Here is a 56,028-nt window from a genome sequence, read left to right on the forward strand (position 1 = left end):
CGTCGACGCCTTCATCACCAAGGTCAAGAACCGCGAGTCCGGCGTCAAGCTGATGGGCTTCGGCCACCGCGTGTACAAGGCCTTCGACCCGCGCGCCGCGCAGGTCAAGCTGCTCGCCCACGAGGTGCTCGGCCAGCTCGGCAAGTCCGACGAGCTGCTGGAGATCGCGCTCAAGCTGGAGGAGCACGCGCTCAAGGACGACTTCTTCGTCTCGCGCAAGCTCTACCCGAACGTGGACTTCTACACCGGTCTGATCTACCGCGCCATGGGCTTCCCGACCAGCATGTTCACCGTGCTGTTCGCCCTCGGCCGGCTGCCGGGCTGGATCGCCCACTGGCACGAGATGATCAACGACCCGACCAGCCGGATCGGCCGTCCGCGCCAGATCTACACCGGCGTCGAGATCCGCGACTACGTCGGGATCGACGCCCGCTGACGCTGACGCCAAGCGCACGCCCTGACACCGTGCCACGAGGGCCCGGCCGCACTTCTGCGGCCGGGCCCTCGGTCTTCGGTCCTCCATGTCCGGCGCACGACTCCGGGGGCGGCTGCGGGCCCGGGACGGCCGCTCAAAGCGTCCCCGGCCCCGCCACACCCCGGCGTCGTGCGCGAAGGCCGCCAACCTCGGCGACCGACCCGGGGCCCGCCGGAGCCCCGTCGGCGACAGTGGTGGCCACGCGTCGACGTTGTGCCGTTCGCCACGTCTTCGCCCACCGGAAAAACTGCCGCACTACCAACCTAAGACGTATCAGCGTGCGAGAAGTTACGCCCGGGGGGTGTGAGCTGCCTCTCGCCACGCTCCGTGTGCGTGCGGTACCGGCTCCATACCACACCTTCCGCCGGCGGCGACGTCACCCTCCCCGCAGTCACGGCAACCGAGCGTGATAGGAATCGTGGCATTCCGGTACGGACCGCCCCGCACCTAGCAGCGTGGCGGCGGAGCTGGGGAGGGAGTGCGCAGATGACCAGGAACGTGGTTGTCACCGGCGGTGGCACGGGGATCGGGTACGAGGTGGCGCGGCGGTTCGCCGAGGCCGGCGAACAGGTCGTGATCGTGGGCCGGCGGCGTGCGGTGCTGGAGGAGGCCGCCGCCACGTTCGGGCCGAACGTGACCCCGCTGGTCTGCGACCTCGCCGATCCGGACGCCGTGGAGTCCGCGCTCGCCGAACTGCCCGAGCGGATCGACGTGCTGGTGAACAACGCCGGCAGCCGGGAGACCGTGATCGGTGCCGGTCCGCACGCCCTGCTGGCCCGCTGGCGCGGCGACTTCGAGCGCAATGTGCTGACCGTGGTGCTGCTCACCGAGTCGATCCGGGACCGGCTGACCCCGGGCTCCGGGCGGGTGGTCACCATCAGCTCGATCGCGGCGCTGCGCGGGGCGGGCTCGTACGGGGCGGCGAAGGCCTCCCTGCACGCCTGGAACAACTTCCTGGCCGCCCAGCTCGGCACCTCGGGCATCACGGCCAACATCGTCGCCCCGGGCACGGTGGCGGGCACCGAGTTCTTCGGGCCGAGGCTGGACGAGGCCGAGGTCTCCCGCCGGGCGGCCCGCACGCTGCTCGGGCGGATCGGGGAGACCGGCGAGGTGGCGGCGGCGGTGCAGTTCCTGGCCTCGCCGGAGGCCGGGTTCATCACCGGGGAGATCCTGCACTGCAACGGCGGCGAGCTGCTCGGCCGCTGAGGGCCGCCGGGACGGCCGAGGGCCCGTACCGCGGACGCGGTACGGGCCCTCGAGCGTCCCGGGCGTGCTCCTGGCCTCCTAACCGGCCTGGAAGGTGCGGAGCCGGAGGCTGTTGGTGAGCACGAAGACCGAGGAGAAGGCCATCGTGGCGCCGGCGATCATCGGGTTGAGGAGTCCGGCGGCGGCCAGCGGGATCGCGGCGACGTTGTAGCCGAAGGCCCAGAAGAGGTTGCCCTTGATGGTGCCGAGGGTTCTCCGGGAGAGGCGGATGGCGTCGGCGGCGGAGCGGAGGTCGCCGCGGACCAGGGTGAGGTCGCTCGCCTCGATGGCGGCGTCGGTGCCGGTGCCCATGGCGAGGCCGAGGTCGGCCTGCGCGAGCGCGGCGGCGTCGTTGACGCCGTCGCCGACCATGGCGACGATCCGGCCCTCGGCCTGGAGGATCTCCACGGTGGCGACCTTGTCCTCGGGCAGGACCTCGGCGTAGACGTCCTCGGTGGGGATGCCGACCTCGGCGGCGACGGCCTCGGCGACGGTGCGGTTGTCGCCGGTGAGCAGGACCGGGCGCAGGCCGAGGGCGCGCAGTTCGGCGACGGCCCGGGCGCTGGTGGGCCGGACGGCGTCGGCGACCTCCAGGACGGCGCGGGCGGCGCCGTCCCAGCCGACGGCGACGGCGGTGCGTCCGGCGGCCTCGGCGGCCCGCTTGGCCTCGGCGAGCGGGGCGGGCAGGGGCAGTGCCCGCTCGGTGAGCAGGGCCTCGCGGCCGGCGACGACCGCGTGGCCGTCCACGACGCCCTGGACGCCGAGGCCGGGGAGGTTCTCGAAGCCCTGGACGGCGGGCAGGGTGCCGAGGCGTTCGGCGGCGGCGGTGGCGATCGCGGCGGCGATGGGGTGTTCGGAGGCGTGTTCGAGGGCGCCGGCCAGGCGCAGGGCCTCGTCCTCGGTGGTGCCGTCGGCGGTGCGGACGGCGAGCAGGGTCATCCGGCCGGTGGTGACGGTGCCGGTCTTGTCGAGGACGACGGTGTCGACCCGGCGGGTGTTCTCCAGGACCTCGGGGCCCTTGATCAGGATGCCGAGCTGGGCGCCGCGGCCGGTGCCGACCATCAGGGCGGTCGGGGTGGCCAGGCCCAGGGCGCACGGGCAGGCGATGATCAGCACCGCCACGGCCGCGGTGAACGCCTCGGTCGCGCTGTCGGTGGCCAGCAGCCAGGCGGTCAGGGTGCCGAGCGCGATCAGGATGACCACCGGTACGAAGACGGCGGAGATCCGGTCGGCGAGGCGCTGGGCGGCGGCCTTGCCGTTCTGGGCGTCCTCGACCAGTTGGGCCATCCGGGCGAGCCGGGTGTCGGCGCCGACCCGGGTGGCCTCCACCACCAGCCGGCCGCCGGCGTTCACGGTGGCGCCGGTGACCGTGTCGCCGACGGCCACCTCGACCGGCACGGACTCGCCGGTCAGCATCGAGGCGTCCACGGCCGAGGCACCCTCGACCACCACGCCGTCGGTGGCGATCTTCTCCCCGGGACGGACCACGAACCGGTCGCCGACGGTGAGCCGGTCGACCGGCAGCCGGACCTCACGGCCGCCCTGGAGGACGGCGACGTCCTTGGCGCCGAGGTCCAGCAGGGCGTGCAGGGCGGCCCCGGCGCGGCGCTTGGAGCGGGCCTCCAGGTAGCGGCCCAGCAGGATCAGCACGGTGACGGCGGAGGCCGTCTCCAGGTAGAGCATGGACGAGGCGTCGGTGTCTCCGACCGAGAGGGAGAACTCGTGCCGCATGCCGGGCATGCCGGCGTCGCCCCAGAAGAGCGCCCAGAAGGACCAGCCGAAGGCGGCCAGGGTGCCGAGCGAGACCAGGGTGTCCATGGTCGCGGCGCCGTGCTTGAGGTTGGTCCAGGCGGCCCGGTGGAACTGCAGGCCGCCGTACACCACGACGGGGCCGGTGAGCGCGAAGGCCAGCCACTGCCAGTTGGTGAACTGGAGTGCCGGGACCATCGACCAGAGGACCACCGGGAGGCTGAGCACGGCGCTGACGAGCAGCCGGTCGAGCAGGGGGTCGGTGACCGGTCCGGCGCTCGCCGCGGCCCCGGCGGGCGCCTCGGCCGGGACGGCGGCCACGGGCGGGGGCGGGGGTTCGGCGGTGTAGCCGGTGGCCTCGACGGTGGCGATCAGGTCGGCCACGCTGACGTCCGGCCCGAAGTCGACCCGGGCCTTCTCGGTGGCGTAGTTGACGGTGGCCTCGACGCCGTCCATCCGGTTGAGCTTCTTCTCGATCCGGGCGGCGCAGGCGGCGCAGGTCATGCCGCCGATCGACAGTTCCACGCGCTCGCGGACGGCGGTCGGTCCCGCCGGGCCGGCTATGGCGCTCGTCGCCTCCGGGGAGGTGGAGCCCGGGGTGGAGGTGCTCATGTGCTGATCAGCTCCTAGGAGAGGGCGCGGCGGGGGCGCGGTCACCGGCCCCCGCTGCGCGGCGGGGGCTCTCAGGCCGAGCGGCCGACCAGCTCGTAACCGGCCTCGTCGACGGCGGCGCGGACCAGCTCGTCGTCCAGCTGGTCGCTGGTGGAGACGGTGACGGTACCGGCCTTGGCGTCGGCGGAGACCTCCGTCACCCCGGCGAGGCCGGAGAGCTCCTTGCTCACCGAGTTCTCGCAGTGTCCGCAGCTCATGCCGGTCACGGTGTAGGTGATGGTGCTGGACATCGGGGCCTCCGAAAGATCGGTACGGCCGCGAGCGTACGCCCGGGCCCTGCTCTTGGGAACACCATACCCTTGGGGGGTATTCCGTACGAGTGCGGATGGTGTGGTGTGGATCGCATTCCGTTTGTCGCGCCGCGCACGGCCGGAACGTTTTCCGAGAGCAGAGCGTAGGCGTCCGGACACGCTGCGCTCGAATCCGCGCCGTGGTGCGGGCGGATTCGCGTGCGGCGGGCCCGGAAGGCCGTCGCCGGGGGCCGCCCGGGTGGGGGCCCCTCCCAGTAGTCGGACGGCGGGCCGTTCTGGTTCGATCCGGAACGGGGCGGATCGGAGCAGCGGGAGAGCGGAGGGGAGCGGGGGCTCAGAGCGGGGCGGACGGGAGCTGGGTCGGGATCGGGGACCGCCGGTCGCCGCGGACGAGCAGGCGCAGCCAGGACAGTCCGCCGAGCGCGACCAGGAGCAGCCCGGCCGTGTCGTACAGGGTGTAGAGGTGGACCTGCTCGGTGGTCGGGCTCGGCAGGCGGCCGAGCTCGAACAGGGCGCGCTGCCAGTCGGCGGAGGTGCTCCGGGCCACCAGCCAGACCGCGATGCCGCTCATCGAGTCCCAGAGCGCGTGCAGCGCGGAGACCCCGAGGTAGGTCAGCAGGACCGGCGGGGTGAGGCGGAACCGGCCGCCGCGCCGCTCGCGGAACAGCACGCCGCCGAGCAGTGCCGTCCACAGGATGTGCCCGACGGGGGCCAGGACGCCGCGCAGGATCTCGGTCTCCACCAGGTTGCGCAGCGAGAGTCCGTCGGTGGTGAGTACGGCGTTGAAGGCGTACCCGGCGCTCTCGAAGGCGGCGAAGCCGGCGCCGACGGTGGCGCCCAGCACCAGGCCGTGGCGCAGGCCGCTCACCCGCACGCGACGGCTGACCAGGACCAGGGCGGTCAGCTTGGCGGCCTCCTCGATCAGGCCGACGCCGAGGTGCGTCCAGGCCGAGGGGGAGAGCAGACAGGTCTCCAGGACGGAGGCGCCGAGTACGCCGATGAGGCCGCCGACGCCGAAGCAGCCGAGGATCCGGTCGGCGCCGAGGCCGGTGGCGTGGCGTTCGTAGGCCCGGGTCGCCACGGTGACCGGGACGAGGAAGCTGCCGAGCAGGACGATCGTCGGCACCAGGTTGCTGTTGCCGGTGAGGAAGGTGACGGCGACGGTCGCGATCCACAGCAGCAGTCCGCCGAGGAGGATCCGGGGCCACTGGGCGGGGCGGGCCGAGGGGCGGACGGACGGGGCGGAGAGGTGGGGGGTGTTGCGGTATCCGGACACCGGTGAGGGCTCCCTTGTGTGATCCGCTTTCGTCGCACTGTATGACGAATCAGGTGCTTTGGTACCTTTTGGCACAGTCCGTGGAGTGACGGTGCCTGCGTCCGGGGGTACGCCCGCGTTCCGGGGTGGGGGGACGGGGCGGGGTCGGGGGTGAGACGGGATGGGACGGGGTGGGACGGGTGCGGGGGTGGGCGGGTTGATCGTCCGTTATGTTCGATATGTGTTCCCGATCCGTCGAGCCCAGTCGCCGTCCGATCCGACCGGCGCCGGGCAGCCGCCGGCCCGGCGGCGCGGCGCGCTGCTCGCCGTCGACCTGCTCGACATCCCGTTCTGGCGCCGGGCCTCGCCCGCCCTGCTCGCGATCGTGCTGGTCGGGCTCGCGGACCTCTACTCCGGCCGGGACCGCTACCTCGCGCCCCTGATGACCGTCGTCCCCAGCATCGCCGCGCTCACCCTGCGGCCGCTCGAACTGCTCGGCGTCTGCTGGCTCGGCCTGCTCGCCGTCTTCGGCCTCAGCCACTACGACGAGGTCGACACCATCAACGACGCCCGCTTCCTCTGGGGCGCGATGGTCAGCTATCTGCTGCTCACCGTCTTCTCCGCCTGGGTCGCCAGGATCAGGATGCGCCGGGCCGCCGCCTTCGCGGCGGTCAGCTCCGTCGCGGAGGCCGCGCAGCGGGCCCTGCTGCGGCTGCCCGGCCCGGTCGTCGGGCCGCTGCGGCTCGCCGTCCGGTACGTCTCCGCCGCCGACGCCTCCAGGATCGGCGGGGACCTCTACTCCGTCCTGGAGACCCCGCACGGCACCCGGGTCGCCGTCGGCGACGTGCGCGGCAAGGGGCTCGGCGCGGTGCAGACCGCCGCCGTGGTGCTGGGCGCCTTCCGCGAGGCCGCGTACGACGAGGCCGGGCTGCGCGGGGTGGCCGCCAGGATCGAGGCCAGTGTGGAGCGGCACGTGCCGGACGGCGAGTTCACCACCGCGCTGTTCGCCGAGTTCCGCCGGCCCGGTGTGGTCGAGCTGCTGCAGTGCGGGCACGTCCCGCCGATCCGGGTCGACCCGGACGGCCTGGCGCACGTGCTGGACGCCCCCGACCCCTGGGTGCCGCTCGGCCTCGGCCGACTGGCCTTCGGCGAGCCGAGCACCTGGGACCAGGCGTTCGGGATCGAGGACGTGCTGGTGCTGTGCACCGACGGCGTGATCGAGGCCAGGCACCGGGACAGCGGCGAGTTCTACCCGCTGGCGGAGCGGGTCGGGCCGCTGGTGCGCGGCGCGGCCCGCTCCGCCGCCGAACTGGAGGCGGCCGTCGGCCGGGTCTACGCCGACCTGCTCGCCCACACCGGGGGCGAGCTGCGGGACGACGCGCTGCTGCTGCTCGTCACCCGCACCGACCCGGCCTGGACGGTGCAGTCCTAGGTGGGTGCCCCGGGCTGCTCGGCCGCCCGGGCGGCGGTGGTCCCGGCCAGGGCCCGGAAGAGCAGGACGGTGGACCGGGCGCCCGGGTCCTGGTGGCCGACGCTGCGCGGGCCGAGGTAGGAGGCGCGGCCCTTGCGGGCCTGCAGCGGGACGGTGTCCAGGGCGCCCCGCTCGGCGCCCGCGGCCGCCGCCGCGGCGGCCTCCGGCAGTCCGGCCCCGGCGGCCACCGCCTCGCGGTAGGCGTCCAGGGCGGGCGTCCAGGCGTCCACGAGGGTCTTGTCCCCCGGCGTGGCCCGGCCGAGGTCCCGGACCGCCCGCAGCCCGGCGGCCAGCGCCTCGCCCAGTCCGGCCGCGTCGGCGGGCGGCTGTCCGGGCGGCGGCAGCGCGGCGCCGATCGCGCGGAAGGCCTTGCCGTAGAGCGGGCCGGAGGCGCCGCCGACCTTGGAGATCAGGGTGGTGCCGGTCCTGCTCAGCAGCGCGCCGGGGCCGGCGTCCGGCGCGACCGGGCCGGACGGACTGTCCGCGCCGTCCGCGCCGTCCAGGACGGCCAGGACGGCGGTGAAGCCGCGTCGCAGATTGCTGCCGTGGTCGCCGTCGCCGATCGCCGAGTCCAGCTCGGTGAGGTGCTCGTGCTCGCGCTCGACCGCCGCGGCGATCGCGCGGACCCAGTCCTCGGCGAGACGGGTGTCGACGTCCATGGGGATGGCTCCTTCGGGTCGTTCGGCCGGGGCGGGCGGCGGCGGGTTCAGGCGCGCTTGAGGGCCGGGGTGTCCACCGGGGCGTCCCACAGCTCCAGCAGCTGCGCGTCGGCCTTGGTGAGGGTGAGCGAGAAGCCCGCCATGTCCAGGCTGGTCACGTAGTTGCCGACCAGGCTGCGGGCCACCGTGATGCCGTGCTCGGCCAGCCGGGCGGCGACCTCGCCGAACACGATGTACAGCTCCAGCAGCGGCGTCCCGCCCAGTCCGTTGACCAGGGCGATCACCTCGTCCCCGGCGGTCAGGTGGTGGTCGGTGAGGATCGTCGACACCACCTCGGCGACCAGTTCGCGGGCCGGGCGGAGCTTCTCCCGGCGGCGGCCCGGTTCGCCGTGGATGCCGACGCCGACCTCGATCTCGTCCTCGGCCAGCTCGAAGCCGGGCTTCCCCGCCGCCGGGACGGTCGCCCCGGTCAGCGCGATCGCGAACGAGCGGGAGGCCGCGTTCACCCGCTCGCCCAGGGCGGCCACCGCGTCCAGCGGCGCGCCGCGCTCGGCCAGCGCGCCCGCGATCTTCTCCACCGCCACCGTCGCGCCGGTGCCGCGCCGGCCGGCCGTCCAGGTGGAGTCCTCCACCGCGACGTCGTCGTTGACCAGCACGGTGCGGACCTCGATGCCCCGCTCGGCGGCCAGCTCCGCGGCGAGCTCGAAGTTCATCACGTCGCCGGTGTAGTTCTTGACCACGAACACCACGCCCGCGCCGGAGTCCACGGCCTCGGCGGCGGCCAGCACCTGGTCCGGGACGGGCGAGGTGAAGACCTCGCCGGGGCAGGCCGCGTCCAGCATGCCGGGGCCGACGAAGCCGCCGTGCAGCGGCTCGTGCCCGGACCCGCCGCCGGACACCAGGCCCACCTTGGGGGCCGGCGGCCGCACCGCCCGGGTGATCACCCGGTGGACGAGGTCCACCGCCAGCTCCGGATGGGCGGCGGCCACTCCGGCCAGCGCGTCCTCCAGGACGGTCTCCGCGGTGTTGATGAGCTTCTTCACGGTGTACGCGCTCCCCTCGGCCGACGGTGCTGACCCGACGCTACGCCGGAGGGGCCTCCGGCGTCCCGGATCCGCCGTGCCGCCCGGTTCCTCACCCGTTCGGAGCAACGCGCGGGCGTTCCGGCCGCGATGTCGCGGACCCGGCGGCGGGCCCGTGGTCGAACCCCCGCCTGCGGGGCGCCGCCGGGGGAGCCGCCCGGCGCCCGTCGGACGGAGGACGGGGGCTTGACGACGAGCCCTAGGGTCGGGGGCATGAGTGGACACGTGGGCATCGTCCTGGTCTCGCACAGCGCCACGCTGGCCGCGGGGTTGAGGGAACTGCTGGGGGAGCTCGCCTCGCCGGAGGTGCGGGTGCTGGTGGCCGCCGGGACCGAGGACGGCGGGCTCGGCAGCAGCTACGAGCTGATCGCCCGGGCGGTGGCGGCGGCGGACTCCGGGGCCGGGGCCGTGGTGCTGCCGGACCTCGGGAGCTCGGTGCTGACGGCGCAGACCGTGCTGGAGGACGAGCCCCGCCCCGGGGTGGTACTGGTCGACGCGCCGTTCGTGGAGGGTGCGGTCGCCGCCGCGGTGACCGCCTCGACCGGGGCCGCGCTGGCCGAGGTGGTCGCTGCGGCCGAGGAGGCGCGAGGCTTCCGCAAGCTGTGAACAGCGGCGTCAGCTACTTGGCGTCGGCGTAGCACTCCACCACGGCGGTGCTCAGCGGGAAGCGGACCGGGGTCTCGCCGAAGACCAGGCGCCGGGCCTCGTCCGCCGCCGCGTCGACCGCCGCCGCCACCTCGTCCGCCAGATTGGCCGGGGTGTGCACCATCACCTCGTCGTGCTGGAAGAACACCAGGTGCGGGCGGTCCGCCGCCGAGGCCACCGGCAGCTCGGCCAGCCGGCGCCGCAGCGCGGCCAGCAGCGCCAGCGCCCAGTCCGCCGCACTGGCCTGGATGACGAAGTTGCGGGTGAACCGGCCCCGGGAGCGGGCCCGGCGCCCGCCCTCCTCGCCGCCGGCCTCGCCCGCCTCGGTCAGGTCGAGGAAGTCGGCCGAGGCGGGCGGGCACGGACGGCCCAGCCGGGAGGCCACCACGCCGCCGTCCTCGCCGGTGCGGGCGGCCGCCTCGACATAGCCCATCGCGGCCGGGTAGCGGGTGCGCAGGGTCGCCAGCAGCGGGCCGATGTCGCCACTGGTCTGGCCGTACATGGCGCCGAGCAGGCCGAGCTTGGCCTTGTCGCGGTCGCCCTGGAAGGCGGAGGCGGCGAGCGCCTCGTACAGGTCCCCGCCGGCCGCGGTGCGGGCCAGCCCGGCGTCCTGGGAGAGCGCGGCGAGGACCCGGGGCTCCAACTGGGCGGCGTCGGCGACCACCAGCAGCCGGCCCGGGTCGGCGACCACGGCGCGGCGCAGGATGCGCGGGATCTGCAGCGCGCCGCCGCCGCGGCTGGCCCAGCGGCCGGAGACCACGCCGCCGACCACGTACTCGGGGCGGAACCGGCCGTCGCGCACCCAGGCGTCCTGCCAGGCCCAGCCGTGCGCCACGTGGAGCCGGGACAGCTCCTTGTAGCGGATCAGCAGCCGGGCCGCCGGGTGGTCGATCCGCTTCAGCTCCCAGGAGCGGGTGGAGCCGAGCTGGATGCCGGCCTCGGCGAAGGCGCGCAGCACCTGGGCGTGCGAGTCGGGGTTGAACACGCGGCCGCCGAGCGCCTCCCGGAGCTCGGCCGCGAGCTCGGCGAGCACGCGCGGCTGCGCGCCGGCGACGGTCGGGCGGGGGCCGAGCAGCTCGGTGAGCAGCCGGTCGTGCACGTCCGTCCGCCAGGGCAGGCCGTCGTGGCCCATCTCGGCGGCGGACAGCGCGCCCGCCGACTCGGCGGCCACCAGCAGCCGGTACCGGCCCCGGGCCGCCGGGTCGTCGATCGCCGCCAGCCGGCGCTGCTGCTCGGCGTGGACGGCGACCACGGCGGCCAGCGGGTCGGTGCCGGGCGGCAGCTGGAGCCGGTCGGGGGCGAACAGCGTGTCCTGGCCGTCGTCGGCCTCCGCGGAGCCGGGCTCGGGCAGGTCGGCGGGCACCGGCAGACCGCGCAGCCGGGCCCAGGCGGCGCCCAGCGACCGGGGGGCGCCGAACCGGCCCTCGTGGGCGAGCAGCAGCGCCTCGACCAGCCGCAGGTCGTGGCAGCGGGCGAGCCGGCCGGGCAGCCGGGGGAGCAGCGGGTCGTAGCCGGAGTCGGCGGCGGCCCACACCCAGCGCGGGTGCTCGGCGGCCTCCCGCCCGGCGACGGCGGCGGCGAGGTCGGGCACGGGGACGGGCGGCCCGAGCGGGGTGCCCGCGTCGTCGAGCGGCTGGAGCCGGCCGCCGGGGCCGTGCGGGTCGGGGGCGAGGGCGATCCTGGGTGCCACGGGGCTCCTCCTCTCGTGCGGACGGGGGCCGTCCGGGGGCGTACGGCCGGTCGGTTCCGACGGTAGCGGGAGGGTACGACAACCGGAGCCGTGCCGTTCGGCGGCCGGGCCGGGGCGCGCGCGTCAGGTGCGCGCCGGTGGCCGGGAGGAGGCGTAGGCAGCGCCGATGACACGGCGTAAGGTCGGCGGAATGACCGAGAACCCGTTCTTCACGGCCAGCACCCTGGCCTACGAACTGCCGCCGTTCGCCGAGATCCGGCCGGCGCACTACCTGCCCGCCTTCGAGCGCGGGATGGCCGAGCAGCTGGCCGAGATCGCCGCGATCACCGCCGATCCGGCGCCGGCGACCGTCGAGAACACCCTGGTCGCGCTGGAGCGCTCGGGGGCGCTGCTGCGCCGGGTCCGCGGGGTCTTCGACAACCACTCCTCCGCCGACACCACCCCCGAGGTCGACCGGATCGACGCGGAGATCAGCCCCCGGCTGGCCGCGCACCGGGACGCGATCCACCTGGACGCCGCGCTGTTCGCCCGGGTCGAGGAGCTGCACTCCCGCCGCGCCGAACTCGACCTGGACCCGGAGTCGCTGCGGCTGCTGGAACGCCGGTACACCGCGTTCGTCCGGGCGGGCGCCCGGCTGGGTGCCGAGCAGCAGGCCCGGCTGCGCGGGATCAACGCCGAACTGGCGTCCTTCGCCTCGGAGTTCCGCCAGAACGTGTCGGCCGACTCGCAGGCCCGCGCGCTGGTGCTGGAGTCCGCCGAGGAGCTGGCCGGCCTCTCCCCGGACGCGATCGCGGCGGCCGCCGAGAACGGCCGCGCGCTCGGGCGCGAGGGCACCTACGTGCTCAGCCTGAAGAACTTCTCCAACCAGACCGAGCTCGCCTCGCTCACCGACCGCTCGGTGCGGGAGCGGCTGCTCACCGCCTCGCTCGGCCGGGCCGCCGGGACCAACGGCCCGCTGGCGATCCGGATGTCCGCGCTGCGCGCCGAGCGGGCCCGGCTGCTCGGGTACGACACCCACGCCGCCTACGTGGTGGCCGACGAGACGGCCGGCACCGTGGAGGCGGTGGACGCGCTGCTCGCCCGGCTGGTGCCGCCGGCCGTGGCCAACGCCCGCCGGGAGGCCGCCGAGCTGGCCAAGGTCGCCGCCGCCGACGGTGTCGAGGAGATCGCCGCCCACGACTGGGCGTACTACTCGGAGCAGGTCCGGCAGTCCTCGTACCAGGTGGACGCGGCGGCGCTGCGCCCGTACTTCGAGCTGGAGCGGGTGCTGCGGGACGGCGTCTTCTTCGCCGCGAACCTGGCCTACGGGGTGAGCTTCACCGAGCGCCCCGACCTGGTCGGCTACCACCCCGAGGTGCGGGTCTTCGAGGTGTTCGACGCGGACGGCACCGCGCTCGGCCTGTTCCTCGGCGACTTCCACGCCCGGGCGTCCAAGCGCGGCGGGGCCTGGATGGACGAACTGGTCACCCAGTCCGGGCTGCTGGGCCAGCGGCCGGTGGTCTACAACAACCTGAACATCGCCAAGCCGGCGCCCGGTGAGCCGGTGCTGCTGTCCTGGGACGAGGTGCGCACGCTGTTCCACGAGTTCGGCCACGCGCTGCACGGGCTGTTCTCGGACGTGCGCTTCCCGTACTTCGCGGGCACCGCCGTGCCGCGGGGGGGGGGGGGGGGGGGGGGGGGGGGGGGGGGGGGGGGGGGGGGGGGGGGGGGGGGGGGGGGGGGGGGGGGGGGGGGGGGGGGGGGGGGGGGGGGGGGGGGGGGGGGGGGGGGGGGGGGGGGGGGGGGGGGGGGGGGGGGGGGGGGGGGGGGGGGGGGGGGGGGGGGGGGGGGGGGGGGGGGGGGGGGGGGGGGGGGGGGGGGGGGGGGGGGGGGGGGGGGGGGGGGGGGGGGGGGGGGGGGGGGGGGGGGGGGGGGGGGGGGGGGGGGGGGGGGGGGGGGGGACTTCGTGGAGTTCCCGTCCCAGGTGAACGAGATGTGGATGGTGTGGCCGGAGGTCCTGGCCAACTACGCGCGCCACCACGCCACGGGCGAGCCGCTGCCGGCCGAGCTGGTCGGGCGGATCGAGGCGGCGGAGTCCTTCGGGCAGGGCTTCCGGACCGTCGAGTACCTGGCGGCGGCGCTGCTGGACTGGGCCTGGCACACCCTGCCGGAGGGCCAGGAGGTGGCGGACGCCGAGGAGTTCGAGGCGGCGGCGCTGGCCAAGGCCGGGCTGGCGGTGGCGGCTGTCCCGCCGCGCTACCGGACCACGTACTTCGGGCACATCTTCGCCGGCGGCTACAGCGCGGGCTACTACGCGTACATCTGGTCGGAGGTCCTGGACGCCGACACGGTGGAGTGGTTCAAGGACGGCGGGCGGAGCGTGCGCGAGAGCGGCGAGGTGTTCCGGCGCGAGCTGCTGGCGCGCGGCGACAGCCGGGACGCGCTGGACTCCTTCCGCGCGGTGGTCGGGCGCGACCCGGAGACCGCCCCGCTGCTGGCCCGGCGCGGGCTGCTGTAGCGGGGGCACCGGTCCGGCGGCGCGCACCGCGCCGCCGGACCGGGACCCGGGAACGACCGGGGGTCAGCGCGGTTCCAGGACGACGGTGACCGGAGTGCCCGGGCGGGCGTGCGGGAGCCGGATCCGGGCGTGACCGGCCCGCTCGCCGCTCGGCTGCTCGACCTCGACCAGGGCGCCGGACGGCTGTGCGGTGATCCGCACACCGGTGGGGAACGCGGCGGCCGGCAGGGCGAGTTCGGTGCTCCGGCCGGTGCCGTCGGCGTTCCAGCGGACGGTGTGCCGGGCGCCGTCCGAGGCGGTCCGGGCGCCCGTGCCGGCGGTCGCGACCGGGTACGGGCCGAAGGCCGGTTCCTCGCCCGGGGCGGGCCGGCCGGCCGGATCGAGCGCGCAGTAGCCGCCGTTGCCCCGGCACCAGTACCAGAGTGTCCAGCCGCCCGCGAAGCCGTCCATCGCCTCGACCTGGCGTCGGACCAGCTGGGTGTTGCCGGGTGTGCGGGAGTTCGGCGGGCCCCACTCGCCGACCAGCACCGGCAGTCGGCGGGCGGTCGGGTAGGCGGTGATCGCGGCGGTGTAGCGCTCGACGAAACCGCCGGCCGGGTCCCAGTCGGCGCCGGACTCCACGGCGGTGTCGTAGAAGTGCGGCGCGTAGCCGAGCCGGGGCGCGCCGGGGCGGGGGTCGGTGAAGCCGGGCAGCCGGGTGGGGACGCCCTGGCCGACCAGGACGGTCGGTTCGACGAACAGCCAGGCGCGGGTGTCGGCCCGGCGCACGGCGGTGATCAGCCGCCGGTACATGGCGGCCAGCCGGCCCTGTTCCAGCTCGGCGGCGGCGCGGGCGAGCACCTCCGGGTCGGCCGGGTCGCCGTCCACCGGGCCGAACGGCTCGTTGAACAGGTCGTAGCCCAGCAGCGAGCGGTGGCCGCGCAGTTCGCGGGCCAGCCGGGTGTAGAAGTCGGTCTGCCAGGCGCGCAGGTCGGGGTCGTCGTAGAGGTGCCGGAAGGCGGCCTGGACGCCGGGCTGGAAGTAGCCGGCGAACCAGTCGTCGGGGTCGGGTTCGAACGGCAGGCCGTCGTCGCGGGTGGCCCAGGGCGGGACGCCGCGGTCCCCGCCGCCGAAGTACGGGCCGTAGACGTCCTGGTGGAGGTCGACCAGGACGAGCAGCCCGGCGCGGTCGGCCGCGTCCAGGAGCCGGTGCAGCCGTCGCAGTTCGGCCGGGTCGAGGCGGCCCCGGGTCGGCTCCAGCCTGGTCCAGGAGACCGGCAGGCGGACCAGGGTGAAGCCCCGGGCGGCGATCGAGCCGAGGTCCTGCTCGGTGGCCTCGGCGTACTTGTCCAGGTTGAAGCCGCGCAGCTGGAGCCGGCGGCCGGCGGCGTCGGTGAGGTCGGTGCGGCCGTCCGGGGCGGTGGCGGTACCGGTGGGGAACGCCGGTGCGCGGGACGGGGAGTGGGCCCGGGCCGGAGCGGCGGGCAGGGCGAGGGCGGCGGCGATCAGGAGGGCAACGGCGGTGCGGGGCGGGCGCATCGGGACCTCCGGGGTGGGCGGGGGTGGGGCCCGATGATGCCCGCCGGGTCCGCGCCGCACAAGGGAGCGGTGCGGACCCGAAGCGGAACCCGGCTGCCGGTACGGGAGGTTGGCGGTGGGTCGGCCGGTGGGTCAGCCGGTGGGTCAGCCGGTGGGGCGGCCGGTGGGTCAGCCGGTGGGTCGGTCCGGGGGCTCGGCCGCCGGGGCCGGCGCCGGCCCGGCGGGCAGGGCGGCGGTCGGCAGGTCCGCGGCGGCGGCGAGCCGCCCCCAGAGCAGGTCGGCGAGCGCCTGCACCATCCGGGTGCGCGAGCAGGGCCGGGACTCCAGCCACCAGTCGCCGGCCGCCAGCACCATGCCGGTGATCGCCCGCCCCCAGACCTCGGCGAGCAGTTCGCGGTCGGCGCCGAGGTCGACCTGCCCGGCGACGGCCCGGGTGATCTCGTCGGCGATCTGCCGGAGCGCCGGGGCGAGCGCGTTGCCCGCGCCGCTGGGGTCTCCGGGTTCGGGGTGGGTGAGCAGCCGGTAGACCTGGGGGCGGGACTCGATCCCGGCGAGGTAGGTGTCCAGGACGTGCTCGACCCGGTCGCGGCGTTCCAGCGGTTCGGCCAGCGCGGCCCGGACGGCGGCCAGCAGCCCGCCGGTGTGGCGTTCGGTCAGGGCCCGGATCAGACCGTTCCGGTCGCCGAAGTGCCGGTAGAGGATCGGCTTGGTGATGCCGGCCTCGGCGGCGATGGCGTTCATGCTCGCGCCCGGGCCCTCACGCTGGACGACCCGGTCGGCGGCGTTGAGCAACTGCTCGCGGCGGGGCTCTGGGTCCATGCGCTGTTCCTTCGCTTCCGGGCCGGGTGTTGCGGCACCGGCGTTGACACCGGTTACCAAGCAGTAGCAGACTCCGACGATGTTACCGGTGGTAACACCCCGGTCGGTCGCACCTTTCGTCGGAGGCACCCACTCATGAGCACCTTCTCGCTGGACCCGGGTCCGGACCAGATCGCCGTCCGCGACTGGCTGCACGGTTTCGCCGCCGACGTGGTGCGGCCCGCCGCCGCCGAGTGGGACGAGCGCGAGGAGACCCCCTGGCCGATCATCCAGGAGGCCGCCAAGCTCGGCATCTACTCGCTGGACTTCTACGCCCAGCAGTACTTCGACCCCTCCGGCGTCGGCATCCCGATCGCCATGGAGGAACTCTTCTGGGGCGACGCGGGCATCGGCCTGTCCATCGTCGGCACCACCCTCGCCGCCGTCGCGGTCCTCGCCAACGGCACGGACGAGCAGATCGGCACCTGGGCGCCGCAGATGTTCGGCACCCCGGACGACGTCAAGGTGGCGGCGTTCTGCTCCTCCGAGCCCGACGCCGGCTCCGACGTCTCCGCGCTGCGCACCCGCGCCGTGTACGAGGAGGCCACCGACGAGTGGGTGCTGAACGGCACCAAGACCTGGGCCACCAACGGCGGGATCGCCGCCGTCCACGTGGTGGTGGCCACCGTCGACCCGGCGCTCGGCGCGCGCGGGCAGGCGTCCTTCGTGGTGCCGCCGGGGACGCCGGGGCTGAGCCAGGGCCAGAAGTTCAAGAAGCACGGCATCCGGGCCTCGCACACCGCCGAGGTGGTGCTGGACTCCGTCCGGCTGCCCGGGCACTGCCTGCTCGGCGGCAAGGAGAAGCTGGACGAGCGCCTCGCCCGGGCCCGCGAGGGCGTCCGCAAGTCCGGTCGGAACGCCGCGATGGCCACCTTCGAGGCCTCCCGGCCCGCCGTCGGCGCGCAGGCGATCGGGATCGCCCGGGCCGCCTACGAGGTGGCGCTGGACTACGCGAAGACCCGGGTGCAGTTCGGCCGCCCGATCATCGACAACCAGGGCGTCGCCTTCCAGCTGGCCGACATGAAGACCCGGATCGACGCGGCCAGGCTCCTGGTCTGGCGGGCCTCTTGGATGGCCGCCACCAACCAGCCGTTCACCTCGGCCGAGGGCTCGATGTCCAAGCTCTACGCGGGCGAGACCGCCAAGTGGGTCACCGCGCAGGCGATGCAGATCCTCGGCGGCAACGGCTTCACCCGGGAGTACCCGGTCGAGCGGATGCACCGGGACAGCGCGATCTACTCGATCTTCGAGGGCACCAGCGAGATCCAGCGGCTGGTGATCGCCCGGGCCGTCTCGGGTCTGCCGATCCGCTGACCGCCGACGGCCGGGCCGGGGGTCGGCGGGCGGCGGTCGCGGGGCCCGGGGGTCGGCGGGCGGCGGTCGCGGGGCCCGGGGATCAGCGGGCGGCCCAGAAGGTGAGCCCGGCCGACAGGGCGCCCACCACCGTGCCGACGACCGTCTGCGCGGTGGTGTGGTCCCGCAGCACCACCCGGGACCAGCCGATCGCCGCCACCAGCGGATAGAGCAGCAGCCACCAGGGCGAGAGCGCGACGGCCAGGCAGACCGTCGCGCCGCTCGCCACGGCGGTGTGCACGGAGATCTTCCACCAGACGGTGATCACCAGGATCGGGACCAGTGAGGCGAGCATCGCCACCACCGTCGCGGTCAGGTCGCGCGGGGCGTCCGCGGCGCGCATCACCACGAGGCCGGTCGCGACCGAGACCATGATCAGCGGGAAGAGCGTGAGCCGCCGCTGCCGGTGGCCGACGTGGCGGTCGCCGACGGTGCCCCGGCGCATGCCGAAGTGGATCAGCAGGGTCGGGACCACGGCGGTGAACACGGCCGCGAACGCCGCCCAGGCGAGGCCGGTCCAGCCGTAGCGGAGGCCGCCGAGCAGAAGCAGCATCGCGATGATCACGTTCTTCGGCTCCAGGCCGTCGGTGATCCGGCGGGCCCGGGCCGTCGTCGGCGGAGTGCCGGTGGTCGTCGCGGTGGTCATCTCGGTGGTGCTCCAGGCTGGTTCGGCGGCGGATCGGTCGCATGATCGTATCCGCCGGGCCGGTTCCGGCCGGGCGCCCGTTCCACCCCGGCCGACCCTGTCCGACCTGGTCCGACCCCGTCAGAACCGCGGCGGCCGCCGTTCGAGGAAGGCGGCGAGGCCCTCGCGGACGTCCGGGGCCTCCCGGGAGCGGCGCTCCCAGGGCGCGAGGGCCTCGGCCGCCCGCTCCGGCGGCACCGCCAGCGCGGCCTTGACCGCGCCGATGGTCTGCGGCGAGCGGGTGGTCAGCAGCCGGGCGAACCCCAGTGCCTCGGCGTCCAGTTCGGCGGCCGGCAGGACGCGTTCGGCCAGCCCGAGCGCGGCCGCCTCCGGCGCGGACAGCAACTCGCCCGAGAACAGCAGGTACTTGGCGCGGGCCGGGCCCACCAGCCGGGCCAGCCGCAGGGTGGGCACCGCCGGATAGACCACGCCCAGCTTGGCCGGGGTGATGCCGAGCCGGGCGTCCTCGGCGACGAAGCGCAGGTCGCAGGCGACCGCCAGCTGGCAGCCGCCGCCGACGCAGGCGCCGTGCACCACGGCGAGGGTCGGGTGCGGGAATGCGGCCAGGGCCTCCTCCGCGGCGACGTTCACCGCGTGGTAGGCGTCGGCCCGGTCCGGATCGCCGTAGACCCCGGCCAGTTCGTCGATGTCGGCACCGGCACTGAAGGTGCCGCCCGCTCCGGTGACCAGCAGCGCGCGCACGCCCGGTTCCTCGGCCAGCCGCTTCAGCACCTCCGGCAGGGCCTGCCAGATCGCCAGGGTGACGGCGTTGCGCCGGTGCGGGCGGTCGAACTCCAGCACCGCGACGCCGTCCTCGCCGACGTGGGCGTTGAGGCCCTCGGTCTCGGTGGGCAGCGGGGCGCGGTCGCGCGTCAGCAGCGGCCGGGTGGCCATGGGCACCTCCGGGAGGGTGTGGGTGCGGCCACTCTCCCAGAGTCCGGCCCCCCGGAGTCCGGCGGCGTGGCTCAGGGTCGGGCCGCGCGGCTCAGGACCGGGCGGCGCCGTAGTCGCCGAGCCCCCGCGCGGCCAGGGCGAAGGCCCGGTCGGCGGCGGCCAGGGCCTCGGGCAGGACGTCCGCCGCCCGGTCGCCGGTCAGCATCCGGCGCTGGTTCTCCTCCGTCAGGGTCAGCTGGGTGCCGAGCAGCTGGGCGGCGGCGACCCGGGCGGTCAGCGGGTCCTGCGCCGGGTCCCGGGCGAGCAGTTCGGTGGTGAGCGCCGCCCGGGCGCCCGCGTCGAAGCCCGCGTACGCCCGCAGCGCCAGCACCGGGGTGCGGTGGATCAGCCGGACCACGTCGATCACCTGCTGCTGGTCGCTCAGGCCGGTCGCCGGGTCGAACGCGGCCAGCGCGGCGACGTAGTGGGTGTGCAGCGCGGTCACCGCCGGGACCTCCGGGGCCGCCTCGCGCACCACCCGGGCGGGCTCGCCGATGTGCTGCTCCATCGGCCCGAGGACGAGGTCCTCCTTGGTCGCGAAGTAGTTGAAGACGGTCATCTTGGACACCTCGGCGGCGGCGGCGATCTCGGCCACCGAGACCTCGTCGAAGCCGCGTTCGGCGAACAGGGCGATGGCGGTCTGCCAGATCCGGATCGCGGTCTGCCGCTTCTTGCGCTCCCGCAGGCCCGGTGCGGCCTTGTCGCCCCCGCTCCCGTCGGCCCCGGTTCCGGTGGTCCCGACCGCGATTTTCGTCATGAAGTGACTGTACCAGGATCAAAGATGTACCGGGCTGAAGAATTGACCGAGTCAAAAAAGACTGCCATGGTGGTGCCGCGCCGCCGGGCCGAACCGGTTCGGCGCGGGGCGTCCCGACGCCCGGACTCCGCGATCCCAGGGGGGACTTCCGATGGCCGTGACCACACCGCCGATCGCTCCGGCGGCCGGACCGCCGACCGCCGCGACGCCGACCGCTCCGGCACCGGCCGCGCCCGCGGCGGAGCTGATGACCGAGTCCCGGCGCAAGCTGGGCATGCTGCTCTGCCTGGTCACGATCGTGCTGGCGGTGCTCGACATGAACATCGTGTCGGCGGCCACCGTGCCGATCGTCCGGGACCTCGACCCGGTCCACGGCGTCGACCGACTGCCCTGGCTGGTCAGCGCGTTCGCCCTGGCCGCGACCGCGCTGCTGCCGCTCTACGGCAAGCTCTGCGACGTCTACGGGGCGAAGCGGGTACTGATCGGCGCGGTCGGCACCTTCCTGCTCGGCTCGGCGCTCTGCGGGGCGGCCGGCTCGATGGAGCAGCTCATCGCGTTCCGGGCGGTCCAGGGCATCGGCGGGGGCGGGCTGATGAGCGTGACCATGGTGGTGATGGCCCAGCTGAAGGATCCGGACGAGGGCGGCGGCGGGGGCGGCGCGGGCGGGATCGTCGCCGGTGGCGGAATGGCCGTCGGACCGCTGATCGGAGGGCTGCTCGCGGACCACCTGAGCTGGCGCTGGATCTTCTACGTCAACCTGCCGATCGGCCTGGCCGTGCTGGCCGGGGCCGTGCTGGTGCTGCGGCTGCCCGCCGGGACCGGCCGGCGCGGGCTGGACTTCCTCGGCGCCACCCTGGCCGCGGCCTTCGCCACCGGCCTGCTGCTGATCACCGAGTGGGGCGGCCGGACCTACGGCTGGACCTCCCCGCAACTGCTCGGCCTGGCCGCGGCCACCGTGCTGGTGTTCGTGCTCTTCCTCCGTCGTCAGGCCACCGCTCCCGACCCGGTGCTGCCCCTCTCGCTGTTCCGGATCCCGGAGATCCGGATCGGCTTCGCGCTGCAGGGCCTGGTCGGGGCGGGGATGATGGGCGCGATCATGTACGTGATGCTCTACCTCCAGATCGCCCGGGGGGTCGCCGCGACCTCGGCCGGCCTCTACCTGCTCCCGATGGCGGTCGGGATGACCGTGATCGGCCTGGTGGTCGACCGGCTGACGGCCCGGGGGGTGTCGGTCCGCGCCGTCCTGGCGGCGGGCGCCGTCTGCTCCGCCACCGCGCTGCTGCTGCTCGGGCTGAGCGGGCCGGGGACGTCGCTGTGGCTGGTCCGGGCCGAACTGCTGCTGCTCGGCGTGGGGCTGGGCCAGTTGATCGGGCACCTGATCTCCGTGGTCCAGGCCGCCGCCCCGGCCCACCAGTTGGGGGTGGCCACCACCGGTGTCCGGTTCTTCCAGACCCTGGGCAGCGCGCTGGGGGCGGCCGTCTTCGGCACCGTGCTGGCGCGGGAGTTCAGCGCGGCCGAGCCTGGGGTGGCGCTGGGCGCGGTCGGCCGGCTGACCGGCGCGGCCCGGGAGCACGCGGTGGCGGGCTTCGTGGACGCGGTGGACACCGTCTTCCTCTCGGCGTCGGGCGTGATGGCGCTGGTCGTGCTGCTGGCGCTGCGGCTGCGGCCGGCCGGGGCGGCGGAGCGCGGCGAGCGGTAGCCGGTCGGGGCCGCCCGACGGCGGGTACGGCGCGGGGCCCGGTGGAGTCGTCCACCGGGCCCCGCCGCTGCGGTCCGGGCTCAGCCGGTGGGGTCCGGGCCCCGCCGCCGCGGTCCTGGCTCAGCCGGTGGGGGCGCCCTGGGGCTTCCACTCGTGGGTGAGCAGGGACCAGACCTCGCCGTCCTGGTGGACCCCGGCGTGCAGGTAGCTCTCGCGCAGCACGCCCTCCAGGGTGAAGCCCATCCGCTGGGCGACGGCCCGGCTGCGGAGGTTGGCCGGCTGGTTGTGCCACTCGATCCGGTGCAGGCCGCGGACGGTGAAGGCGTAGTCGATCAGGTGCCGGACGGCGGTGCCGACCAGGCCCCGGCCCTGGCCGGCGGGCTCGGTCCAGACCCCGATCTCGCAGCTGCCGGCCTTGGCGTCGAACCGGACGAACATCACGCCGCCGACCAGCGTGCCGTCCAGCCAGATCCCGTACAGCCGGGCGGTGTCGGCGGCCTGGCGGTCGGCGTAGTTCTGCAGGACGGTGCGGGCCGAGTCGAGGTCGGTGGCGAGGCCGGCCCAGTTGATCCAGGCGTCGATGTGGGCGCGGCCGCGCTCGATGTGCTCCAGGTACTCGGGGGCCTGCCAGGGCTCCAGCGGGCGGAGCTCGGCGTTCTCGGAGAGGGGTACGGCGAACATGGGCGTGCCTTTCGCAACGAGGGGTCGGTCGGATCGGTGCGTCATGCGTAACAAACGTTTGGTACGTAAGATAACCCCATGACGCCTGCCCGTGGAGACCACGAAGCCCGCCGGACCGAAGTCTCGGAGGCGGTGTGGCGGGTGCTGTCGACCCGGGGTTTCGAGGCGCTGACGCTGCGTGCGGTGGCCGCCGAGATGGGGGCCACCACCGGGCTGCTGACGCACTACTTCCCCAGCAAGAAGGCGTTGGTCGCGCACGCGCTGGAGCTGCTGGACCGGCGCTCGCTGGAGCGGCCGCGACGGTTGGCGCCGGCGGACGGCGGGCCGCCGCCGGCGCCCGGGCTGGCCCGGTTGCGGGCGGCGCTGCTGGACATCCTGCCGCTGGACGCGCCGGGCCGGGCGGGCAACCGGATCTGGGTCGGTTCCTGGGACGTCGCGCTGGCCGATCCGGAGCTGGCGGAGGCTCACGCGGCGCGGTACGCGCGCTCGCGGCGGGTGCTGGCGGAGTGCGTGGCGGACGCGCAGCGGCTGGGGGAGCTGCCGGCCGGGCCCGCGGCGGACGGGCTCGCGGCGGGTGCGCAGAGCTTCGTCCTGGGGCTGGTGGTGCAGGCATTGTTCGCCCCGGCGGAGTTTCCGGCGGAGCGGCAGGTGGAACTGCTGGACGCCTATCTGGCGGGACTGGCCCCGGCCTGACGGCGGGCCGCCGGCGGCGGGTGTCCGACATCGGCGACGCGGGGTCCTCGGCGCCGGTGCCACCGGGTGTTCGGTGCCGGTGTTTACGGCACCGGAATTCCCCGGCGGGGACTTTTCGGAGAGTGCATGACACGCATGGTCACGGGTTATGCGCGCTGGGTGCCGAAGAGCGGTCGGCCGCTCGGCGGGGCGTCCGCAATTGACCGGTACGGGTAATACGCGAACTGCCCGGTGGGAGGACGTCGCGAGGTGTGTGGCGCCCCCAGCAGGATTCGAACCTGCGACCTACCGCTTAGAAGGCGGGTGCTCTATCCGCTGAGCTATGGGGGCGGGACGGACGGCGCCCGGGAGGGCGTGACCGTTGCCGGGATCGGGCGGTGGGCGCGTGGCGCCCGCTGTCCGTCCCCGTACCTGAGGATGGGGTGTGGGGGGTGGCGGGTCCCTGCCCTGTCAGGGGACAGGATAAGGGTGCTCCGTTCCTCGGTCGGGTGTTACGACACCGCCGTTGGTGTGTCGGCCTAGGTGGAGCGGTCCGATAATCGCAGGTGAACGCCGTGCGTGCAGCGGTCTGGCGGTCTTCGGCGCCGGACGTTGTGCACTCGTTACGGGGCTGTCTGCACACCCGTTATGGATTCGGCACGGAGAAAGCACCGCGGCCGGGGGCGGCATCGACGCGGGTGGGGGGCCGCATTCGGGTTCCTTCGGTCGGATGACGTGCGCGGACGGTCGGCACGGCCACCCCTGCGGGTGTCCGGGCCGCGCGGGAGCCCCCCGGTTTGTTGTCATGGCCGCGCAGAGCGACGGTGCGACGGTCGTACAAAGGCCGAAATTCACCCCTGCGGGCGACGGTGGTTTTCCACAGGCCCGATTTGTCCACAGGATTTCCGAACTCAGCTGCGCGCATTTCCCGGGAAGCGCACTCTCCGGGTGTGCCGGTCGATTCCGTACGGTGCAACAGCGAGAACGGAGTGTGGCTGTGAACGGTACGCAGGTGACGGTGATCGGGAATGTCGCCACGGAGGTGACGTACGCCCTGACCCCCGGCGGGGTGCCGGTGGCGAACTTCCGGCTGGCCTCGACCGAGCGGCGCTTCGACCGGGCGCGGGAGGTCTGGGTCGACGGCGAGACGCAGTGGCTGACGGTGACGGCGTGGCGGTCGCTGGCGGGGCATCTGATCGACTCGCTGACGAAGGGCGACCCGGTGGTGGTGAGCGGGCGACTGAGGGTGCGGGAGTGGGCCGAGGGGGAGGCGAAGCGCAGTCGGGTCGAGATCGACGCCCGGTCGGTCGGGCACGACCTGAGTCGCGGTACGGCCAGGTTCAGTTGGGCGCCGGGCGGTCGGGGCGGAGTGCCGGAGGAGCCGGGCCCCGGCGCCGGGGCGGCCTTCGGCGAGGCGGTGCCCGGGTGGATCGTGGACGCCCTGAGGGGGCGGCGGGCGGTGGACGGCGGCGACGGGCCGGCGACCGAGGGGGAAAGTGGGGGTGACGCCTAGCGGCCCGACGGGTGTCCGACGGGTCGTCCGACTGTCGACAAATATGTGAATCGAGACGGTCGTTGCGCCCGTGCGCGCAATCCTGTTCCGGTTAGCGGAATGATCCGGTAATTCTGGCTACCCGTCAGCTTGTGTGGATAGTGGGAGGGTTGATAACGATCGAGATACGGAATCGTCCTAATTTCGCATGGGGGTTTCCGGACCTCCGGGGCTCCATAGGATTCGTCTGGTTCACATCGTGAAGCGGCGCCACAGGGGGCGCGGCAAGCAAGGCGGGCTGCCCACCGGCATGGCCCGGCCCGAAGGGATCCCAAGATGTTCCAGAGGCAGGGGCGGGCGCTTCCCCGCATAACCACTGTCATGCTCGCGACCAGCACCGCGCTGGCCGGGGGCCTGTTCGCGGCCGGTGCGGCGGCTGCGGCCGACGAGCCGGGCGGCGGCGTCACGGCGGTGGTCCAGCCGACCCTGATGAGCGAGGAGATCGCCATCGAGGGGAGCCACTCGATCCAGGGCGGGCTGTTCACCCTCAAGACGGCCGACGGCGAGATCAAGACGTACTGCATCGACATCGACCACCCGGTCGACATCACCAAGGCCATCGAGTACCGCGAGTCCGACTGGAAGTCGAGCTCGCTCGGCCGCCCGGAGAAGGCCCAGGACGCCTCCAAGATCCGCTGGATCCTGGAGAACTCCTACCCGCAGGTGACGGACCTCAAGAAGCTGGCCGCCGACGCCGGCGTCAAGGGCGAGCTCACCAAGGAGGACGCCGCCGCCGGTACCCAGGCCGCGATCTGGAAGTTCTCCGACGGCAAGAACGCCGTCCCGGTGGACGCCGAGGCCAAGCAGCTCCGCGACTACCTGGTCAGCGAGAAGAACAAGGGCATCGCCGCCGAGCCCAAGCCCTCGCTGAGCCTGACCCCGGACTCGGTGTCGGGCAAGCCGGGCACCAAGCTCGGCCCGTTCACCCTCAACTCCAGTGCCAACGAGGTGAAGCTGGCGCTCGCCGGCGACGCCGCCGACAAGGTCAAGCTGGTCGACAAGGACAACAAGCCGGTCTCCGACCTGCCCGGTCCGATCGCCAAGGACACCCAGCTGTGGCTGGACGTCCCGGCCGGCACCCCGGACGGCACCGCGAGCATCAACGCCAACGCCGAGACGGTCGTGCCCAGCGGCCGCGTCTTCCTCAGCAAGGGCTACACCCCGGAGAAGCACAGCCAGACCATGATCCTGGCGGGCTCCACCAAGCTCGCCGTCAAGGACACCGCCAAGGCGACCTGGAAGGCCGCCAAGGGCCCGCTGGTCGACAGCTCCGCCGTGGTCGAGTGCGTCTCCAACGGCGTCAAGGTCTCCGTCGCCAACGGCGGCGACGAGGCCGCCGCCGTCTCGGTGAAGCCGGGCAAGGACATCACCGTCCAGCCGGGCAAGATCGAGACCGTGATCGTCCCGGTCGCCGAGGACACGGCCTACGACATCACCGTCACCGGCCCGAACGGCTTCAGCAAGAACTTCAAGGGCATCCTGGACTGCAAGAACACCAGCGTGACCACGCCGACCCCGACCCCGACCCCGTCGGCCACCACCCCGAGCACCAAGCCGTCGACCCCGGCGCCGACCACCGCGGCCCCGACCACCCCGGCTCCGGTCGTGACCCCGAGCGCGACCCCGTCCGCCTCGGCCACCACCACGGCCGCCCACCCGGCGCCGACCAGCACCGCCCCGGGCACCACCGGCGGTCTGGCCCAGACCGGTGGTAGCGACGCCACCCCGGTCATCGCCGCCGTCGCCGGCGGTCTGGTCGTGGCCGGCGGTGCCGCGGTCTTCCTGCTGCGCCGTCGCCGCCAGGGCAACGCCGCCTGAGGCACCGGCCCTGGGCACCGGCCCGAGGCCGATCCGGTAGGACCGGGGCACTGACCCGGGAGCACCGGGCGCCGAACAGCCCGTAACGGCCCGGCTCCCCGCACCACGTGTGCGGGGAGCCGGGCCTTCGCGCGTCCGGACGACAGGGGCAGGACGGGGTCAGGGCAGGGGTCAGGACGGGGGCAGGACACCGCGGCGCGGGGATGCGGGGCGCCGCCGGGCGGTGCGGACCGGGGGCGGACCGGGGGCGGAGCGGCGCCGGACCGCGGCGGGCGGGCGCCCGGTGGGGAGCAGCCGTTCGGGGCTCCCGTTCCGGTGCGGCACAATGGAAGGCTGCAAGCCGAATAACTCCCCGACGACGCCGGAGCGATCTCACGTGGCGGAATACATCTACACGATGCGCAAGGTGCGCAAGGCGCACGGCGACAAGGTCATCCTTGACGACGTGACGCTCAGCTTCCTCCCCGGGGCGAAGATCGGCGTCGTGGGCCCCAACGGTGCCGGTAAGTCCACCGTGCTGAAGATGATGGCCGGCCTGGAGCACCCCTCCAACGGCGACGCCTTCCTCTCGCCCGGTTTCACCGTCGGCATGCTGCTCCAGGAGCCGCCGCTCGACGAGTCCAAGACCGTCCTGGAGAACGTCGAGGACGGCGTCAAGGAGATCAAGGGGAAGCTCAACCGCTTCAACGAGATCGCCGAGCTGATGGCGACCGACTACTCGGACGCCCTGCTGGACGAGATGGGCAAGCTCCAGGAGGACCTCGACCACGCCGAGGCCTGGGACCTGGACGCCCAGCTGGAGCAGGCCATGGACGCCCTGGGCTGCCCGCCCGGCGACTGGCCGGTCACCAAGCTCTCCGGTGGCGAGAAGCGCCGCGTGGCGCTCTGCAAGCTGCTGCTGGAGGCCCCGGACCTGCTGCTGCTCGACGAGCCCACCAACCACCTGGACGCCGAGTCGGTGAACTGGCTGGAGCAGCACCTGGAGAAGTACAAGGGCACCGTCGTCGCCGTCACCCACGACCGGTACTTCCTGGACAACGTCGCCGAGTGGATCCTGGAGCTCGACCGCGGCCGCGCCTACCCGTACGAGGGCAACTACTCCACGTACCTGGAGACCAAGCAGTCCCGGCTCAAGGTCGAGGGCCAGAAGGACGCCAAGCGCGCCAAGCGGCTCAAGGAAGAGCTGGAGTGGGTCCGCTCCAACGCCAAGGGCCGCCAGGCCAAGTCCAAGGCGCGTCTGGCCCGCTACGAGGAGATGGCGGCCGAGGCCGACAAGATGCGGAAGCTGGACTTCGAGGAGATCCAGATCCCGCCGGGCCCGCGTCTGGGCAGCGTCGTCATCGAGGTCGAGAACCTCAACAAGGCCTTCGGCGAGAAGGTCCTGATCGACGACCTCAGCTTCACCCTGCCGCGCAACGGCATCGTCGGCATCATCGGCCCGAACGGCGCCGGCAAGACCACCCTGTTCAAGATGCTCCTGGACCTGGAGACCCCGGACAGCGGCACGGTCAAGGTCGGCGACACGGTCAAGATCAGCTACGTCGACCAGTCGCGCGCCAACATCGACGCGAAGAAGACCCTCTGGGAGGTCGTGTCCGACGGTCTGGACTGGATCAACGTCGGTCAGGTCGAGATGCCGTCCCGCGCCTACGTCTCGGCGTTCGGCTTCAAGGGCCCGGACCAGCAGAAGCCGGCCGGCGTGCTCTCCGGCGGTGAGCGCAACCGCCTCAACCTGGCGCTCACCCTGAAGCAGGGCGGCAACCTGCTGCTCCTCGACGAGCCCACCAACGACCTCGACGTCGAGACCCTCTCCTCGCTGGAGAACGCGCTGCTGGAGTTCCCCGGCTGCGCCGTGGTCATCTCCCACGACCGTTGGTTCCTGGACCGGGTCGCCACCCACATCCTCGCCTACGAGGGCGAGAGCAAGTGGTTCTGGTTCGAGGGCAACTTCGACTCGTACGAGAAGAACAAGGTCGAGCGGCTGGGCTCGGACGCGGCGCGTCCGCACCGGGCCACCTACAAGAAGCTGACCCGCGGCTGACAGCCAGCCATGACGACGGCCCGGCAGATCCGCCCCACCGGGGGCGGGTCTGCCGGGCCGCGGCCCGACCGGCAGCCGACGCCGGCGGGCACCGAAGGTCGAGGAGAACACCCGTGTCACGCCACATCTACGCCTGCCCGCTGCGCTGGTCCGACATGGACGCCTTCGGGCACGTCAACAACGTGGTCTTCCTGCGCTACCTGGAGGAGGCCCGGATCGACTTCATGTTCACCCAGGCCGCCGAGGCGGGCGCCGGCGAGTTCGCGGGCGGTTCGGTGGTGGCGCGCCACGAGATCGACTACAAGCGCCCGCTGGTGCACCGGCCCGAGCCGGTCACGATCGAGACCTGGGTGACCCGGATCGGCGGCGCCTCGCTGACGGTCTCCTACGAGATCAAGGACACCGCCGAGGACGGCACCGAGACGGTCTACGTCCGGGCCTCGACCGTGGTCGTCCCCTACGACCTGGCGGAGGGCCGGCCGCGCCGGATAAGCCCGGTGGAGCGGGAGTTCCTGTCGCGGTTCGTGGACGAGGAGCCGGCCGTCGCGGTCTGACCGCACCCGGCGCCGGCCACCGCCCGGCACCCGCCGACCGACCGTTCCGCCCGCCCGATGCCCCGGATGTGAGCCGCAGCGTTGAACAGCACCGCCACCCTCGCCCTCGCCGACGCCGGGGAGGCCGCCGACCTGGCCGCCTTCCTGGTCCGACTGCTGCGCTTCGACCGGGCCGCGGCGGTCCGGTCCCAGGGCGTGCCGCAACCGGACGGCAGCGGTGTGCTGGCCGTCTTCGGGCGGCTGCCGCTGGGTGGTTCCGGTGTGCTGGCGGTGCGCACCGCCAGGCTCGCCGGGCTCGACGGGCCGGTCGACCTGACCGTCTCGGCCGGGCAGCTGCTGGACGGCGTCGACACCGGGGCGAACACCCTCGCCCTGCCCGGACCGGTCACCGGTCCGGCCTGGGCCGGGCTGCTGCCGCCGCGCACCGGCTGGCGGCCGGTCGGCGAACCGCCCGCCGCCCAGGTGTACGGCGAAGTGATGGCCGCCGTGCGGGAGTTCCGCGAGCGCAGCGAGGCCGTCCCGGAGCACCACCGGACCCGGCCGGTGCTCGACGCGCTGGCCGACGAGATCTGGTCCCGCCCGGTCGCCGTCCTGCCCGAACTGCCGCTGCGCGCCGCCCACGCGGCCCGGGTGATCGGCTTCCTGGACCCGGTGGCCCCGCTCACCGTGCACCGGGCGGGCGGCTGGCTGCGGCTCTCCGCCCCGGCGGGCTCGGTGGCCCTGCGCACCGCGGCGGCGCTCGGCGCGGGCCTGGGCCTCAGCCCGGTCCGCCCCGCGTAGCCACCTCGTAGGGCCCCGCGCGCGGGGCCCGGGGCCTCGTCAGCCCTCGGTGTTGACCATCGAGGCGGCGGCGTAGGTGAGGTAGTCCCAGAGCTGCTGCTCGGCCTCGGCCGGCAGGGCCAGCTCGTCCACGGCGACCCGCATGTGCTTCAGCCAGGCGTCGTGCGCCGCGCGGTCCACCTTGAACGGCACGTGCCGCATCCGCAGCCGCGGGTGGCCGCGCTGCTCGCTGTACGTGCGCGGGCCGCCCCAGTACTGCATGAGGAAGAGCGTGAACCGCTCCTCGGCCGGCCCGAGGTCCTCCTCGGGGTACATCGGCCGGAGCAACTCGTCCTCCGCGACGCCCTGGTAGAACCGGTGGACCAGCCGCCGGAAGGTCGGTTCGCCACCGACCTGCTCGAAGAAGGTCTCCTCGCTGGGCGTGCCACGCCGGATCTCGTTCACCGGACCATGGTCGCAGACGGCGGCGGGGCCGTACACCGGGACCTGGGGACCAGGACCTTCGGCGTACGACCCCGCACGGGCCGACCGGGGGAGGGGCGGGCGGTCAGTCCTCCCAGCGGAACAGCTTCCAGGAGATGCCGGTCATCACGGCCGCGAACAGCAGCAGGCCGCCCATGGTCGGCAGCGCGTCCATCACGCCGCCGCCCCGGGAGAGCACCGACTGCGAGGCGGTGACCAGGTGCCGCAGCGGCAGTGCCTGGGAGATCGCCTCCAGCCAGCCCGGCATGCCGTCGGTGGGGAAGAACGAGCCGGACAGGAACGACATCGGCAGCACGATGATCTGCGAGATGCCGTTCGCCGCCTCCTCGGTCTTGGCGATCGAACCGGCCAGCAGGCCGATCGACATGAAGGCGACGGTCGCGCAGACCACCAGCGGGACGATCAGCCACCAGTCGCCGGTGAGCTTGAGCCCGAAGAACGGCGTGGTCGCGACCACCAGGAAGACGGCGGTCTGGACCAGCGCGGTGAGGACGGAGACCGCGACCCGGGAGGCGATCACCGACCCGGCGCTCACCGGGGCGAGCCGCAGCCGGCGCAGCACCTTCTTCTGCCGCCAGCCGACCAGGGTCAGCGCGGCGCCGAACACCGCGCCGGTGGCCACCGCCCAGCCGAGCAGGCCGGGGGTGAGGAACTGGATCGGCTTGAGCGAGCCGTCCTCGACCTGGCTGCTCTCCATGACGAAGGCCGGGGGCTTGCCGGTGGCGGCCTGGTTGGCCTGCTGGACCACGGAGTTGACGATGCCCTGGACGGAGCCGGCGCGGACCTGGTCGGCGGCGCTGTAGCGGACCACGACCTTGCCGTCCGGGCCCTCCTTGATCATGGCGTCGAGGTCGCCCTTGCGGACCTTCTCCAGCGCGGCGGCCTCGTCGTCGCCCTTGGAGATGGTCAGCACCTGCTCCAGGCCGGCCCGGGCCTCGCCCTGGACCGAGTCCAGGACCCGGACGGCGCCGACCTGTTCGACCTTGGCGTGCGGGCTGGAGGCGCCCTTGAGCAGGGTGCCGAACAGCATCAGGAACATCAGCGGGAACAGCAGCACGAAGAACAGCGCGCTGCGGTCGCGGACGAAGGAGACGATCATCACCCGGGAGAGGCTGGCGAAGGCGGAGACCCGCTCGCGCTCGGCCGGGGGAGGGCCGTCCGGTGCGGGGGCCTGCACGGGCGCGGCCGTGGTGGGCTCGGCGGTCATGCGCGGTACTCCCGTCCGGTGAGCTGGAGGAAGACGTCCTCCAGGGTGGCGCCGCGGACCTCCAGGCCCCGGAGGGCGCCGCGGTCGGCCAGCACGGAGAGCACCGGCGCGGGCAGCCGGGTGGAGAGCGAGAGCGAGACGCCGTCGTCCTCCAGCGAGGTGGTCTCCGCCCCGGCGGCGGTGAGCAGTTCACGCGCGGTGTCGATGGGCAGCTGCCCGGACTCCACGCTGATCCGGACGGTGTCGTCGATCTCGCGGATGAGCGCGGCGGGTGCCCCGGTCCGCAGGATCCGGCCGCGGTCCATCACCGAGACGCGGTCGCAGAGCACCTCGGCCTCGTCCAGGTAGTGGGTGGTCAGGACGACGGTGCGGCCCTCGGCGTTGATGGCGCGCAGCAGGTCCCAGAGGTTGCGGCGGGCCTGCGGGTCGAGGCCGGTGGTCGGCTCGTCGAGGAAGACCAGCTCCGGTCCGTGGACCAGGGCGCAGGCGATCGAGAGCCGCTGGGCCTGGCCGCCGGACATCTTGTCGGTCATCACCCCGGCCGACTCGGTCAGGCCGACCCGCTCCAGCATCGCGTCGGCGGCCTTGGGGCCGACGCCGTAGAAGGAGCCGAAGGTGCGGATGGTCTCCCGGGCGGTGAGGCGGTTGAAGAAGGCGGAGGCCTGGAACTGGACGCCGATGCGGCGCAGCAGCTTGGGGTTGCGCGGCCAGGGCGCCAGGCCCAGCAGCTCGATCCGGCCCTCGTCGGGCTTGCGGATCCCCTCCAGGATCTCCAGCGTGGTGGTCTTCCCGGCGCCGTTCGGGCCCAGGATTCCGTAGAATTCGCCGGCCTCGACGGTGAGTGACACTCCGTCGACGGCCTGTACGTCCCCGTACCGCTGACGGATACCGTCGGCGGATATTGCAGCAGTCATATCGACTGAGGGTAGGGCTGCAGGGTCACGACGGGGAGATGTCGAAGCATCATTTGATGATCATTTTTACAAGGTGCCGCTGAGCCGTGACTCCGGGGAGGGGCGGTGCGGTCCGGGAGACCCCGGGACCGCACCGCCCCACCGCCGTCGGTACCCGCTCAGGCGCGGTGCAGGGTGATCGTGGTCCAGGCGCCGATGTGGACGCGGTCGCCGTCGCCCAGCGGGATCGCGGTGTGCGGGGAGATCGGCTCCGCGCCGCCGTTCACCGTGGTGCCGTTGGTGGAGTCCTGGTCGACCAGCACCCAGGTGCCGTCCGGCTGCTCGGCCAGCAGGGCGTGCTGGTGCGAGGCGCCCGGGTCCTCCGGCGCGACCGAGAGGTCGATCTCCGGCACGGTGCCGCGGTGCTGGCTGCGCCGGCCGATCCGCAGCTGGCCGCGCCCGGTCAGCGGGATCCGCCGCTCGGGGCAGTACGGCGGGAAGAACAGCCCGGCCGCCTCCGGACCGCTGCGGGCCATCATGTCGGTGAAGTACTGGCGGTCGGCGGCGATCACCGCGAACCAGGTGGTCCGCACCGGCTCGGCGGCCGGGGCCGGCGGCTGCTCGGCCTGCGGGGGCACCGGCGGGGCCAGGTGGAACGAGGTGCCGAACTCGTCGCCGCGCCGGGCCGGTCCGGGCTGGGCGTAGACCGGGCCGGAGTCCTCGCGCGGGACCGGCGGCCGCTGCTGCTCCGGGTGCGCGGGCGGCAGCCCGTACGGGGCCTCGGCCGGCGGGCCGAACGGCGCCTCGACGGGAGGTCCGTACGGCGCCTCACCGGCCGGCGGGCCGTACGGCGCCGCCTCGACCGGGCCGGGCGCCGGGGCCTGCTGGCCGTGGGCCGGCGGCGGGTAGCCGTAGCCGGCGGGCGCGCCGTGCTGCTGGTGCTGCTGCTGGTGGTGCTGCGGCGGCAGCGGCGGAGCCTCGGCCAGCTGCGCCCCGGCCGGGGCCGCCGGGGCGCCGCCGTACGCCGCCGGGATGTTCAGCGGGGCGGGCGCGGGCGGCGGGGCCGGGGGCGGGAACGGCGGCTGCTGGGCCCGCTGCGGCGAGGACAGGTCGTAGTCGTACCCGCACTCCTCGCAGAACCGCCCGGTCTGCGGGCTGCGGCAGATCGGGCAGATCACCAGGCCCTCGGTGAGGTCGGGGAAGCCCTGCGGGGCCGGTGGCGGGGGCGGCGGCATCGAACCCGGTGCCGGCATCGAGCCGGGAGGCGGCGGGGGCATCGCGCCCGGGGGGAGCGTGGCACCGTACGGCGCGCCGTGCGCCCCGTGCGCCCCCGGGGCACCGGGGTGCGCGCCGGGCGGCGGCGGCAGCGGCTGCGGCGGTGTCATCGGGAATCCGCAGAAGTCGCACCAGTCCTCGGCCTGCGACTCGTGGCCCCTCGGGCAGATCGGCATCAGGTCCCCCCTCAATTCCAGCTCGGCCGGGCCTGGGCCCGGCCGGTTCGCGGCCCGGTCGGCGCTTCGGCGGTCACTTCTTCACGCGGACGGTCTTGGTCGACCGGGTCTCGACGATCATCGAGTCGGCCTCGCTCACGTTCTTACGGAACCGAACGGTACCCTCCTTCGGGTCCACCACGTCCACCACCTTCTGCAGCAGCTTGTAGGTGCCTTCGTTCCCGGTCTCGTGGGCGATCCGGACGGCGGTGCCCAGCCTGGTGGTGGCGAGGTGGACGTTCCCGGCGCGGTGCGCCTCCATGCCCTCCTGGACCGCCGCGGCGAGTTCCGCCTGCCCGGTGTAGTGGGCGACCTGCGGGCTGATCCGGGTGGAGGAGGCGAGGTCGTCGGTCCAGACCGCCTTGACCAGACCCTGGGACAGCACCTCGGGCGTCCCCCCGGCGGCCGAGGGCGGCAGGACCAGGCTGATCCGCGCGGCCAGCATCTCGTTGCCGACGGCCGCGGCCGGGACCTCCACGCAGACGTGGTAGTCGCGGCTCTCGTCGCCCCAGGAGCCGGTCGGGTAGTCACCGGCCCTCGGTCCGGCCTCGGCCCGGCGGCCGGTGAGGTCCTCCAGCGCGGGGGCGACCTGCTTGACGAACTTCACCACCGCGTTGGCGGGCGTCCAGACCCGCAGGGCGACATCGGCGACCTGCTTGCCCATCGCGCCGGTCATCATCGAGCGGAAGTCCTCGGCCAGGCCGGAGGGCTCGGGGACGATGTCGACGGTGCCGAGCAGCGCGGAGGCGATCTTGCGCAGCTCCTCGACCTTCCAGTCGGTGCCGACGCCCCGGCAGTCGGCGGTGAAGTGGCCGGTGACCCGTCCGATCGCGCGCTCCAGCTCGGCGGCGGTCTCGTGCTCGTTGTTGCCGTCGGTGAGCAGGATGGCGTGCCGGATCGGGATGTCCCGGCGGGTGAGGAAGAGCTGGTCGGCCTTGGTCAGCCAGGTGCCCATGGCGGTGCCGCCGGCCGCGGTGAGCCGGCGCAGCGACTCCCGGGCCCGGGCCCGGGTCTCCGGCGAGGCGATGGCGAGGGTGCCGTCGCCGGGAAAGACCTCGCGGGCCTCGTGGGTGCCGGCGACCACGGCGAAGGCCACGCCGTCGCGGACGGTGTCGACGGCGGCGGCGGTGGCCTCGCGGGCACCGCGCATCTTGCTGGACGGGTAGTCCATCGAGCCGGAGCAGTCCACCAGGATCACCACGGCGGCGGACTGCCCGTCGCCGCCCGCCGGGGCGTCGGCGATGCCGAGCGGGCGGCCGCCCGAGGTGCCGCCGCCGGTCGCGGTGACGGTGACGATGGCGTTCACTTCGCGGGCGCCGTCCGCGAGGTACTCGTTCTGGAAGATCTCCACATCGAACCTGGGCAGGTTCGGCTTCGCCAGTGTTGCCATGGGCCGGTGGCTCCCGTCGGATCGTCGGATGGTGCGCGGGTGGTGGCCGCGCCGGTGGGACGGGGCGCGGATGGTCGCTCGGTGCTTGCGGCCCGGGCGGGTGGCCCGGGGCCCGGTGCTCGGGGTCCCGGGCTCGGTGTCCGGGGTCCGGTGCTCGGGGTTCGGTGCAGGTGCGGGTGGCTCGGTGCGGGTCGCGCGGTGCTGGGCGTCCGGGGCTGAGTGTCCGGTGCCGGGGGACCGGTGCCCGCGGCCCGTCGCGGACCGCGCGCCGGGGCCCGCGCCGAGGGGGCGCGGGCCCCGGCGGTGCGGGCGGGTCAGCGGGCCGGTGGCACCGGCGGCACGGGCGGGCGGGGCGGTACGGCGGGCGGCGGCGGGACCGGGGGCAGCGGGGCGGCGGGCGAGCCGATCACCGGGATGTCCGGCAGGGTCGGCGCGTGGTCCTCCTCCTCCTCGTCCGCCGCGCCGCTCCCGTACGCCGCGCCGGTCGCGGTGATCACCGGCAGGTCCAGCGCGGTCGCGGTCCGGGCGTCCTCCCCGGTGCCCGGGGCGGCCGGGGGCGGGTCGATCGGCAGCACGGCGACGGTGATGTTGTCGTGCCCGCCGGCCGCGACGGCGAACTTCACCAGCGACTGCGCGGCGGCCAGCGGTTCGGTCCGGGCGTCCGGCCGGACGTAGTACGCCAGGTCGGTGGCGGCCTCGGCGTAGTTCCACAGGCCGTCGGTGCAGACCAGCAGCACGCCGGGCACGTGCGGGGTGAAGTCGAGGGTGTGCGGCACGACCTCCTCGGCGTCCGCGCCGAGCCAGCCGGTGATGGCGTGGGCGCGCGGGTCCGCGTACGCCTCGGCCTCGCCCATCAGGCCGGCCTCGACCATCCGGGCCGCCCAGGAGTCGTCCTGGGTGAGCCGGAACGGCTCGGCGGCGACCCGGTCGTCGGGGATCCAGTAGGCCCGGGTGTCGCCGACCCAGCCGATGGTGATCCGGCCGCCGGACGCGATCGCGCTGACGTAGGTGCAGGCCGGGGCGTTGACGTCGGGCCGGAGCGGCCGGGTGCCGTCGGTGGCGAGGGCGGCCACCGCGTCGGCCGCGTCGGCGATCGCCCGGCGCATCGCCCGGGTCGGGTCGGTGCCCGCCTCCAGCGAGCTGAGCAGCGACTCGGAGGCGGCGTCGACCGCGGTCTCGGAGGCCTGGTCGGGCCGGTCGGAGGAGGAGACGCCGTCGCAGACCACGGCCACCACGACCGGGTCGCCGCCCGGCAGCGAGGAGGCGGCGATGGTGAAGGAGTCCTCGTTGCGGTGGTGCCGCAGGCCGCGGTCGCTGACGCCGGCGACGCCGGCCAGCGCCTTCTCCATGTGGTCGCGGGGGCGCGGCTGGGCGCGGCCGCAGGCCTCGCAGTAGCCGTCGGGGGTCACCTGGTGGAGTCCGCAGTGCGCGCAGGCGACCGCGCTCCGGTCGGCCTGGGCGGGCACGGAGGGGGTGTTGGGCAGGGTCGGCGGGTGGTCCTCGCCGTCGCCGGCCCGGGTGGCGGACCAGCCGGCCGGCATCGCGCCGGGGGCGGGACGGCCGTCCCGGCCGGCTCCGCAGGACCCGCAGAAGACGTCCTCCGGGTCCATCGGCTCGGCACAGCTCTGGCACACGGTCTGCTGCGGCATCAGTTACACCCACGTCCTGGGACGGGCCCGGTTGGCCCGTTCCACCATCTCGATCCTGGTCTCGGCCCGGTCGGCCAACCGGGCGAGTACCCGGTAGGACTGCTCCAGGGCGAACCGCAGTTCCCTTTCCACCGCGGGCCGTCCCAGCACGCTGACCTCGCCCGTCGCCGGGCCCGCGCCGGTTCCCCCGGGGGAGCCGGCGGTGACCCAGCCGAGCGCCGCGCCGAGCACCTCGACGGCGAGTTCCTCGCGGCGGCGGTCGTCCAGGCGCAGCGCGGTCAGCTGCTCGGAGCTCGCGCCGAGGTCGGCGCCGAGCGGGTCGGTGGTGGGCCGCTCGCGCAGCCGGGCCCGGACGGCGGCGATCCGGGCGGCGGTGTACTGGCTGGAGGTGGCCGGGACGCTCTCCAGGGCGGCGACGGCGCCGGCCCGGTCGTCGTCGGCGAGCCGGACCCGGGCCAGCCCGAAGGCGGCGCTCAGGTAGCTCTGGTCGGTGCTCCACACCAGGCGGTAGAACTCGGCCGCGTCGCCGCCGTCGCCGAGGAGTTCGGCGCAGACGGCGAGGGCCAGCTTGGGGGCGGCCTCGCCGGGGAAGGCGTCGTAGACGGCGTCGAAGGCCTCGGCGGCGGCGCGCAGGGCCCGTTCGCGGGCCGATTCCCCCTCGGGGGCGCCGGTACCCGCACCCGCGCCCGCATCCGCGCTCGCACCGGCCTCGGCCTCGGCGGCGGTGACCAGGGAGGCCAGGCCCCGGTACCAGACCACCCGCCAGTCGTCCGGGTGGTCCTTCTCCAGCGCGGCCAGCGCCTCCGCGGACTGGTGCGGGCGGCCGAGTTCGAGCAGGGCGCGCAGGGCCCGCAGTCGCCGTTCCACCGAGTCGGTGGGGGCGCCGTCCAGCGCGGTGAGCGCCTCCGCGGGGTCGGCGGCCAGCAGGGTGGCGAGGAAGCCGGCGTTCGGGTCGGCCGGGTCGACCCGGGGGACGGGCAGCGCGAGCGCGGCGGCGGCCGGGTCGACGGCGGTCAGCAGCAGTTCCCCGCGGCGCACCGTGGTGGCCACCAACTCGGTGTCGACGACCCGGAGTTCGGGGCCGAACAGGGTGGACTGTGCGGGCCGGGCCCGGCCGTCCTGGAGCGCGAGCACCTCGCGCAGCACACCGGTGAGCTGGTCGGCCATCTCCTCGGCGGAGCCGAACCGGCGGGCCGGGTCCGGGTCGGTGGCGCGGACCAGCAGGCGGTAGTAGGACTCGTAGGAGGCGAAGACCGGGACCGACTCGGGGCCGGGCAGGGTCTCCCGGTAGGTGGTCGAGTAGCCCTGGAAGTCGAAGCTGAGGACGGCCAGGGTGCGGGCCACCGTGTAGAGGTCGGAGGCGGGGGAGGGGCCGTCGGTGGCGATCTCGGGGGCCTGGTAGCCGATGGTGCCGTAGATCGGGCCGTCGTCGTCGAGGCGGCGGACGGCGCCCATGTCGATGATCTTGAGCGCGTCGCCGCTCTGCAGCACGTTGTCGATCTTGAAGTCGCAGTACACCAGGCCCCGGGAGTGCAGGTAGCCCAGCGCGGGCAGCGCCTCCAGCCCGTACGCGATCGCCTGCTCGACCGGCAGCGGGTCGCGCCGGCCGTCCGGGAGGCGGCGCTCGTTGGCGATGTCCTTCAGGGACTTGCCGCCGACGTACTCCATCACGATGTAGCCGTCGGTGGCGCCGGTCCGCAGGTCCGGGTGCTCGACGAAGTTGATGATGCGGACGATGTTCGGGTGGTCCACCTCGGCCAGGAAGCGGCGCTCGGCGACGGCCACCGCCAGGGCGTCCTCGTCCCCGGTGTCCAGCAGGCCCTTGAGCACCACCCACTTGTCGTTGACCCGCCGGTCGACCGCGAGGTAGATCCAGCCGAGCCCGCCGTGCGCCAGGCAGCCGACCACCTCGTACTGCCCGCCGACCAGGTCCCCGCGACGCAGCTTGGGGGTGAACGAGTACGGGGTGCCGCACTTGGTGCAGAAGCCGTCCGGGCGGCCGGGCCGGCCGTTCCGGTCCCGGCCCACCGGGGTGTCGCACTTGGAGCAGAACCGCTTGCGCTCCGGCACCTCCGGGTTCTCCAGCACCGCCAGCGACGGATCGGCGGCCGGGACGGTCGGCACCGTCACCAGACCGGCGCCCAGCCGGTGCCGGCCGGCGGAACTGCTGCCGCGGCTGCTGCGCACCGAGACCGAGCGGCTGCTGCCGGTGCGGGTGGAGCGGTGCGAGCGGGACCGGCCGGACAGCGAACGGGCCGAACCGCTGCGGACCGAGGAACTGCGGACGGAGGAGCTGCGGGCCGGGCCGGAGTCCGGGCCGGCGGTCAGGGGGGCCGAGGCGGCGCCGAGGCCGCACTCGTCGCAGTAGCCGTCGGGGTCGACCGTCCCGGCGCAGTCGCGCGGGCAGGGGTCACCCGGTCCGGCGACGGACCTCCGTCCGGCGGCCGTCCCGCGGCCGGTCCCGGTCGCCGTGCCGGTGCCCGTCGCCGGACCCGTCCCGGTCCGGCCCGACCCGGCGCCCGCGGGCGTCGACCCGGTGCCGGCACGCGTCGAGGTGGTGCTCGCCGGGGCGAGGCCGCACTCGTCGCAGTAGCCGTCCGCGTCGATCGTCCCGGTGCCGCACTCCGGTCGTACGCACGTCTCGCCCATCACCGTCAGCCCCCCTGTACCCGTCCGTCGACAGCCTGTCCGTCGGCCGGCTCCCCGCCGGCCGCCGCCCCGCCCCGCCCGATCCCGTCCCGTTCGATCCTGTCCTGCACCGCGCCGCCGTACCCGGCCGCGCTCGGCCCGGCACCGCCGTACCCGGTGCCGCCGTACCCGGTCCCGTCCGGCTCCGCCGCGCCCGCGCCCGCCCCGGGCTCGCCCGGTGCCGGTCGCAGCGCCTGCTGGAACCGGGCCACCGCGCCGGCCGCCGCCCGGAGGTCGCACGGCGCGCTCCACAGCAGCCAGCGCGCCTTCTCGTAGCGCTCCAGCACCACCGGGTCCTCGGACACCCGGAGCCGGGCCGCCATCGCCTTGTACGCGTCCAGGCGCCCGCGCAGTTCGGCCCGGACGGCCAGCGGCTGGGTCACCTCGGTGAGCGACTGCCGGGCCCGGGCCAGCTCCTTGGCGGCGGCGTCCTCCAGCGCGTCGAGCAGCGGCGCCAGCCGGTACCACTGCCCGTTCTGCCGCAGGTCCAGCGCCAGCACGATCCGTTCCCGCAGCGCCGACGCCGGTCCGGGGACGGCCGGCACCTCGGTGGCGGCGATCTTCGCCAGCACCTCGCCGCGCGCCCGGCGGGCCTCGGCCAGGGTGGCGTCGGCCCGCTGCAGCAGGTCGCCGACGCCCTGCAGCCGCTCCTCGGCGTCGTCGCGCAGCCGCAGCAGGTTCTCCAGCTCCTGCCGGACGCCGTCCAGCGCCCGCCCGGCCCGGTCGAAGCGCTCGGTGTCCACCACTCCGGAGGGGAGGGCCGAGGCGCCGCCGTCCGGCACCGTGCCGCGCTGGGCCGGGACCCTGGCGGGCCGCCAGAGCGCGAGCGGGTCGGCGCGGACCTCGGTCCGCAGGCCTTCCAGGTCGGCGTCCAGCGCCTCCAGGTCGTCGCCCAGCGGGTGGGTGCCGGAGCGCACGCCGAGCGAGGCCGCCAGGGTCTGCACCCGGCGCAGTTCGGCGATCAGCAGATCGATCCGGGCCGGCAGCGCCGTCCAGACCGCGTCGGCCGCCGAGACCACCTCCAGCACGGTGGCGTACCAGGAGTTCATCCGCTCCATGAGCTCCTCCAGGCTGACCCGTTCGACCAGCCGGGCGGGTGCGCCGAGCCGCTGCGGGCCGTCCGGCGCGCCACCGGGCACGGTGACCGCGTCGCCGGTCAGCAGCTCGCTGAGCTCGGCGAGTTCGGGCCCGCCGGGCTTGGCCTTGCGGGCCCGGACCGCGCGCGCCGAGGCCAGTGCCTCCGAGTAGCGGTCGAACAGCGCCCACAGCAGCGGCAGGCCCTGTCCGACGACGGACCAGCGCTCCAGGGTCCGCCCGGTCAGTCCGGCGCCGTCGAGCAGGCGCAGGCCCGGGTGGTCCTGGAGCGAGAGCAGCGCGGACTCGACCGCGTCGCGTTCCGCGCCGAGGCGCGCCAGCGCGCGGTCCACCTCCTCCCGGCTCAGTACCGGGCCGGCCGAAGCCGCCATCGTCCCCTCCCCTCCTCCGCCTGCCGTGTGCCGTGTGCCGTGCTTCCGGGCCCGGCTGTTCCGGTTCCCGGGGAGTCCGCCCCGACCCTAGCGCGCGCCCCCGCCACCGGGCCGGGCCCGGTCGTCGAGGAGCCGTCGGTGCGGCCCGCCGCGGCCGTCACCGGGGGGTCGGCCAGTGCCGGTCGGCGTCGTCCAGCAGGTAGGGCTTGAGCCAGGTGTCGTACGCCCGCCGCCAGCTGCCGCCGGTGTAGTAGTCGTTGAGCACCTGGTTCACCCGGGCCGTCAGATCGGTGCTGGTCTTCAGCATCGCGACGCCCATCACGCCCGGCCGGACCTCGCCGTCGAGCACCCGGACGGTCTGGTCCTGCGCGGCCTGGCTGGCCGCGAGTCCGTCGTCGGTCATGGTGACGTCGATCTTGCCCAGCTGCATCAGCACCAGGCAGTCGAGGTGGTTCTGCACGGTGACCAGCTGCTTGACCGGACGGGTCTTCAGCTCCTCCTCGGCCGACGAGCCGGAGGCGGCGCAGGCGGTGGCGCCGTTCAGCGCCTCGTCCATGGTCTTCGCGGGGGAGGAGCGCGGCACCAGGACCCGCTGGCTGGTGGTGAAGTAGGGGCGGGAGAAGGCCACCTGCTCCATCCGCTCGCAGGTGATCGACATGGTCCGGACGATGATGTCGACCCGGCCCTCCTGGATGAACTTGATCCGGTCGGCGGTCGGCACCGCCTTCAGCACGACCTTCTCCGGATCGCCCATGATCGCGGTGCCGATCGCCCGGGCGAGGTCGATGTCGAAGCCCTCCACCTGGCCGGTGTTGGGGTTGCGCGAGCCCCACCGGTAGCTGTTCAGGTCGACGCCGACGACCAGGCTGCGCTTGGCCTTGATCGCCTTCACCGCCGGGCCGTCCTCGGTGCTCGGCGGGACGCTCCGGTACAGGTCGCAGTCGGCCTGGCCGCTCTGCTCCGACTGTCCGGCCTGCTCCTGCTGCGCCGCCAGCGGCACCTGGCGCGGGGTGCCGGCCGCGGAGGAGGCCTCCCGCGGCCCGCCCGCGCCCAGGACCAGGGCGCCGCTCGCCAGCAGCGCCAGCGCCACCGCCGTCCGGGCCCCGCGCAGCGCGGCCGCCCGGCCCCGGCCCCGGTCGCGACCGGTGCTCGTGCTCGTGCTCGTGACCATGCTTCCGTCCCCCCTCTACCGGTACTCGGCCAGTCGGCGGCCGAGGCCGCCCAGCGCCGCGGCGGCGGCCAGCAGACCCAGCACCGCGATCGCCGCGGCCGCGGTGCGCAGGTCCTTGTCGACGCCCAGCGCGGCGTCCCGGAACTCGCCCTCCTCCAGCACCGCCGCCTCGGCGAGCTCCCGGTCGGTGGCGGCGAACGCGGCCTCGGCCGTCTTCGGCGCGTCCGCCTCCCGGGCCGTCACGGTGGCGTCCAGCGCGGCCTGGTAGTCGCCCTCGTTCTCCAGCTTGGTCGCGGCGGTGTGCCGCTCGCGCCACTGCTGGTAGTCGGCCATGGCCTGGGCGAGCTTGGCCCCGGCCTCCCGCGGTGCCAGCGACTGGGCCTGCACCAGGGTGCCGGGCCCGGTGCCGCGCCCGGGGTCGGACGTGAACAGGTGCTCCGTGGTCTTCGACCACAGGTCGGCGTAGACGCCGCTGGAGCCGCGCGCCACGTAGTGGAGGTTCTCCGCCAGACGGGCGGTCAGCACGTCCACCCGGGCCGCGTTGAGCGCCCGCAGCGGCACTCCGCCCTCGCGGTCGCCGCGCGCCAGCGCCGTGGCGGCGCCGTTCGCGGCCACCGTCAGCCACAGCACCGCGGCCAGCACGGAGGCGGTGGCGGCCACCAGTCCGATGTTGAAGACCCGGTTGGTCCGGCGGAACAGCGTCAGCTGCACCCAGACCAGTCCGGTCAGTGCCAGCAGGCCCAGCGCGTACCCGGCCCACGGGGTGGCCCGGGCCGCCTTCATGTCCTCGGCCAGCTGCGCGTTCTCGGCGGCCGAGAACTGCGCGGCGGCCGGCAGCAGCACGGAGCGCATCTGCTCGGAGGCGTACCGCTGGTAGGCGCCGCCGAGCGGGTAGCCCTGTCGGTTGTTGGACCGGGCGGTCTCCACCAGCCCCGCGTACACCGGCACCTGCTGGTTCAGCTTGGAGAGCAGCTCCCGCAGCTGCGAGGAGGCGGGGGTGCGGGAGGCGGACTCGGTGATCAGCTGGGAGGCCGTCCTGAGGTCCTGCTCGTAGCGCTCCCGCACGGCGCGCGGTTCGGCGCCCGCCAGCAGGAAGCCGGTGGCGGCGGTGGCGTCCGCGTCGGCCAGCGAGCGGTTGATGTCGGCGGCCGCCTGGCTCAGCGGCTGGCTGCTGTCGACCACCCGCTGCGCCGCCGCGGCCCGGGAGTTCACCTGGACGGCGGTCAGCGCGCCGAACGCCAGGGTCAGCACCGCCAGCAGCGCTCCGGCCAGCCGCAGCCGCCCGGGCGCCGTCCGGGTGACCCGCCCCAGCCGGGCGAGCGGCCCGGTCGGCAGGGCCACCGCCCCCGTGCCGCCGGCCCGTCGCTGGGCCGGCACCGTACCCGCGGACCGCTCCGGCGTGTGCGCGCCCGGCCCCTTCGTGCGTACCGGTGTCGCCACCAGCCACCCCCTCCCCTGAGGCCCGCCCCCCGTTTCGGGGGCCCGGCCGTTGCCAGCAGTATGGCCGTCACTCCCCGCGGCCACACCCGAGTTGCGCGGATCTTGAGCTGTCCGTCCCTGCTTCGCGCGCCGGCCCGGGTCCCCCCTCGGGCCGTGCGGCGAACGGGTCGACGCGGCACGCACCCTACGCGGTTCCCGAGTTGACCGGAGGATTGGGGTCCGTTTGTGTGGGAGCAGCGCCTGTGCCGGGTCTCCGCGCCGGGGTGTCCGTGCCGGGGGTCCGCGGCGCGTCCGGCGGCGTGAACCGGGCGGGCGCGCTCCCCGGGGCGCGAGCGGTGCGGGTCCGCCCCGGCGGCCCGGTCCTTCGTACGATGACGCCATGCGCCTTCTGGGAACGATCTCCGCCGACCGTCCGCTGCTCGTCGTCGCCGTCCGGGAGGAGGCCGCCCACCTCGGCGACCGCCTTCCGGTGCTGCTCACCGGCATCGGCAAGGTCAACGCCGCCGCCGCGCTGGCCACCGTCCTCGCCGGGGGGAAGCACCCCTCCGAGGTGGTGAACCTCGGCACCGCCGGTGCCCTGCGCCCCGGCTGGGAGGGCACCCACACCGTCACCCAGGTGATCCAGCACGACCTGGACACCCCCACCCTGTACGCCCTCACCGGTCGCACGTACGGCGCGCCGCTGGTCGTCGGCAAGGGCGGCGACGGGCCGGTCCTGGCCACCGGCGACCTCTTCGTCTCCGACCCCGCCGCCCGCGACCGCCTCGCCGAGCACGCGGACCTGGTGGACATGGAGGGCTACGCCGTCGCCGCCGTCGCCCACCGGGCCGGTCTGCCGGTCCGGCTGGTCAAGCACGTCAGCGACGAGGCGGGCGACGGCGCCGCCCGCGCCTGGCGCGAGTCGGTCGACGACTGCGCCCGCCACCTGGCCGACTGGCTGCACGCCCAGGGCTGGTGACGGTCCGAGGGGCCGCGCTGCGGGCGGGGCCTCCTAGGGTGGCCGGGTGACCGAAAACACCGACGCCCCCGCGCCCGTGCGGGCCGACGACCTCCGGCCGCCGGGGCTGAACGCCGACGAGCACACCACGCTGCTCACCTTCCTCGACTACCTGCGCACCTGTGTGATCGCCAAGACCGACGGACTGTCCGACGAGGACGCCCGCCGCCCCGGTGTCGCCTCCGGGACGAGCCTGCTCTGGCTGGTGCGCCACCTCACCGCCGTCGAACTCAACTGGTTCCTCTGGGCCTACCGGGGGGACGACGTCGACCTGTGGGACGACGACGCGCCCTCGCCCGGCGACGAGACGGTGGCCGGGTCGGTCGCCGCCTACCGGGAGGCGATCGCCCGGGCCAACGAGGTGATCGTCTCGGCGGCGGACCGGCCGGACCGGCCCGGCGTGCGCTCGCTGCGGCCCAACGCCGAGGCGCCGTCGATGCGTTGGCTGCTCGTCCACATGATCGAGGAGACCGGCCGGCACGCCGGGCACGCCGACATCCTGCGGGAGTTGCTGGACGGCTCGGTCGGCCGCTGACGGGGGTGGGTGGCCGCCGTCCTGACGGAGAGTGGAATACTCCCCCGCGCAGTACCCGGCGCCGCTCCGGCGGCGCCGGGTGTTTTTCACACAGGGGGAATACAAGTTCATGTCTTTTTCTGACAGAAGCAGCGGGCGCCGTCGCACCGCGCACGCCGCCAGGACGGCGCTCGGCGCCTCGGCGCTCGCGCTGACGCTGCTCACCACCGCGGCCTGCGGCCCGGACAACAGCTCGGCCGACACCGCCGCCACCGCGGGCCCGGGCGCGGCGCCGAACATCGGACTGCCGGCCAACCTCGAAGACCTGAAGAAGTGGAAGTTCGACGACTGGGAGAAGTGGGCGAAGGACTACGCCCTCCCGGCCGCCGCCAAGGGCTTCTGGACGCTGGACAAGCTGCTCAAGGCCAAGCCCAACGAGCCGCTCCCGCCGCCCCCGGCCCCGCCGGCCGCACCGCCCGCCGCACCGGCGCAGCCCACCCAGGCCCCGGCGCAGCCCTCGCAGCCGGCCCAGCCCTCGCAGCCCGCCAAGCCCGCCCAGCCCTCGCAGCCGGCCCAGCCCGGGCAGCCGACGGCGCCCGGTGCGCCCACCGCCCCGGCCACCACGCCCGGCAAGCCGCCGGCCGGCCAGCCCACCCAGCCGGGGCACCCGACCCCGCCGCCCGCGCCGCCGAAGCCGTCGAACACCCAGCAGCCGGCCTCGCAGGCCCCGGCCCCGCCGGCGCAGCCCACCCAGGCCCCGGCGCAGCCGTCGCAGCCGCCGGCCGCACCCGCGCAGCCGACGCAGGCCCCGGCGCAGCCGCCCGCCCAGCCCGCGCAGCCGCCCGCCCAGCCGGCGCAGCCCGCCGACAACGGCAACGACCCGCTGCCGAAGACCGTCAACGCCCAGCCGGTCCCGCACCCGTACACCAAGGTCGCCGTGCACGGGAAGCTGTTCGCGGACGCGCCGGGCAGCGGTGCCGAGGCCGCCGCCGGGCTGAGCCACTACCAGTGCTCCGCCACCGTGGTCGCCGACCCGGCCCACCCCGGCAAGAGCAACCTGGTCTGGACGGCCGGCCACTGCATCCACCAGGGCAAGGGCGGCAAGTACTTCAGCAACATCTCCTTCATCCCGGCGTTCAACAGCACCGGCGCGCTGAGCGGCGGCAAGCAGGCCGAGGAGGCGCAGTACGCGCCGCTCGGCATCTGGAACGCCACCCAGGCGGTCACCTCGCCGCAGTGGAAGGCCGAGGGCGGGGACGGCGGTTCACCGGCCACCCAGTACGACTTCGCGATCATCCGGGTGCAGCCCGGTGAGGGCGGCAAGTCGCTGGAGGAGGCGGTCGGCGGCGCCGTGCCGGTCTGGTTCAACGCCCCGCGCGAGCAGCTCAGCATCACCGAGTACGGCTACCCGGCGGCCCCGCCGTTCGACGGCATGGAGCTCAACCGCTGCGAGAGCGGCCGGCCGACCCGGCTGTCCTACGACCCGGCCCGCCCGCCGATGCACGCCATCGGCTGCACCATGACCGGCGGTTCCAGCGGCGGCGGCTGGCTGGCGGTCAAGGACGGCAAGCCGGCACTGGTCAGCAACGTCTCGGTCGGGCAGCACACCGGTGACCCGAAGTTCCAGGCCGGACCGTACCTGGACGACGTCGCCGCCGGCGCGTACGACTTCATCTCCAAGAAGGGCTGATCCGGGCCGGGCCGACGCCCGCCGGACGCACGACGGCCGCCCCCGCACACCGAGGTGTGCGGGGGCGGCCGCATGCCCGCCCGAGGTGGCTCAGTCGGCGAACGCCGTGAGGTCCAGCGCGGCCAGCCGGTCCGGGTCGGTGAGCACGTCGATCGCCACGATCACGCCGCCCACCACGGTGAACGCCATGATCGACACCGGCCGCCCGTTCGCCCCGATCACCACGACTCCCGCCGCGCCGTTGACCAGCGCCGGCCGCGCGTACGGCGACAGGCTGCGGAACATGACCGCCTGGCCCGCGACCGTCCGGGCCCCGTTGAGCACCACCGGACGCCGCTGCTCCCGCCCGGCGGCGGCGCCGTCGGCGCGCAGCACCACGTCCGGGTCCAGCACCGCGAGCAGCGCGTCGAGGTCCCCGGTGCGGGTGGCGGCGAAGAACGCGTCGACGGCCACCCGCTGGCGGGCCAGGTCCCGGTCCGGCGCGGGCGCCCGGCCCTGCACCTTGCGCCGGGCCCGGCTGGCCAGCTGCCGGGTGGCCGCCGCCGTCTTCTCGACCAGCGGGGCGATCTCCTCGAACGGCACCGCGAACATGTCGTGCAGCACGAAGGACACCCGCTCGGCGGGCGAGAGCGACTCCAGGACCACCATCAGCGCCAGCCCGACCGAGTCGGCCAGCAGCACCTCCTGCTCGGGGTCCGGCGCGTCCGTCCGCCTGAGCAGCGGGTCCGGTATCCGCGGCGGCTCGATGTCGCCGCCCCCGCTCCCCGCCCCGATCCGGGACTCGAAGGACTCCTCGCGCCGCTGGGCCCGCGAGCGCAGCAGGTTGAGGCAGATCCGCCCGACCACCGTGGTCAGCCAGCCGCCGAGGTTCTCCACCGCGGAGGTGTCGGTGCGGTCGTAGCGCAGCCAGGTGTCCTGGACGGCGTCCTCGGCCTCGGCGATCGATCCGAGCATCCGGTAGGCGACGGCCCGCAGGTGCGGCCGGTGCGCCTCGAACGAGTCCACGTCCCCCGACCCGGCGCCCCCCGCGGTCGCGGCGTCCTCCTCCGTGTCCGCCGCGTCCGCCGCCAGAAAGTTCTCGTCCACCCGTGTCACATTCCTCTGCCGCCGTGGGTCAAAGCTCCGGAAGCACGAAGCTAGCGGGTCCGCCGGAAGCGCGGCCTCCGTTCGTCCTAGGAGTGACGATCATGACTCTCCCGACCCCGACCCACGCCCCCGTCCTCGTGACCGGTGGCACCGGCACCCTCGGCCGCCACGTCGTGCCGCTGCTGCGGGCGGCCGGCCGCGACGTCCGGGTGCTCACCCGCAACCCCCGCCCGGCCGCCGACGGCGTCGAGTACCTGGCCGGCGACCTGCTGGTGGAGGGCGGGACGGGCGTGGACGCGGCCCTCGCCGGGGTCGAGGTGGTCCTGCACCTGGCCGGCGACGCCAAGAACGACGAGGCCACCACCCGCCACCTGGTCGCCGCCGCCCGGCGGGCCGGGGTGAAGCACCTGGTGTACATCTCGGTGATCGGCGCCGACCGGGTGCCGCTCGGCTACTTCCGGGCCAAGTACGCCGCCGAGCGGGCCGTCGTCGGCTCGGGCATCCCGTGCACCGTGCTGCGCGCCGCCCAGTTCCACGACCTGACCCTCAGGACCGCGGCCGCGATGGCCAAGCTGCCGGTCGTCCCGAAGCTGGGCGGCATCCGCTGGGAGCCGGTGGACTCGCGGGACGTCGCCGAGCGCCTGGTCGAACTCGCCCTGGCCGCGCCCGCCGGGCTCGTCCCGGACCTCGCGGGCCCGGCCGTCCGCACGCTCGGCGACCTGACCCGTGACCACCTGCTGGCCGCCGGGAAGCGCCGCCCGATGCTGCCGCTGCGCGCCCCCGGCAAGGTGGGCCGCTGCTACCGGGAGGGCGCCAACCTCGCCCGGCCCGGCGCCGACCGGGGCACCCGCAGCTGGGAGGCGTTCCTCGCCGAGACCTTCCCGGCGGGCGCCGCCGGCCGACTCGGGATCAGCTGAGGTCGGCGGGCTCGCCGGTCTTCGCCGCCGCGGCCACCGCCGCGGTCGGCACCACCTTGGCGAACCGCATCGCGTGCAGCACCGTCGCGGTGGCCCGGGCGAGTTCGGCCGCCGGGAGGGTCACGCCGTCCGGGCCGGTCATGTCGAAGGCGTGCATGGCGTCGATCGGGAAGACCGTGTCGTAGCCGAGGTTGCCCGCCATCCGGGCGGTGGTCTCGTTGCACACATTGGTGATGATCCCGGCGACCACCACCTGCCGGGCGCCCCGCTCCTGGAGCCAGGCGTGCAGGTCCGGGGTGCCGTAGAAGGCGCTGTTCACCGTCTTGGTGATGTGCAGCGCGGGCTCGACCGCCGCCACGAAGTCCTTCAACGCGTAGCCGGGGGTGCCCGGTTCGAGCGGGCCGGTGGTGGAGGCGTGCTGGACGACCACGATCGGCCGTCCGGTGGCCTGCCACACGTCGATCAGTTCGCCGATCCGCTGCTCGGCCTCGGGGTTGTCGCGCTCGCCCCAGAACGCGGTGTCCTCGAAGCCCTTCTGGACGTCGATGACGACCAGGACGGCGTCGGTGTCGATGGTGAGCGGGGCGTCGAAGGCGCTGGTGTTCGTCATGCGTCCATGCTGCGGCGGGCCCGGGCGCACCCGTGAGCGGCGGTGGAGCCACCCATCGATACGATCCTGCCACTACGCTTCCCCCATGCGCACGGTGGGGTGTCTGGTCTTCGACGGGGTGCGGCCGTTCGACTACGCGGTGATCGGCGAGGTCTGGGCCGAGCGGGAGGGTCGCCCCGGTGTCCCCGCCTTCGACCTGCGGGTCTGCGGCCCGGACGGCGCCCGGGTCCGGCTCGGCGGCGGGCTGGAACGCGTCCCGGACTTCGGCCTGGACGCGCTGGCCGCCTGCGACCTGGTGGTCGTGCCCGGCGTGGAGCGGCCGGAGGAGTCGCGCGACCCGGCCGTGCTCGCCGCGCTGCGCACCGCCCACGAACGCGGCGTCACGGTCGCCTCGCTCTGCGCGGGCGCCTTCGTCCTCGCCGAGGCGGGCCTGCTGGACGGCCGCACCGCCACCACCCACTGGGCCCTCGCCGACGACCTGGCGGAGCGCTTCCCGGCGGTGGACGTACGGCCCGAGGTGCTGTTCACCGGCGAGGGCCGGCTGTGGACCTCCGCCGGGGTGGCGGCCGGCATCGACCTCTGCCTGCACCTGGTCCGCGCGGCCCACGGCGAACGGGCGGCCGCGTCGATCGCCCGCGCCATGGTCACCGCGCCGTTCCGCTCCGGCGGCCAGGCCCAGTTCATTCCCTCCCCGGTCCCGGAGCCCGCGCCCGCCGGGGACGACCCGCTCGCCCGCGTCCGCACCGAGGTCCTGGCCGCCCTCGACACCCCCTGGACCGTCCGCCGGATGGCCGCCCTCGCCCTGATGTCCGAACGCACCTTCGCCCGCCGCTTCGCCGCCGCGACCGGCACCACCCCGCTGCGCTGGCTGCTCGACCAGCGCATCCTCACCGCCCAGCGCCTCCTGGAGGACACCGACCTCCCGGTGGACACGGTCGCCGTCCACTGCGGCTTCGCCTCCGCCGTCTCCCTGCGCCCGCCGTTCACCACCCGCCTCGGCGTCCCGCCCCGCGAGTACCGCCGCACCTTCCGGGGGCGGGACGCGGGCTGACGTCCGGGGCGTCGGTGTCGCCGCCGGGCGCAATCCGACGACGGAATCCGATGGCGGAGGGCGGCGCCGGTGTGTGACGGTTCGGCCATGGGCAACTCCAGGGCGTACCCCGTCCTCCGTACCACCGACCCGGCCGAGGCGTACGCGCGGGCCGAGCGGCTGCGCGCGCTGCTGGAGACGTGCGAGGACGAGGTCTCTCTCTACGCCGAGCTGCTGACGGCCGCCGACGTCCGGCGGATGGCCGAGGTCCTGCCCGGAGCGCGTCTCGACCACCTGGACGTGCGGACCGGTCCGGAGGGGGAGTACCTCCGGTTCGATCTCGACCCGCGAACGGCGGAGGACGCCGCGCTGGAGCCGCACCTTCCCCTGAACGTCATGGTGGACGTCCCGACGGGGAGCGCGGAGGAGCGTTTCGCGGCGGCCGTCGGGCGGGGAACGGCCGCCGTCCACTGGTGCGGCCGGTGGCCGGCCGACCCGGAGACCGGCAGCGTCGGTTCGCCGCAGTACGACGGCGTCCAGATCGTGTTCCACGGTGATCGGTCCCAGTGGGGCGGCTGGGCCGAGCACCACACCGTCTTCGTCCATGTGAGCAAGTTCGGCGACGAGCCCCGGGCACGGAAGCTCGCCGCCGCCATCGGCAGCGAGGTCCTCGGCGAGGCCCAGCTCGGCTGGTGACGCCGGTCCTCAGTCGCGCCCTGCCGCGCCCTCGATCCTCGGGGCGAGGCCGTCGAGCAGGGTGCCGAGGCCGGATTCGAAGAGGGTGTCGAGGTCGAGGTCGTAGCCCTCGTCCAACTCGGCCGTCAGGCGGGTGAAGACCGGGAAGCGGGCCGCGGCGGCGCGGGTGTCGAAGGCGGCGAAGCGGGTGTCGGTCCACTGGTCGCCGGTGAGGCCGGTGGCTGCCTGGGCCCGGGCCTCGCGTTCGAGGTTGGCGGCGAGGCCCTCGATGTAGCTGTAGAAGAGCACGTGGATGTCGAGGACGGTGGCGGCCGGGAGGCCGTGGCCGTCGAGGGCGGCGAGCGCCCACTCGGCATGGGTGAGCAGGTTGGGCAGCAGCAACGGCCGGGTGACGGGGCCGAGTTCGGCGAGCCAGGGGTGGCGGCGGAACAGCGACCACAGGGTGCGGGCGCCGAGTTCGAGCCGGGGGCGCCAGCCGGCGGGCGGGTCGGCGGGGTAGCCGGCCTCGCCGAAGGCGGCGTCGGCGGCGAGCAGGACGAGTTCGTCCTTGCTGGTGACGTACCGGTAGGCGGTCATCGGGGCGACGCCGAGCCGGGCCGCGACGGCGCGCATGGACAGGGCGGCGAGCCCTTCCGCGTCGGCGATCCCCAGGGCGGCCGCGACCAGCCGCTCGCGGCTCAACTCGCCCTCTTCGGAGGATGGTTGATGAGCGGGGGCGGTGGGGGCGGCAGCGGCGACCACGGTGCCCACCCGGGGCCGGGCCTCGACCAGGCCCTCCGAGCGGAGCACCGTGAGTGCCTTGGTCGCGGTGGCGAGGGCCACGCCCCAGTCCTGCGCGAGCCGCCGGTTCGAGGGGACGCGCGCGCCGGGGGCGAGTTCGCCGGTGGTGATCCGGCGGCGGAGGTCGGCGGCGATGCGCCGGAACGGCGGGTCCGTCTCGGGTGCCACGGCGGCGCCCTCCTGTTCGGGAAATTCTCGGCGGCCGCGCCCGGCCTGTACTAGCGCAGACGCTACCAGGGGAAGCGGCCCGGAAACGCCCGCTGTACTAGCTCAGAAACGGCTCTGACCTGCGGTTTCGAGGCTTGCGGAGCTCTGCATGTACAGCGTACGTTCAGAGCGTTCACGGCGGAAGGCGCCGTACCGGGCCCAACGAACCAGGGGAGCAACCATGCAGAACGTCCTCGTCTCCGGCGGCGGCATCGCCGGCACCGCCCTCGCCCACTGGCTGGTCCGCCTGGGCTTCGCCCCGACCGTCGTCGAGCTGGCCCCCGGCCCGCGCTCCGGCGGCCAGGCCGTCGACATCCGGGGCGTCGCCCTCGACGTGATCGAGCGGACCGGCCTCACCGAGCAGGTCCGCGCCGTCCGCACCCGGATGCGCGGCATGTCCGTGCTCGGCCCCGACGGCACCGAGCTGCACCGCTCGGAGGAGGCCACCTACAGCAGCGGCCGACTCGACAGCGAGGACGTCGAACTGCTGCGCGGCGACCTGATGGAGATCCTGCACGGCCACGCCCCGGCGGGCATCGAGTTCGTCCACGGCGACAGCATCACCTCGCTCCACGAGGACGAGCACGGGGTGCACGCCACCTTCGCGCACGGGCAGCCGCGGACCTTCGACCTGGTGGTGGGCGCCGACGGTCTCCACTCCCGGGTGCGGCGGCTGGTCTTCGGCCCGGAGGCGGACTGCCTCAGCCCGCTCGGCACCCAGGTGGCGATCTTCGCCGCCGACAACTTCCTCGGCCTGGAGGACTGGCAGGTCTGGCAGCGCGACGGCGACGCCGGCTACGGCATCTACCCGGTCCGCGACAACACCGAGCTGCGGATCGTCTTCGGCTGGGCCGGCGACACGCCCGTCGAGCGCGACCCCGCAGCGGCCCGGAGGACGGTCGCCGAGCGGATGGCCGAGCTGCCCTGGGAGCGGACCCGGCTGCTGGACGCCCTGCACCGCTCGACCGACTTCTACGCGGACGTGATGGCGCAGGTCCACCTGGACTCCTGGTCGGCCGGCCGCACCGTCCTGCTCGGCGACGCGGGCTACTGCGCCTCGCCGCTCTCCGGCCAGGGCACCAGCCTGGCCCTGGTCGGCGCGTACGTCCTCGCCCAGGAGCTCGGCCGGGCCCGGGACGCCGGCGCCGGGCGCGACGCCGGCACCGGCACCGGCACCGGCACCGGCACAGGCACCGGACGTGACACCGGCACTGGCATTGGCACCGGACACCGTGCGGCCTACGAGCGCTACGAGCGCCGGATGCGCCCCTTCGTCACCCTCAACCAGGCCCTCGCCACCGAGAACCCCGGCGGCCCGGCGGCCGAGGAGTCCGTCGAGCGGGCGAAGAACGCGATCGACCTGGACGCCGCGTAGCACGCCGCGCCCGGGCCCGGCGCGGGGTGCGCGTGACCGGGACCGGTCCCCGGCCCGATACCCTTTGGTTCCATGACCGAGGTTTCCCGTCCCGTCCGCGTCCGTTTCGCTCCGAGCCCCACCGGCATGTTCCACGTCGGCGGCGCCCGCTCGGCGCTGTACAACTGGGCGACGGCACGACAGCAGGGCGGTGTCTTCGTCCTGCGGATCGAGGACACCGACGCAGCCCGCAACAAGCCCGAGTGGACCGACGGCATCATCAGTGCCCTCGCCGCGATCGGGATCCACGAGGGCGACCCGGCCTTCGAGGGCCCGTACTTCCAGTCCGCCAACGCCGGCACCCACCGCGCCGCCTCCGAGAAGCTGTACGCGGCCGGCCGTGCCTACTACTGCGACTGCACCCGCGAGCAGACCGCCGAGCGCACCGGCTCCGCCCAGACCGGCTACGACGGCTTCTGCCGCGAGCGCGGCCTGGAGTACGCCGAGGGCCGGGCGCTGCGCTTCCGCACCCCGGACGAGGGCGCCACCGTAGTGGTCGACCTCATCCGCGGCGAGCCGGCCTTCCCGAACTCCGCGATCGAGGACTTCGTCATCGCCCGCGGCGACGGCAGCCCGGTGTTCCTGCTCGCGAACGTGGTCGACGACCTGGAGCAGGGCGTCACGGAGGTCATCCGCGGTGAGGAGCACCTCTCCAACACCCCGAAGCAGCAGCTGCTGTGGGAGGCCCTCGGCGCCACCCCGCCGGTCTGGGCGCACCTGCCGGTGATCGTCAACGAGAAGCGGCAGAAGCTGTCCAAGCGCCGCGACAAGGTGGCGCTGGAGGACTACCTGGCCGAGGGCTACCTGCCCGAGGCGATGGTGAACTACCTGATGCTGCTGGGCTGGGGCCCGAAGGACGACGTCGAGATCCGCCCGTACGCCGAGCTGGAGCAGCTGTTCAGCATCTCCGAGGTGAACGCCGCCTCGGCCTTCTTCGACGTGGCGAAGCTGCGCTCGTTCAACGGCGAGTACATCCGCGCCCTGTCGGTGGACGAGTTCATCGCCGCCTGCGCGCCGTACCTGGCCGCCGACCGCGCCCCGTGGCCGGCCGAGGCGTTCGACGCCAAGGCGTTCGCCGAGCTCGCCCCGCTGGCGCAGTCCCGGATCGCGCTGCTGAGCGAGATCGTCGAGCAGGTCGACTTCCTGTTCCTGGCGGAGCCGGTCCAGCACGAGCAGTCCTGGGCGAAGGCGATGAAGGACAAGGACGGCGCGCTGGCCCTGCTGCGCACCGCCCGCGAGAAGCTCGCCGCCGTCGAGGCCTTCGAGGCCGAGCCGCTCAAGGCCGAGCTGGAGGCCGTCGCGGCCGAGCACGGGCTGAAGCTGGGCAAGGCACAGGCGCCGATCCGGGTCGCGGTCACCGGCCGCACCGTGGGTCTGCCGCTGTTCGAGTCGCTGGAGGTGCTGGGCCGCGAGCGGACCCTGGCCCGCCTGGACGCGGCGGCGGAGCGTCTGGCCGGCTGACGCCGGAGCCGTTCCGTACGGGCCGCACCCCCACGTCGGGGGTGCGGCCCGTCGTCGTTCCCGGGGCCGCTCCACTTTGAAATTGACCCATGATTCTGCTGCTGGAATGCACCCCTCAGCCGGTCGATCCGGTCAATAGAGTGATCATCACAAGGCGACGGCAGGGGAGCCGGAGCCGCCCGAGACGGGGAGAACCACCATGAACGCCGGCCTGATCAAGCCCATCCTGACCCGCGCCGCCACCGCCGAGACCACCAGCGACCCGAGCAGCGTGATGACCCTGCTGGCCGACCACGGCACCGACGGCAGCCCGGTCACCAGCTACCGGTCCACCTTCGCGAAGGGCGCGGTCGGCGCCCCGGCCCACTTCCACACCCGGGCGTCGGAGCTGTTCTTCGTCATCGGCGGCAAGCTCCAGGTCCTGCTGGACGAGAAGGTCGAGACCCTGGAGAGCGGCGACTTCCTGCTCGTCCCGCCGCACACCCCGCACGCCTTTGCGGCCGCGCCCGGGTCGGAGGCCGACGTGCTGTTCGTCTTCACCCCGGGGATGCCGCGCTTCGACTACCTGCGCCTGCTCGGCCGGGTGATGCGGGGCGAGGCGAGCCCGCAGGAGATCAAGGACTCCTCCGAGCTCTACGACAACCACTACGTCGACAGCCCGCTGTGGCGCGCCACCCTGGAGGCCGCGGCCGGGAAGTGACGCTCAGACCGTCACGAGTCTCGGCGACCGGCCGAAGACCAGCTCGGTGAACCCGGGGGCGGGGGAGATCACCACCCAGACGAACTTGCCGATGCCGCCGGCGCGGGGGCAGCAGCCCCAGCGCTCGGCGAGTTCGTCGACGAGGAGCAGGCCGCGGCCGTGCTCGTCCTCGGGGGCGACGGAGGGGCGGAGGACGGGGCGACCGGCGCCGGCGTCGTGCACTTCCAGCCGGAGCCGGTCGGCGACGACGGCGAACCGGACTTCCACGAGGCGGTCCGGCGGCGCGTCGCTGTGCCGGACGGCGTTGGTGACGAGTTCGCCGAGCAGCAACTCTCCGATGTCGGAATAGCGTTCGCCGCGAGGAAGGCCCGCCAGGTAGGCCCGGAGGAACGAGCGGGCGAGGGGGGCCGAGTCGTTCCGGGAGGGAAGGCGGGCGGCGAACTCGCGGGGCCGGCGG

General features: G+C 74.6%; 48 protein-coding genes and 1 tRNA gene (2 of these 49 cut by a window edge). 22 read left to right on the forward strand and 27 right to left on the reverse strand.

What is annotated here, in order from left to right; genetic code table 11:
* Nucleotides 1-436 carry the final stretch of a citrate synthase gene (locus ACW14Y_RS28120; RefSeq protein WP_375983141.1) on the forward strand. It extends 854 nt beyond the left edge of the window, so only the last 436 of its 1,290 coding nucleotides appear in the window; the start codon falls outside the window, past its left edge; it ends in the stop codon at nt 434-436.
* A 525-nt stretch (nt 437-961) separates the two neighbouring features.
* Complete coding sequence (locus ACW14Y_RS28125; RefSeq protein WP_266274312.1) at nt 962-1,681, forward strand: SDR family NAD(P)-dependent oxidoreductase; 720 nt, start codon at nt 962-964, stop codon at nt 1,679-1,681.
* Nucleotides 1,682-1,759: 78 nt separating this feature from the next.
* On the opposite strand, the gene ACW14Y_RS28130 is transcribed toward ACW14Y_RS28125, so the two are convergent.
* The 3 genes from ACW14Y_RS28130 to ACW14Y_RS28140 all read right to left on the reverse strand — a co-directional run bounded on the left by ACW14Y_RS28130 (nt 1,760) and on the right by ACW14Y_RS28140 (nt 5,668).
* On the reverse strand, nt 1,760-4,081 hold the full coding sequence (locus ACW14Y_RS28130; protein WP_456983724.1) for a heavy metal translocating P-type ATPase: 2,322 nt from the start codon (nt 4,079-4,081) through the stop codon (nt 1,760-1,762).
* A gap of 71 nt (nt 4,082-4,152) precedes the next feature.
* Nucleotides 4,153-4,371 (reverse strand): heavy-metal-associated domain-containing protein, encoded by a 219-nt coding sequence (locus ACW14Y_RS28135; protein WP_030395102.1) that lies wholly within the window; start codon nt 4,369-4,371, stop codon nt 4,153-4,155.
* A 355-nt stretch (nt 4,372-4,726) separates the two neighbouring features.
* Nucleotides 4,727-5,668, reverse strand: a complete 942-nt coding sequence (locus tag ACW14Y_RS28140) for a PrsW family glutamic-type intramembrane protease (protein WP_380299848.1) — start codon at nt 5,666-5,668, stop codon at nt 4,727-4,729.
* 220 nt (nt 5,669-5,888) lie between these two features.
* Here ACW14Y_RS28140 and ACW14Y_RS28145 point away from each other — a divergent pair, with 220 nt between their 5' ends.
* Nucleotides 5,889-7,079 carry a PP2C family protein-serine/threonine phosphatase gene (locus ACW14Y_RS28145; RefSeq protein WP_380299847.1) on the forward strand — a complete coding sequence of 397 codons (1,191 nt, stop codon included), beginning with the start codon at nt 5,889-5,891 and terminating at the stop codon, nt 7,077-7,079.
* On the opposite strand, the gene dhaL is transcribed toward ACW14Y_RS28145, so the two are convergent.
* Both dhaL and dhaK read right to left on the reverse strand, forming a co-directional pair.
* Nucleotides 7,076-7,777 carry a dihydroxyacetone kinase subunit DhaL gene (gene dhaL, locus ACW14Y_RS28150; RefSeq protein WP_456983727.1) on the reverse strand — a complete coding sequence of 234 codons (702 nt, stop codon included), beginning with the start codon at nt 7,775-7,777 and terminating at the stop codon, nt 7,076-7,078. The two genes, ACW14Y_RS28145 and dhaL, sit on opposite strands and share 4 nt — an antisense overlap.
* A 47-nt stretch (nt 7,778-7,824) precedes the next feature.
* Nucleotides 7,825-8,820, reverse strand: a complete 996-nt coding sequence (dhaK, locus tag ACW14Y_RS28155; protein WP_380299845.1) for a dihydroxyacetone kinase subunit DhaK — start codon at nt 8,818-8,820, stop codon at nt 7,825-7,827.
* Between the two features lie 252 nt (nt 8,821-9,072).
* Here dhaK and dhaM point away from each other — a divergent pair, with 252 nt between their 5' ends.
* Nucleotides 9,073-9,465 (forward strand): dihydroxyacetone kinase phosphoryl donor subunit DhaM, encoded by a 393-nt coding sequence (gene dhaM, locus ACW14Y_RS28160; protein WP_380299844.1) that lies wholly within the window; start codon nt 9,073-9,075, stop codon nt 9,463-9,465.
* 13 nt (nt 9,466-9,478) lie between these two features.
* Here dhaM and ACW14Y_RS28165 read toward each other — a convergent pair whose 3' ends face one another.
* A complete protein-coding gene (locus tag ACW14Y_RS28165) occupies nt 9,479-11,194 on the reverse strand; it encodes a bifunctional 3'-5' exonuclease/DNA polymerase (protein WP_380299843.1) in 1,716 nt (571 codons plus the stop codon).
* Nucleotides 11,195-11,384: 190 nt separating this feature from the next.
* On the opposite strand from ACW14Y_RS28165, the gene ACW14Y_RS28170 reads away from it, so the two are divergent.
* A complete protein-coding gene (locus tag ACW14Y_RS28170; protein ID WP_456983730.1) occupies nt 11,385-13,691 on the forward strand; it encodes a M3 family metallopeptidase in 2,307 nt (768 codons plus the stop codon).
* A 63-nt stretch (nt 13,692-13,754) separates the two neighbouring features.
* Here ACW14Y_RS28170 and ACW14Y_RS28175 read toward each other — a convergent pair whose 3' ends face one another.
* Together ACW14Y_RS28175 and ACW14Y_RS28180 are read right to left on the reverse strand one after the other, a co-directional pair.
* Entirely contained in the window at nt 13,755-15,209 is a 1,455-nt protein-coding gene (locus tag ACW14Y_RS28175; protein ID WP_456983731.1) for a cellulase family glycosylhydrolase, read from the reverse strand.
* 168 nt (nt 15,210-15,377) lie between these two features.
* Entirely contained in the window at nt 15,378-16,028 is a 651-nt protein-coding gene (locus ACW14Y_RS28180; protein WP_456983733.1) for a TetR family transcriptional regulator, read from the reverse strand.
* A gap of 135 nt (nt 16,029-16,163) precedes the next feature.
* Between ACW14Y_RS28180 and ACW14Y_RS28185 the strand changes: the two genes are divergently transcribed.
* The gene (locus ACW14Y_RS28185) at nt 16,164-17,381 is read left to right on the forward strand and encodes an acyl-CoA dehydrogenase family protein (protein WP_045939259.1); all 1,218 of its coding nucleotides are present in this window, start codon (nt 16,164-16,166) and stop codon (nt 17,379-17,381) included.
* Between the two features lie 82 nt (nt 17,382-17,463).
* Here the strand turns inward: ACW14Y_RS28185 and ACW14Y_RS28190 are convergent, their stop codons facing one another.
* From ACW14Y_RS28190 to ACW14Y_RS28200, 3 genes are all read right to left on the reverse strand, one after another.
* Nucleotides 17,464-18,066 (reverse strand): hypothetical protein, encoded by a 603-nt coding sequence (locus ACW14Y_RS28190; protein ID WP_456983735.1) that lies wholly within the window; start codon nt 18,064-18,066, stop codon nt 17,464-17,466.
* A 120-nt stretch (nt 18,067-18,186) separates the two neighbouring features.
* Nucleotides 18,187-18,999, reverse strand: a complete 813-nt coding sequence (locus ACW14Y_RS28195; protein WP_380299853.1) for an enoyl-CoA hydratase/isomerase family protein — start codon at nt 18,997-18,999, stop codon at nt 18,187-18,189.
* A 91-nt stretch (nt 19,000-19,090) separates the two neighbouring features.
* The gene (locus ACW14Y_RS28200; protein WP_456983738.1) at nt 19,091-19,795 is read right to left on the reverse strand and encodes a TetR/AcrR family transcriptional regulator; all 705 of its coding nucleotides are present in this window, start codon (nt 19,793-19,795) and stop codon (nt 19,091-19,093) included.
* A gap of 151 nt (nt 19,796-19,946) precedes the next feature.
* Between ACW14Y_RS28200 and ACW14Y_RS28205 the strand changes: the two genes are divergently transcribed.
* Complete coding sequence (locus ACW14Y_RS28205; protein ID WP_456983739.1) at nt 19,947-21,494, forward strand: MFS transporter; 1,548 nt, start codon at nt 19,947-19,949, stop codon at nt 21,492-21,494.
* 120 nt (nt 21,495-21,614) lie between these two features.
* Here ACW14Y_RS28205 and ACW14Y_RS28210 read toward each other — a convergent pair whose 3' ends face one another.
* On the reverse strand, nt 21,615-22,175 hold the full coding sequence (locus ACW14Y_RS28210) for a GNAT family N-acetyltransferase (protein ID WP_456983741.1): 561 nt from the start codon (nt 22,173-22,175) through the stop codon (nt 21,615-21,617).
* A gap of 78 nt (nt 22,176-22,253) precedes the next feature.
* Between ACW14Y_RS28210 and ACW14Y_RS28215 the strand changes: the two genes are divergently transcribed.
* Nucleotides 22,254-22,868, forward strand: coding sequence for a TetR/AcrR family transcriptional regulator (locus ACW14Y_RS28215; protein ID WP_380299834.1), 615 nt, complete (start codon nt 22,254-22,256; stop codon nt 22,866-22,868).
* Between the two features lie 254 nt (nt 22,869-23,122).
* On the opposite strand, the gene ACW14Y_RS28220 is transcribed toward ACW14Y_RS28215, so the two are convergent.
* Nucleotides 23,123-23,198, reverse strand: a tRNA-Arg gene (locus tag ACW14Y_RS28220).
* 646 nt (nt 23,199-23,844) lie between these two features.
* Here ACW14Y_RS28220 and ACW14Y_RS28225 point away from each other — a divergent pair.
* The 5 genes from ACW14Y_RS28225 to ACW14Y_RS28245 all read left to right on the forward strand — a co-directional run bounded on the left by ACW14Y_RS28225 (nt 23,845) and on the right by ACW14Y_RS28245 (nt 29,592).
* Complete coding sequence (locus ACW14Y_RS28225) at nt 23,845-24,360, forward strand: single-stranded DNA-binding protein (protein WP_380299833.1); 516 nt, start codon at nt 23,845-23,847, stop codon at nt 24,358-24,360.
* A gap of 360 nt (nt 24,361-24,720) precedes the next feature.
* The gene (locus ACW14Y_RS28230; protein WP_380299832.1) at nt 24,721-26,217 is read left to right on the forward strand and encodes a Cys-Gln thioester bond-forming surface protein; all 1,497 of its coding nucleotides are present in this window, start codon (nt 24,721-24,723) and stop codon (nt 26,215-26,217) included.
* 376 nt (nt 26,218-26,593) lie between these two features.
* Nucleotides 26,594-28,258 (forward strand): energy-dependent translational throttle protein EttA, encoded by a 1,665-nt coding sequence (ettA, locus tag ACW14Y_RS28235; RefSeq protein ID WP_078880160.1) that lies wholly within the window; start codon nt 26,594-26,596, stop codon nt 28,256-28,258.
* Nucleotides 28,259-28,371: 113 nt separating this feature from the next.
* A complete protein-coding gene (locus tag ACW14Y_RS28240) occupies nt 28,372-28,812 on the forward strand; it encodes an acyl-CoA thioesterase (protein ID WP_328954801.1) in 441 nt (146 codons plus the stop codon).
* Between the two features lie 81 nt (nt 28,813-28,893).
* Entirely contained in the window at nt 28,894-29,592 is a 699-nt protein-coding gene (locus tag ACW14Y_RS28245) for a hypothetical protein (protein ID WP_380299830.1), read from the forward strand.
* A 39-nt stretch (nt 29,593-29,631) separates the two neighbouring features.
* On the opposite strand, the gene ACW14Y_RS28250 is transcribed toward ACW14Y_RS28245, so the two are convergent.
* The 10 genes from ACW14Y_RS28250 to ACW14Y_RS28295 form a co-directional block, all read right to left on the reverse strand.
* Entirely contained in the window at nt 29,632-30,036 is a 405-nt protein-coding gene (locus ACW14Y_RS28250) for a globin (RefSeq protein ID WP_266274292.1), read from the reverse strand.
* 103 nt (nt 30,037-30,139) lie between these two features.
* Complete coding sequence (locus ACW14Y_RS28255) at nt 30,140-31,282, reverse strand: ABC transporter permease (RefSeq protein ID WP_402723531.1); 1,143 nt, start codon at nt 31,280-31,282, stop codon at nt 30,140-30,142.
* A complete protein-coding gene (locus ACW14Y_RS28260) occupies nt 31,279-32,196 on the reverse strand; it encodes an ABC transporter ATP-binding protein (protein WP_380299828.1) in 918 nt (305 codons plus the stop codon). The genes ACW14Y_RS28255 and ACW14Y_RS28260 overlap by 4 nt, the downstream gene beginning before the upstream one ends.
* Nucleotides 32,197-32,354: 158 nt before the next feature.
* Nucleotides 32,355-33,626 carry an FHA domain-containing protein gene (locus tag ACW14Y_RS28265; protein WP_456983746.1) on the reverse strand — a complete coding sequence of 424 codons (1,272 nt, stop codon included), beginning with the start codon at nt 33,624-33,626 and terminating at the stop codon, nt 32,355-32,357.
* A 73-nt stretch (nt 33,627-33,699) separates the two neighbouring features.
* Nucleotides 33,700-35,055, reverse strand: a complete 1,356-nt coding sequence (locus ACW14Y_RS28270; protein WP_380299826.1) for a vWA domain-containing protein — start codon at nt 35,053-35,055, stop codon at nt 33,700-33,702.
* A 314-nt stretch (nt 35,056-35,369) separates the two neighbouring features.
* Nucleotides 35,370-36,704 carry a PP2C family protein-serine/threonine phosphatase gene (locus ACW14Y_RS28275; protein WP_456983747.1) on the reverse strand — a complete coding sequence of 445 codons (1,335 nt, stop codon included), beginning with the start codon at nt 36,702-36,704 and terminating at the stop codon, nt 35,370-35,372.
* A 3-nt stretch (nt 36,705-36,707) separates the two neighbouring features.
* Nucleotides 36,708-39,353 (reverse strand): tetratricopeptide repeat protein, encoded by a 2,646-nt coding sequence (locus tag ACW14Y_RS28280; protein WP_456983748.1) that lies wholly within the window; start codon nt 39,351-39,353, stop codon nt 36,708-36,710.
* 5 nt (nt 39,354-39,358) lie between these two features.
* Complete coding sequence (locus ACW14Y_RS28285) at nt 39,359-40,858, reverse strand: hypothetical protein (RefSeq protein WP_456983750.1); 1,500 nt, start codon at nt 40,856-40,858, stop codon at nt 39,359-39,361.
* Nucleotides 40,859-41,015: 157 nt separating this feature from the next.
* On the reverse strand, nt 41,016-42,029 hold the full coding sequence (locus ACW14Y_RS28290; protein WP_380299822.1) for a glutamate ABC transporter substrate-binding protein: 1,014 nt from the start codon (nt 42,027-42,029) through the stop codon (nt 41,016-41,018).
* Nucleotides 42,030-42,044: 15 nt separating this feature from the next.
* Nucleotides 42,045-43,469 carry a hypothetical protein gene (locus tag ACW14Y_RS28295; protein WP_402723535.1) on the reverse strand — a complete coding sequence of 475 codons (1,425 nt, stop codon included), beginning with the start codon at nt 43,467-43,469 and terminating at the stop codon, nt 42,045-42,047.
* A 379-nt stretch (nt 43,470-43,848) separates the two neighbouring features.
* Here ACW14Y_RS28295 and ACW14Y_RS28300 point away from each other — a divergent pair, with 379 nt between their 5' ends.
* From ACW14Y_RS28300 to ACW14Y_RS28310, 3 genes are all read left to right on the forward strand, one after another.
* On the forward strand, nt 43,849-44,427 hold the full coding sequence (locus ACW14Y_RS28300; RefSeq protein WP_380299820.1) for a nucleosidase: 579 nt from the start codon (nt 43,849-43,851) through the stop codon (nt 44,425-44,427).
* A gap of 46 nt (nt 44,428-44,473) precedes the next feature.
* Nucleotides 44,474-45,001: a DinB family protein gene (locus ACW14Y_RS28305; protein WP_456983752.1), complete on the forward strand. Its 528-nt coding sequence runs from the start codon at nt 44,474-44,476 to the stop codon at nt 44,999-45,001.
* 109 nt (nt 45,002-45,110) lie between these two features.
* Entirely contained in the window at nt 45,111-46,670 is a 1,560-nt protein-coding gene (locus tag ACW14Y_RS28310; RefSeq protein ID WP_380299818.1) for a trypsin-like serine peptidase, read from the forward strand.
* A gap of 90 nt (nt 46,671-46,760) precedes the next feature.
* On the opposite strand, the gene ACW14Y_RS28315 is transcribed toward ACW14Y_RS28310, so the two are convergent.
* Complete coding sequence (locus ACW14Y_RS28315; protein WP_380392696.1) at nt 46,761-47,675, reverse strand: sigma-70 family RNA polymerase sigma factor; 915 nt, start codon at nt 47,673-47,675, stop codon at nt 46,761-46,763.
* Between the two features lie 182 nt (nt 47,676-47,857).
* Between ACW14Y_RS28315 and ACW14Y_RS28320 the strand changes: the two genes are divergently transcribed.
* Nucleotides 47,858-48,673 carry an SDR family oxidoreductase gene (locus ACW14Y_RS28320; protein WP_456983755.1) on the forward strand — a complete coding sequence of 272 codons (816 nt, stop codon included), beginning with the start codon at nt 47,858-47,860 and terminating at the stop codon, nt 48,671-48,673.
* Here the strand turns inward: ACW14Y_RS28320 and ACW14Y_RS28325 are convergent.
* A complete protein-coding gene (locus ACW14Y_RS28325; protein ID WP_456983757.1) occupies nt 48,666-49,283 on the reverse strand; it encodes a cysteine hydrolase family protein in 618 nt (205 codons plus the stop codon). The genes ACW14Y_RS28320 and ACW14Y_RS28325 overlap by 8 nt on opposite strands.
* Before the next feature lie 85 nt (nt 49,284-49,368).
* Between ACW14Y_RS28325 and ACW14Y_RS28330 the strand changes: the two genes are divergently transcribed.
* A complete protein-coding gene (locus ACW14Y_RS28330) occupies nt 49,369-50,334 on the forward strand; it encodes a GlxA family transcriptional regulator (RefSeq protein WP_380299814.1) in 966 nt (321 codons plus the stop codon).
* 87 nt (nt 50,335-50,421) lie between these two features.
* Nucleotides 50,422-51,009: a hypothetical protein gene (locus ACW14Y_RS28335; protein WP_456983758.1), complete on the forward strand. Its 588-nt coding sequence runs from the start codon at nt 50,422-50,424 to the stop codon at nt 51,007-51,009.
* Between the two features lie 9 nt (nt 51,010-51,018).
* Here the strand turns inward: ACW14Y_RS28335 and ACW14Y_RS28340 are convergent, their stop codons facing one another.
* Nucleotides 51,019-51,957 carry a TetR/AcrR family transcriptional regulator C-terminal domain-containing protein gene (locus tag ACW14Y_RS28340; RefSeq protein ID WP_456983760.1) on the reverse strand — a complete coding sequence of 313 codons (939 nt, stop codon included), beginning with the start codon at nt 51,955-51,957 and terminating at the stop codon, nt 51,019-51,021.
* 220 nt (nt 51,958-52,177) lie between these two features.
* Here ACW14Y_RS28340 and ACW14Y_RS28345 point away from each other — a divergent pair, with 220 nt between their 5' ends.
* The 3 genes from ACW14Y_RS28345 to ACW14Y_RS28355 all read left to right on the forward strand — a co-directional run bounded on the left by ACW14Y_RS28345 (nt 52,178) and on the right by ACW14Y_RS28355 (nt 55,571).
* Complete coding sequence (locus ACW14Y_RS28345; protein WP_456983761.1) at nt 52,178-53,371, forward strand: FAD-dependent monooxygenase; 1,194 nt, start codon at nt 52,178-52,180, stop codon at nt 53,369-53,371.
* Nucleotides 53,372-53,497: 126 nt separating this feature from the next.
* A complete protein-coding gene (gltX, locus tag ACW14Y_RS28350) occupies nt 53,498-54,871 on the forward strand; it encodes a glutamate--tRNA ligase (RefSeq protein ID WP_266274692.1) in 1,374 nt (457 codons plus the stop codon).
* A gap of 199 nt (nt 54,872-55,070) precedes the next feature.
* Complete coding sequence (locus tag ACW14Y_RS28355; protein WP_456983762.1) at nt 55,071-55,571, forward strand: cupin domain-containing protein; 501 nt, start codon at nt 55,071-55,073, stop codon at nt 55,569-55,571.
* Between the two features lie 3 nt (nt 55,572-55,574).
* Here ACW14Y_RS28355 and ACW14Y_RS28360 read toward each other — a convergent pair whose 3' ends face one another.
* Nucleotides 55,575-56,028, reverse strand: the 3' portion of a protein-coding gene (locus ACW14Y_RS28360) for an ATP-binding protein (protein ID WP_380299810.1). 20 nt of this gene lie beyond the right edge of the window; only the last 454 of its 474 coding nucleotides appear in the window; the start codon falls outside the window, past its right edge; it ends in the stop codon at nt 55,575-55,577.

The sequence above is a fragment of the Kitasatospora sp. cg17-2 genome, from assembly GCF_054031055.1.

What these genes read in the sequence shown, in the direction of transcription:
- ACW14Y_RS28125 (WP_266274312.1), top strand. Translation starts at nt 962, where the DNA reads ATGACCAGGAACGTGGTTGTCACCGGCGGTGGCACGGGGATCGGGTAC.
- ACW14Y_RS28130 (WP_456983724.1), bottom strand. Translation starts at nt 4,081, where the DNA reads ATGAGCACCTCCACCCCGGGCTCCACCTCCCCGGAGGCGACGAGCGCC.
- ACW14Y_RS28135 (WP_030395102.1), bottom strand. Translation starts at nt 4,371, where the DNA reads ATGTCCAGCACCATCACCTACACCGTGACCGGCATGAGCTGCGGACAC.
- dhaL (WP_456983727.1), bottom strand. Translation starts at nt 7,777, where the DNA reads ATGGACGTCGACACCCGTCTCGCCGAGGACTGGGTCCGCGCGATCGCC.
- dhaM (WP_380299844.1), top strand. Translation starts at nt 9,073, where the DNA reads ATGAGTGGACACGTGGGCATCGTCCTGGTCTCGCACAGCGCCACGCTG.
- ACW14Y_RS28170 (WP_456983730.1), top strand. Translation starts at nt 11,385, where the DNA reads ATGACCGAGAACCCGTTCTTCACGGCCAGCACCCTGGCCTACGAACTG.
- ACW14Y_RS28175 (WP_456983731.1), bottom strand. Translation starts at nt 15,209, where the DNA reads ATGCGCCCGCCCCGCACCGCCGTTGCCCTCCTGATCGCCGCCGCCCTC.
- ACW14Y_RS28180 (WP_456983733.1), bottom strand. Translation starts at nt 16,028, where the DNA reads ATGGACCCAGAGCCCCGCCGCGAGCAGTTGCTCAACGCCGCCGACCGG.
- ACW14Y_RS28185 (WP_045939259.1), top strand. Translation starts at nt 16,164, where the DNA reads ATGAGCACCTTCTCGCTGGACCCGGGTCCGGACCAGATCGCCGTCCGC.
- ACW14Y_RS28190 (WP_456983735.1), bottom strand. Translation starts at nt 18,066, where the DNA reads ATGACCACCGCGACGACCACCGGCACTCCGCCGACGACGGCCCGGGCC.
- ACW14Y_RS28195 (WP_380299853.1), bottom strand. Translation starts at nt 18,999, where the DNA reads ATGGCCACCCGGCCGCTGCTGACGCGCGACCGCGCCCCGCTGCCCACC.
- ACW14Y_RS28200 (WP_456983738.1), bottom strand. Translation starts at nt 19,795, where the DNA reads ATGACGAAAATCGCGGTCGGGACCACCGGAACCGGGGCCGACGGGAGC.
- ACW14Y_RS28205 (WP_456983739.1), top strand. Translation starts at nt 19,947, where the DNA reads ATGGCCGTGACCACACCGCCGATCGCTCCGGCGGCCGGACCGCCGACC.
- ACW14Y_RS28210 (WP_456983741.1), bottom strand. Translation starts at nt 22,175, where the DNA reads ATGTTCGCCGTACCCCTCTCCGAGAACGCCGAGCTCCGCCCGCTGGAG.
- ACW14Y_RS28215 (WP_380299834.1), top strand. Translation starts at nt 22,254, where the DNA reads ATGACGCCTGCCCGTGGAGACCACGAAGCCCGCCGGACCGAAGTCTCG.
- ACW14Y_RS28230 (WP_380299832.1), top strand. Translation starts at nt 24,721, where the DNA reads ATGCTCGCGACCAGCACCGCGCTGGCCGGGGGCCTGTTCGCGGCCGGT.
- ACW14Y_RS28255 (WP_402723531.1), bottom strand. Translation starts at nt 31,282, where the DNA reads ATGACCGCCGAGCCCACCACGGCCGCGCCCGTGCAGGCCCCCGCACCG.
- ACW14Y_RS28260 (WP_380299828.1), bottom strand. Translation starts at nt 32,196, where the DNA reads ATGACTGCTGCAATATCCGCCGACGGTATCCGTCAGCGGTACGGGGAC.
- ACW14Y_RS28265 (WP_456983746.1), bottom strand. Translation starts at nt 33,626, where the DNA reads ATGCCGATCTGCCCGAGGGGCCACGAGTCGCAGGCCGAGGACTGGTGC.
- ACW14Y_RS28270 (WP_380299826.1), bottom strand. Translation starts at nt 35,055, where the DNA reads ATGGCAACACTGGCGAAGCCGAACCTGCCCAGGTTCGATGTGGAGATC.
- ACW14Y_RS28275 (WP_456983747.1), bottom strand. Translation starts at nt 36,704, where the DNA reads ATGCCGCAGCAGACCGTGTGCCAGAGCTGTGCCGAGCCGATGGACCCG.
- ACW14Y_RS28280 (WP_456983748.1), bottom strand. Translation starts at nt 39,353, where the DNA reads ATGGGCGAGACGTGCGTACGACCGGAGTGCGGCACCGGGACGATCGAC.
- ACW14Y_RS28285 (WP_456983750.1), bottom strand. Translation starts at nt 40,858, where the DNA reads ATGGCGGCTTCGGCCGGCCCGGTACTGAGCCGGGAGGAGGTGGACCGC.
- ACW14Y_RS28290 (WP_380299822.1), bottom strand. Translation starts at nt 42,029, where the DNA reads ATGGTCACGAGCACGAGCACGAGCACCGGTCGCGACCGGGGCCGGGGC.
- ACW14Y_RS28300 (WP_380299820.1), top strand. Translation starts at nt 43,849, where the DNA reads ATGCGCCTTCTGGGAACGATCTCCGCCGACCGTCCGCTGCTCGTCGTC.
- ACW14Y_RS28310 (WP_380299818.1), top strand. Translation starts at nt 45,111, where the DNA reads ATGTCTTTTTCTGACAGAAGCAGCGGGCGCCGTCGCACCGCGCACGCC.
- ACW14Y_RS28320 (WP_456983755.1), top strand. Translation starts at nt 47,858, where the DNA reads ATGACTCTCCCGACCCCGACCCACGCCCCCGTCCTCGTGACCGGTGGC.
- ACW14Y_RS28325 (WP_456983757.1), bottom strand. Translation starts at nt 49,283, where the DNA reads ATGACGAACACCAGCGCCTTCGACGCCCCGCTCACCATCGACACCGAC.
- ACW14Y_RS28330 (WP_380299814.1), top strand. Translation starts at nt 49,369, where the DNA reads ATGCGCACGGTGGGGTGTCTGGTCTTCGACGGGGTGCGGCCGTTCGAC.
- ACW14Y_RS28335 (WP_456983758.1), top strand. Translation starts at nt 50,422, where the DNA reads ATGGGCAACTCCAGGGCGTACCCCGTCCTCCGTACCACCGACCCGGCC.
- ACW14Y_RS28345 (WP_456983761.1), top strand. Translation starts at nt 52,178, where the DNA reads ATGCAGAACGTCCTCGTCTCCGGCGGCGGCATCGCCGGCACCGCCCTC.
- gltX (WP_266274692.1), top strand. Translation starts at nt 53,498, where the DNA reads ATGTTCCACGTCGGCGGCGCCCGCTCGGCGCTGTACAACTGGGCGACG.
- ACW14Y_RS28355 (WP_456983762.1), top strand. Translation starts at nt 55,071, where the DNA reads ATGAACGCCGGCCTGATCAAGCCCATCCTGACCCGCGCCGCCACCGCC.